At 44.7% G+C, this 54406-nt stretch carries 40 protein-coding genes and 1 pseudogene (1 of these 41 only partly in view); 18 read left to right on the forward strand and 23 right to left on the reverse strand.

Features of this window, described 5'->3' with window-relative positions; all coding sequences use genetic code 11:
* Positions 1-59, forward strand: the 3' end of a protein-coding gene (locus tag QUA13_RS00505; protein ID WP_333195793.1) for a VOC family protein. The gene continues 373 nt to the left of window position 1, outside the view; the window shows 59 of its 432 coding nt (coding positions 374-432); the start codon falls outside the window, past its left edge; it ends in the stop codon at positions 57-59.
* A 304-nt stretch (positions 60-363) separates the two neighbouring features.
* Here the strand turns inward: QUA13_RS00505 and QUA13_RS00510 are convergent, their stop codons facing one another.
* Positions 364-843 (reverse strand): orange carotenoid protein N-terminal domain-containing protein, encoded by a 480-nt coding sequence (locus QUA13_RS00510; protein ID WP_333195795.1) that lies wholly within the window; start codon positions 841-843, stop codon positions 364-366.
* Positions 844-1127: 284 nt separating this feature from the next.
* Here QUA13_RS00510 and QUA13_RS00515 point away from each other — a divergent pair, with 284 nt between their 5' ends.
* Entirely contained in the window at positions 1128-1715 is a 588-nt protein-coding gene (locus tag QUA13_RS00515) for a Uma2 family endonuclease (RefSeq protein ID WP_172186032.1), read from the forward strand.
* Positions 1716-1801: 86 nt separating this feature from the next.
* Here the strand turns inward: QUA13_RS00515 and QUA13_RS00520 are convergent, their stop codons facing one another.
* Both QUA13_RS00520 and QUA13_RS00525 read right to left on the reverse strand, forming a co-directional pair.
* Positions 1802-4933, reverse strand: coding sequence for an MFS transporter (locus QUA13_RS00520; protein ID WP_333195797.1), 3132 nt, complete (start codon positions 4931-4933; stop codon positions 1802-1804).
* 515 nt (positions 4934-5448) lie between these two features.
* Positions 5449-5841, reverse strand: a complete 393-nt coding sequence (locus tag QUA13_RS00525) for a hypothetical protein (RefSeq protein ID WP_333195799.1) — start codon at positions 5839-5841, stop codon at positions 5449-5451.
* Here QUA13_RS00525 and proS point away from each other — a divergent pair.
* The 3 genes and pseudogenes from proS (at position 5840) to QUA13_RS00540 (ending at position 10339) form a co-directional block, all read left to right on the forward strand.
* Entirely contained in the window at positions 5840-7645 is a 1806-nt protein-coding gene (gene proS, locus QUA13_RS00530; protein WP_333195800.1) for a proline--tRNA ligase, read from the forward strand. The genes QUA13_RS00525 and proS overlap by 2 nt on opposite strands.
* A 187-nt stretch (positions 7646-7832) precedes the next feature.
* Positions 7833-8168 (forward strand): annotated as a pseudogene (locus QUA13_RS00535) (adenylate/guanylate cyclase domain-containing protein); the annotation flags it as partial.
* A 107-nt stretch (positions 8169-8275) separates the two neighbouring features.
* Positions 8276-10339 (forward strand): adenylate/guanylate cyclase domain-containing protein, encoded by a 2064-nt coding sequence (locus tag QUA13_RS00540; protein ID WP_333195801.1) that lies wholly within the window; start codon positions 8276-8278, stop codon positions 10337-10339.
* 78 nt (positions 10340-10417) lie between these two features.
* Here QUA13_RS00540 and rpmB read toward each other — a convergent pair whose 3' ends face one another.
* The 6 genes from rpmB to rppA form a co-directional block, all read right to left on the reverse strand.
* The gene (gene rpmB / locus QUA13_RS00545; RefSeq protein ID WP_006634309.1) at positions 10418-10654 is read right to left on the reverse strand and encodes a 50S ribosomal protein L28; all 237 of its coding nucleotides are present in this window, start codon (positions 10652-10654) and stop codon (positions 10418-10420) included.
* A gap of 160 nt (positions 10655-10814) precedes the next feature.
* Positions 10815-12803 carry a molecular chaperone HtpG gene (htpG, locus tag QUA13_RS00550; protein WP_172186028.1) on the reverse strand — a complete coding sequence of 663 codons (1989 nt, stop codon included), beginning with the start codon at positions 12801-12803 and terminating at the stop codon, positions 10815-10817.
* Positions 12804-13051: 248 nt separating this feature from the next.
* Positions 13052-14383 (reverse strand): two-component system sensor histidine kinase RppB, encoded by a 1332-nt coding sequence (rppB, locus tag QUA13_RS00555; protein ID WP_333195802.1) that lies wholly within the window; start codon positions 14381-14383, stop codon positions 13052-13054.
* Positions 14384-14403: 20 nt separating this feature from the next.
* The gene (locus QUA13_RS00560; RefSeq protein ID WP_333195804.1) at positions 14404-14751 is read right to left on the reverse strand and encodes a type II toxin-antitoxin system PemK/MazF family toxin; all 348 of its coding nucleotides are present in this window, start codon (positions 14749-14751) and stop codon (positions 14404-14406) included.
* Positions 14748-14978 (reverse strand): hypothetical protein, encoded by a 231-nt coding sequence (locus QUA13_RS00565; protein WP_333195806.1) that lies wholly within the window; start codon positions 14976-14978, stop codon positions 14748-14750. The genes QUA13_RS00560 and QUA13_RS00565 overlap by 4 nt, the downstream gene beginning before the upstream one ends.
* Before the next feature lie 87 nt (positions 14979-15065).
* Positions 15066-15755, reverse strand: a complete 690-nt coding sequence (gene rppA / locus QUA13_RS00570) for a two-component system response regulator RppA (protein WP_333195807.1) — start codon at positions 15753-15755, stop codon at positions 15066-15068.
* 308 nt (positions 15756-16063) lie between these two features.
* On the opposite strand from rppA, the gene QUA13_RS00575 reads away from it, so the two are divergent.
* From QUA13_RS00575 to QUA13_RS00590, 4 genes are all read left to right on the forward strand, one after another.
* A complete protein-coding gene (locus QUA13_RS00575) occupies positions 16064-17068 on the forward strand; it encodes a multicopper oxidase domain-containing protein (protein WP_333195809.1) in 1005 nt (334 codons plus the stop codon).
* Between the two features lie 164 nt (positions 17069-17232).
* Positions 17233-18261 (forward strand): helix-hairpin-helix domain-containing protein, encoded by a 1029-nt coding sequence (locus QUA13_RS00580; protein ID WP_333195811.1) that lies wholly within the window; start codon positions 17233-17235, stop codon positions 18259-18261.
* 87 nt (positions 18262-18348) lie between these two features.
* On the forward strand, positions 18349-19293 hold the full coding sequence (locus tag QUA13_RS00585; RefSeq protein WP_333189552.1) for an FTR1 family protein: 945 nt from the start codon (positions 18349-18351) through the stop codon (positions 19291-19293).
* 88 nt (positions 19294-19381) lie between these two features.
* Positions 19382-20854 (forward strand): ATP-binding protein, encoded by a 1473-nt coding sequence (locus QUA13_RS00590; RefSeq protein WP_333195813.1) that lies wholly within the window; start codon positions 19382-19384, stop codon positions 20852-20854.
* A 91-nt stretch (positions 20855-20945) separates the two neighbouring features.
* Here the strand turns inward: QUA13_RS00590 and QUA13_RS00595 are convergent, their stop codons facing one another.
* The 5 genes from QUA13_RS00595 to QUA13_RS00615 form a co-directional block, all read right to left on the reverse strand.
* Positions 20946-21425: a hypothetical protein gene (locus QUA13_RS00595; protein WP_333195815.1), complete on the reverse strand. Its 480-nt coding sequence runs from the start codon at positions 21423-21425 to the stop codon at positions 20946-20948.
* A 39-nt stretch (positions 21426-21464) separates the two neighbouring features.
* The gene (locus tag QUA13_RS00600) at positions 21465-24578 is read right to left on the reverse strand and encodes an efflux RND transporter permease subunit (protein WP_333195816.1); all 3114 of its coding nucleotides are present in this window, start codon (positions 24576-24578) and stop codon (positions 21465-21467) included.
* Between the two features lie 65 nt (positions 24579-24643).
* Positions 24644-26590 (reverse strand): efflux RND transporter periplasmic adaptor subunit, encoded by a 1947-nt coding sequence (locus tag QUA13_RS00605; RefSeq protein ID WP_333195818.1) that lies wholly within the window; start codon positions 26588-26590, stop codon positions 24644-24646.
* Positions 26591-26792: 202 nt separating this feature from the next.
* On the reverse strand, positions 26793-26990 hold the full coding sequence (locus tag QUA13_RS00610; RefSeq protein WP_333195819.1) for a hypothetical protein: 198 nt from the start codon (positions 26988-26990) through the stop codon (positions 26793-26795).
* Positions 26991-27332: 342 nt separating this feature from the next.
* Positions 27333-28052 carry a DUF305 domain-containing protein gene (locus QUA13_RS00615; protein WP_333195821.1) on the reverse strand — a complete coding sequence of 240 codons (720 nt, stop codon included), beginning with the start codon at positions 28050-28052 and terminating at the stop codon, positions 27333-27335.
* 319 nt (positions 28053-28371) lie between these two features.
* Here QUA13_RS00615 and QUA13_RS00620 point away from each other — a divergent pair, with 319 nt between their 5' ends.
* The 4 genes from QUA13_RS00620 (at position 28372) to gloA (ending at position 31929) form a co-directional block, all read left to right on the forward strand.
* The gene (locus QUA13_RS00620; RefSeq protein ID WP_333195822.1) at positions 28372-28566 is read left to right on the forward strand and encodes a heavy-metal-associated domain-containing protein; all 195 of its coding nucleotides are present in this window, start codon (positions 28372-28374) and stop codon (positions 28564-28566) included.
* Positions 28567-28602: 36 nt separating this feature from the next.
* On the forward strand, positions 28603-30858 hold the full coding sequence (locus tag QUA13_RS00625) for a heavy metal translocating P-type ATPase (RefSeq protein ID WP_333195824.1): 2256 nt from the start codon (positions 28603-28605) through the stop codon (positions 30856-30858).
* A gap of 19 nt (positions 30859-30877) precedes the next feature.
* Entirely contained in the window at positions 30878-31390 is a 513-nt protein-coding gene (locus tag QUA13_RS00630) for a cupredoxin domain-containing protein (RefSeq protein WP_333195826.1), read from the forward strand.
* A 110-nt stretch (positions 31391-31500) separates the two neighbouring features.
* Positions 31501-31929, forward strand: a complete 429-nt coding sequence (gene gloA, locus QUA13_RS00635) for a lactoylglutathione lyase (protein WP_333195827.1) — start codon at positions 31501-31503, stop codon at positions 31927-31929.
* A gap of 108 nt (positions 31930-32037) precedes the next feature.
* Here the strand turns inward: gloA and QUA13_RS00640 are convergent, their stop codons facing one another.
* From QUA13_RS00640 to QUA13_RS00650, 3 genes are all read right to left on the reverse strand, one after another.
* Positions 32038-33813: a hypothetical protein gene (locus QUA13_RS00640; protein WP_333195828.1), complete on the reverse strand. Its 1776-nt coding sequence runs from the start codon at positions 33811-33813 to the stop codon at positions 32038-32040.
* Between the two features lie 272 nt (positions 33814-34085).
* The gene (locus QUA13_RS00645) at positions 34086-35057 is read right to left on the reverse strand and encodes a DUF459 domain-containing protein (RefSeq protein ID WP_333195829.1); all 972 of its coding nucleotides are present in this window, start codon (positions 35055-35057) and stop codon (positions 34086-34088) included.
* Positions 35058-35062: 5 nt separating this feature from the next.
* Entirely contained in the window at positions 35063-36478 is a 1416-nt protein-coding gene (locus QUA13_RS00650; RefSeq protein WP_333195830.1) for an MBOAT family O-acyltransferase, read from the reverse strand.
* A 276-nt stretch (positions 36479-36754) separates the two neighbouring features.
* Here QUA13_RS00650 and QUA13_RS00655 point away from each other — a divergent pair, with 276 nt between their 5' ends.
* Positions 36755-39694 (forward strand): AAA family ATPase, encoded by a 2940-nt coding sequence (locus QUA13_RS00655; RefSeq protein WP_333195832.1) that lies wholly within the window; start codon positions 36755-36757, stop codon positions 39692-39694.
* 142 nt (positions 39695-39836) lie between these two features.
* On the opposite strand, the gene QUA13_RS00660 is transcribed toward QUA13_RS00655, so the two are convergent.
* Positions 39837-40067 carry a photosystem II protein, Psb35-related gene (locus QUA13_RS00660; RefSeq protein WP_172186008.1) on the reverse strand — a complete coding sequence of 77 codons (231 nt, stop codon included), beginning with the start codon at positions 40065-40067 and terminating at the stop codon, positions 39837-39839.
* Positions 40068-40504: 437 nt separating this feature from the next.
* Here QUA13_RS00660 and treS point away from each other — a divergent pair, with 437 nt between their 5' ends.
* Positions 40505-43888 (forward strand): maltose alpha-D-glucosyltransferase, encoded by a 3384-nt coding sequence (gene treS, locus QUA13_RS00665; protein WP_333195834.1) that lies wholly within the window; start codon positions 40505-40507, stop codon positions 43886-43888.
* Positions 43889-44489: 601 nt separating this feature from the next.
* Here treS and QUA13_RS00670 read toward each other — a convergent pair.
* Together QUA13_RS00670 and QUA13_RS00675 are read right to left on the reverse strand one after the other, a co-directional pair.
* Positions 44490-44810 (reverse strand): 2Fe-2S iron-sulfur cluster-binding protein, encoded by a 321-nt coding sequence (locus tag QUA13_RS00670; protein ID WP_333195837.1) that lies wholly within the window; start codon positions 44808-44810, stop codon positions 44490-44492.
* A 184-nt stretch (positions 44811-44994) separates the two neighbouring features.
* Positions 44995-45642 carry a sigma-70 family RNA polymerase sigma factor gene (locus tag QUA13_RS00675; protein ID WP_172186004.1) on the reverse strand — a complete coding sequence of 216 codons (648 nt, stop codon included), beginning with the start codon at positions 45640-45642 and terminating at the stop codon, positions 44995-44997.
* A gap of 221 nt (positions 45643-45863) precedes the next feature.
* Here QUA13_RS00675 and QUA13_RS00680 point away from each other — a divergent pair, with 221 nt between their 5' ends.
* Complete coding sequence (locus QUA13_RS00680) at positions 45864-46592, forward strand: phage Gp37/Gp68 family protein (RefSeq protein ID WP_333195838.1); 729 nt, start codon at positions 45864-45866, stop codon at positions 46590-46592.
* A gap of 65 nt (positions 46593-46657) precedes the next feature.
* On the opposite strand, the gene tcmP is transcribed toward QUA13_RS00680, so the two are convergent.
* From tcmP to QUA13_RS00695, 3 genes are all read right to left on the reverse strand, one after another.
* Positions 46658-47947: a three-Cys-motif partner protein TcmP gene (gene tcmP, locus QUA13_RS00685; RefSeq protein WP_333195840.1), complete on the reverse strand. Its 1290-nt coding sequence runs from the start codon at positions 47945-47947 to the stop codon at positions 46658-46660.
* A 93-nt stretch (positions 47948-48040) separates the two neighbouring features.
* A complete protein-coding gene (locus QUA13_RS00690) occupies positions 48041-51763 on the reverse strand; it encodes a hydantoinase B/oxoprolinase family protein (RefSeq protein ID WP_445242660.1) in 3723 nt (1240 codons plus the stop codon).
* 57 nt (positions 51764-51820) lie between these two features.
* Positions 51821-52669, reverse strand: a complete 849-nt coding sequence (locus QUA13_RS00695) for a M28 family peptidase (RefSeq protein ID WP_333195842.1) — start codon at positions 52667-52669, stop codon at positions 51821-51823.
* A 47-nt stretch (positions 52670-52716) separates the two neighbouring features.
* Between QUA13_RS00695 and QUA13_RS00700 the strand changes: the two genes are divergently transcribed.
* A complete protein-coding gene (locus QUA13_RS00700; RefSeq protein WP_333195844.1) occupies positions 52717-53859 on the forward strand; it encodes an AAA family ATPase in 1143 nt (380 codons plus the stop codon).
* Between the two features lie 152 nt (positions 53860-54011).
* A complete protein-coding gene (locus tag QUA13_RS32630) occupies positions 54012-54347 on the forward strand; it encodes a transposase family protein (protein ID WP_445242661.1) in 336 nt (111 codons plus the stop codon).
* Positions 54348-54406: the final 59 nt, after the last annotated feature.

The following is a 54406-nucleotide window of genomic DNA, read 5'->3' on the forward strand; positions in this document are numbered from 1 at the left end:
CCTACGGTCAAGAAGTTAACTCACTGTTAGAAAACTTATTAGCGCAGGCAAAGTTATGAGGTCAATCGATTTTAGATTTTAGATTTTAGATTTTAGATTGAAGCATTGACCCCACCGATAAATTCGGGGGGCAAGTTTCATCGGATACAGGTTTTTTATTTCTCGACGGATGAATCCCGGGGCTTGTATCCTGGATGCTTTCGGTCAGGCATTAAGTTTTATAGAGATGCTTTGCAACGCTTGTGAATGACCGTATTACGTTGAAATGCGTCCACGGCTGCTAGATTGAGCAACCCCAGCTAATTTAATCATAAATTAACCGGGGTTGCGGGCAATTAATTCGCTCAGTAATTACTAATCTTTTTAAATGCCAGCCCCCGGAGCGGCTTCAGCACCCATTTCTAAAATTGTACCGCGAAGGAAATCAATTTGCTGCTGGAAGTCCATGCCCTGAATCTTTCCTAGTAAAGCTTGTCCTGCTTCGGGAAGTTTATAGTCGGGAGGCACAGGAATAATAGTTCCTTCGTCCATTCCTACTGCTAGAAAATACCAAAAAGCCAGCTTGGTTTCAGGACTCATTGAGCCGTACATCCGGCTGATTTCTGTATTGGCATTTGAGGCAATGTCGCGCATTACTTGTAGTTGTTCAGGGTGGGGCAGCGGCTTGACTTGCTCGAACAAACCCTGAGCGATTTCCGCACCGGAAGCACCGGGAGCCGCTGGCGTTATTGACTTGCCCATTTCGGTGTAAACAAACCACAGCAAACCTAATTGGTCGTCTACACTCAAGCTCTTAATATCAGCTTTTCCTTGGTCGTAAGCACCGGCAGAAGTAAATGTCATTCAAGCCTCCAAAATAATATGTATTGCTCAGCTTTCTTATTTAGAAAACTTCTTTTTGCTACTTAGTTAAAGTACCTAATAAATAGTGATGCTAGAATCTTGCTTAAGGCAGATATGATCCCGGACATAAGTTCGTCGAGTAAACTCACCAAAATTTGGGAAATTTGCAACCAAAGGATGAGGCAAATTTGACAAGATTGTTGTGAGCGGTGCTCCTGTTTAGCATTGTTTAGCCGATCGACGATCGCCTATAATCGCAAAAGACCTGTATTGAGGTGGCTGTTATGTCGATCGCAACTGCAAAACGCTTCACCATAGCGGAATATCACCGCCTGACAGAACTGGGGTTCTTTGGTGAGGACGATCGAGTTGAGTTAATTAATGGAGAACTTGTGAAAATGGCAGCTAAAGGTACCGCTCACGAAACCTGTCTGAGAAGATTATTGCGGGAATTAAGCGCCATAGTAGCAGAGCGGGCAACTTTACAGTGTCAATCTCCCATCGTTTTACCGACAAACAGCGAACCTGAACCTGATTTTTCGCTCGTACAAAATCGCCCTGACGACTATCTATCCTCTCACCCCTGTCCAGGGGATATACTGTTGCTGATTGAGATTGCAGATTCTTCTTTGAGTTACGACAAACAGGTTAAGCTCCCCCTTTATGCTGAAGCCGGAATCTCTAACTATTGGATATTTAATTTATCACAAACTTGCTTGGAATGTTACAGCGAGCCCTATCAGAATGCCCCAGGCCAATTTGGTTATCGCAGGACGCTGATTTTTCTGCCCAACGAGTCTGTTAATCTGCCTTATTTTCACGACTTGGCGCTCGATTTATCGAGAGTGTTTCCGCCAACTATAGAATCCTGAAGGACTCTGATATTATTCCCAAGAAAATAGGCTGGCAAACAGCCAGCCTAGAATCAGGAGAATTTTATTTCAAACTCGTTGAAAATCTAGCTAAACAAACCCGAAATCCCGCCGACTGCTATTGCTCCAGCCAAAGCGGAAACAACCACAGAAGTCAGAGCCGTACCGAACAGCCACCAAGCTGCAGCTGCTGCCGCTTCGCGCGCATCTTCTGCTTGCTGCTTGGTCTTTTTCTTGAGCTGTTTAATGCGTTTTTTCGCTTCATCTTGCAGGCGTTCCGATCGCAATAAAACGCTGTCCCGGGCTCCTTCCATTTGGTCAACAATTCGGTGAGCGTCAGTCTCGGATATATCGGAACGAGAACTCAGCAGGGCAACTAAAGTACCGCGATCGAACTCACCTAAACGCTCTTTAATCGCGTCAAATCCTGCCTGCGGGTCATCAAACACTTTGCGCAAGTCGCGCTTGATGCCTTCGTAGTTGAGCTCTGGTCGATCGAGCGAATTGAGGTAATCCCGAATTTTCGCGAAAATACCGTCGATTGCTGACTGAAACTTGTCCTGAACCATTTGAACTTGTTCCACAATTTGGTTGCGGACAGATTCAATTTGGTCGGCAATTCTGTTAGCTTCCTCTTCCGAGATGTCTTCTCGCTGCGACAGCAATGCTACCAGAGTCGATCGATCGAAGTGCTTCAGGCGATCGCCCAAACTTTGCATCCCCATTCCCGGCTCGCTAAAGAGCAACTGCAAATCGCGTTTGATGCTTTCAGGATTGAGTTCTTCCTTGTCCGTATTCCGCAAGTAATTTTCCAAATTTCCTTGGAAATCCCGGACTGTTTTTTGAGCGCGAGATGCCAAGCGGCGGGGCGATTTCACGATGCTGCGAATCGAATCTTGCACGCGATCGATCGTCCGATTGATCTGTTCTTCGCTCAAATCTTCCCGCTGCGAAAGCAGCTTGACTAAAGTTTCGCGATCGACCTGAGAAAGTCTTTCCCGAAGTGCTAAAGTACCCTCTTTCGGATTTTCAAACAATTTGGTCAAATCTCGATTGATGCCTTCTGGATCGAGTTCTTCCAGGTTTGTATTCCGCAGGTACTCGCCAATTTTTGCAGTAACTTCCTCGTACTGTTGCTTAGCTCTATCTGCAACTATTTGCGGCGCGTGGATAATGTTGTCGCGCACAGATTCTATCCGGTCGATCGCCTGATTTATCTGTTCTTCGCTGAGGTCTTGGCGCTGTGACAGCAACTGCACCAGCGTATCGCGGTCGAATTGAGACAAGCGTTCTCTCAGCGCTTTAAATCCCGCTTCCGGGTCGTTTAACAGCGTTTGAAACTCGCGCTCGATCGCTTCAGGATTGAGTTCTTCCTTATTAGTATTGCGGAGATAGTCTTCTACCTTTTGCCGCAATTCTTGCGCTTTCGATTTTGCTTGCTCTTGCAATTCTTGAGCTCTAGAAATCACGCGATCGCGCGAACTTTCGAGCCGCCCGATTAACTGATCGGCTTCCTCTGGACTGAAATCTTCCCGCTGACCGAGCAACTGCACCAAAGTATCGCGGTTAAACTGAGACAGGCGATCGCGCAAAGCCTCAAAACCAGCATCCCGATCTTCCAAAAGCGCTTGGAAATCCCGTTCGATACCTTCAGGATTCAATTCTTCCTTGCCGGTCGATCGCAAATAATTTTCAATCCGGCTGCGCAAATCTTGAGACTGTTCTTCACCTGCAGCATCTCGCACAATTTCCAACACTTCTTGTCGGACACCTTCAAGCTGTTCGGCAATTTCCGTCACCTGTTCGGGAGCAAAGCCCTCGCGGCGGCTGAGAATTCCTACAAAATAATCGGGGTTAAACAGCTCTAACTGGCGCAAAACGGCCCCGGGAGAAGCTTCCGGGTCGTAAATCACATCCCTAAATTCCTGCTTGATTGTCTCCCGGTTGAGATGCCAAGGTTGGGCATTCAGCAAGTAGTTTTCCACATCAGCCTTAGCTGTATTGAAAGGCAGCGCAGGCACTTTTTCGCCCACCTTAGAAGCCAAAGATTTAGCTTGTTCCGTCCCTTTGGCTGTCAGTTGCTGCAACTGACCGGAGATTTTTTCAACATCTAAATCCGACAAATCCGTCCGCGACAAAACAGTGCCCACAAGAGCTTCCACACCCAACTGCATCGCTCGCTTCATGCCGCTGGTGGATTCCGATTTGTTTTCCCTACTTTCCAGAATTTGAGACAGCTTGGCGTTGAGTTCGTCAGACTTCAGCAAATCAGGAGCTGCAAACTTGAGAAAATTAACTAACTCTAAATTCGGGTCTTTCTGCTCTTGCTGCTTGCCAAAAGTTTGCTTCCAAACGCCTTCGAGTTGGTCAGCAATTTGATTTATTTCCTCTTGAGAAAAGTCTGTGCGACTTTTAACTAAATCCACAAAAGTCTGGCGGTTAACATTCTTCAGAACGTCGCTTCCCGCAAGAGATTTGATATCTGCATCGCCCAGCAACTTTTCAAATTGACCGCGAATTTCCTTAACATCTAGTTTCGGTAACTGCAAAGAACCCACATAATCTTGCAGTGTTTCGCGAATGCTATCCGGGTCTACCGCCGAACTCAATTCGCGGCGGACAGCGGCAACAGATGCCTCTACAGTGTTGACCATTTGGTCGCTGGCCATCTTGCCCCCGATCGCTGCACCGGCAGTACCCATGACGCCTTGAACGCCTGAAAAAGCAGTTTTTATCAAGGAACCGATCATGGAACCGACGGCGCTAGAACCGAGCCACACCAGCGTTAAAAAGTACGCCGACCAAATGACTACACCAATAATTGCCGCTCCGTCTACCGAGGCAATTGAAGTTAGTTTGACTGCCAGAAAACAAGCCAAAAATAAAGCCAGGTTAACTGTGACTAAAATCCAACCCCCGACTAGACCTTCAGTCTTACGAATTTTAGTGCCTAAACTTTTGGAATCATCATCATCGTCATCGTCGGGTAAAGCCTCATCCCAATTTGAGATTTTGGCGGCGATCGAGAAATTTGTTAACAGGAATTGGAAGCCGAAAGCCATAATGACTCCGGCGATTAATGCAACGAAAAACTGCGGGCTTAAAAACATCAGCCCTCCGATATCGGGGTGGTCAAATGTCGCATCTATTTCTACTGGCATTTGGGCAATATTGAATTTGGGACTGTACTGCGAAATTAATAACTCGCTTTCAAACATAAATTACCTCCTACAGTTTTATGCCTAACTCGGCATAGCGAAACTTGACCCCAAATTTATTCATAGGGGATTTTGTAATGTTTAGATGGTGGTTTTTTTTGGTCTGGCTTAATCTTACGGAAGCCCTTATTAATGAAATTAGGATGAGTAGTAAATCAGTTCTATAGTGATCTCATCCTTGCTACTTATTATGCCTGTGGAAGCTAAAAAATAAATCCGTCTAAAGTCAGAAATTAGTTTTTATGCGAATGGTAGCAGCAGAGTTCGCATAAAAGCTGCAAGTTTGAGGCGGGGGGCGATGCCACCAATTATCTCTAGTAGTAAAGTGCGAGGCACTTCACCCTACATATCGTATAGTGCGCTACCTAGTTAGGATTCTGTTTGATTTTTAGGCTCAAAACGAGCTAGTAATTCCGAGCGGTCGAGCTGCACTATCGTTCGCGTGCGATCGAGGGTTTCTAAATCTAATTGCAGGCAATTCAACAAACATGATATCGGGTGCGCCGCAGCCTAGGCTACGAATTTTTGCTGCAGCATTTTCCCTCACAGTTGCGAATGCTGCGAATACAGCCGTACTCCTCGAAACGTTGACTGTGTTTGCGAACAGTAGGATAGGCCAGTAAATATAAGGGAATTCCGATTATTTTGTAAAGCAATCGACCAGCAGCATGAACAATATCCCAAATTTCGCTTAAATTAGGTTCTCGAACAAATTCTCCTATTTCATCTTTTAAGGCAAGCCACTGAGATTGCACAGTAGGAGAGTGACAATTATCAAATACTGCCATACCTTTTTCGTAGTTTTCCCAAATTTTATTCATATATTTAATCAAATCCGGCTCACGTCTGATAATATCAGAAGTTAATCTGAGATTACAATCATCCGGTATTTTAAGGAAATCAGCCATGCGACTCTCTCAAATGCTTTTTGTCACCCTGCGCGAAGACCCGGCAGAAGCAGAAATTCCCAGCCACAAACTATTACTCCGTGCCGGATACATCCGGCGCATCGGTAGCGGCATTTACGCTTATCTACCTTTAATGTGGCGAGTTCTCAAAAAAGTATCTCAAATTGTGCGCGAAGAAATGGACGCTACAGGCGCTCAAGAATGCCTCCTCCCGCAATTGCAACCGGCCGATTTGTGGCGGGAATCCGGCCGCTGGGATACCTACACTCAAGCTGAAGGTATTATGTTTGCAATGACAGACAGGCAGCAGCGAGAATTGGGACTGGGCCCTACTCACGAAGAAGTAATTACTACAATTGCTAAAGATATGATTCGTTCCTATCGGCAATTGCCTGTACATCTATATCAAATTCAAACTAAGTTTCGCGATGAAATTCGCCCGCGTTTCGGGTTGATGCGCGGTCGCGAATTCATTATGAAAGATGGCTATTCTTTTCACACTAACGAAGAAAGCCTGAAAAAAACTTATCAGGATATGGCTCAAGCTTATAGCAATATGCTGCGCCGATCGGGCTTGCAATTCCGAGCAGTAGATGCTGATTCGGGAGCAATTGGCGGCTCTGGTTCTCAAGAGTTTATGGTGCTGGCAGAAGCGGGCGAGGATGAAGTTCTTTATACTGAAGACGGTCAGTATGCAGCTAATGTGGAAAAGGCTGTCTCCATGCCTGCTGATGTGGAACCCTCGCCCTTTGCAACTTTTGAAAAGCGGGAAACGCCGGGAACTGAAACAATTGATAAACTTTGCAAATTTTTGAAATGTTCTCCGACGCAAGTTGTCAAAAATGTGCTTTACCAAGCTGTTTACGACAGTGGCATCACAGTCTTGGTATTGGTAAGCATTCGCGGCGACCAAGATGTGAATCAGGTAAAGTTGCTGAATGAATTGACGAAGTTAGCGGGCAATTATCAAGCTAAAACTGTTTTATTTTTGACTGTTCCGGATGCGGAAGCTCAGCGGAAATGGGCTGCTAAATCTTTACCTCTCGGTTATATGGCTCCCGATGTTGCTGATGATTATATCGCTGGGAGCAAGGAGGTAAACTCTAAGTTTTTGCGTTTAGTCGATCGCACCGCAGTTGACCTGACAAACTTTGTCACCGGTTCAAACGAATCAGGATATCACGTTGTCGGGGCTAATTGGGATCAAGAATTTCCCCTACCAGCAACGGTTGTAGGTGTCAGGACTGCCAAAAAGGGCGATCGGGCCGTGCACAACCCCGAACAAACCTTGCAAAGTGCCAGAGGCATCGAAGTCGGCCACATCTTCCAATTAGGAACCAAATACTCCCAAGCAATGGGTGCCACCTACACCAGCGAACAAGGCGAAGAAATGCCCTTTCTTATGGGCTGCTACGGCGTCGGCGTGTCGCGGCTAGCTCAATCTGCCGTAGAACAATCCTACGACAAAGACGGGATAATTTGGCCGGTGGCGATCGCCCCGTATCACGCCATCATTAGCATTCCCAACATTTCCGACGCCCAACAAGTAGAAGTCGCCGAAAAACTCTACGCAGAACTCAACAAATCTGGGATTGAAACCTTGCTAGATGACCGCGACGAACGAGCCGGAGTTAAATTCAAGGATGCTGATTTAATCGGCATTCCCTATCGGATTGTTCCCGGTCGTTCGCTGAAAGCGGGCAAAGTTGAAGTCGTGGAAAGAGCAAATCACCAATCACATGAAATTCTCATTGATGAAGTCAATTCTACTTTGAAACAGTGGATTGATGCCGCCATCAAATAAGGCTTTATAATTGGTAAGGTGCGGAGTGCATCGCCTACATTAGCGCGCAACGTATAGGTAAGGTGCGCACTGCGCACCCTACATTAGCTTCCTTCTTCTGGTATGAACTTTAAAGACAAGCTCTGAAATCCCGAAAAACTTAAAACTCGATATAAATCTGAACCTAAATCATTTTCTTCGATTTCCTGCAGTGGCGATCGCACCAATCGCCCTCGATATGCAGCAGGCTATTGCTGAATTCAGAAATAGCCACCATCAAAATTTTAGCATCAGAATAGGCATACACAGCGGCCCGGTTGTCCCTGGAGTAATCAGCCTTAAAAAAATTATTGACGATTGGTGGAAAGACACCGTTAACACTGCTTACCGCATGAAATATGACGGCACGCCTGGGTGCATTTAGGTAACAGCGACAACTTATGAGCGATTGCCAGACAAGTATTTATTGCAAAGTCGCGGCAGAATTGAAGTCAAAAGCCAAGGTGAGATGGACACTTATTTTATTACCGGTATCAAGTTATAGCATAAGTAACAATGAATAAGAAATATAATAACTCATGTTTCAGCAATTAATAATCTCCTAATTTTCGGGTGCGGTTGCTATAGTTAGTTAAAAATATAAAACTCAGTATGAACCCAAACACAAATCTGTTTTTGCGATTTACTCAACCTAGAAATTGGCAATACTTAGCAAAAGTAGCTGCCATTGCTTTTGTTTACGCTTTAGGAGCCAAAATAGCAGTTTCAATCCCAGGCGTAAATAAATTAGCTACCTGCGTCTGGCCGCCCGCAGGAATTGCACAAGCTGCAATGTTATTATTTGGTCGGCGTGTTTGGCCGGGAATAGCTTTAGGCGTATTTTTTTACGAGACTATTAATCTCAATATCTCCATAATAAGTGCAACAATTAGTGCTTTTTGCGCTTGTTTACAAGCTTTGTGTGCATTTACTTTGTTGCATCAACTCAAGTTTCGCCCGTCACTAGATCGGCTGATCGATGTAGTCTATTTAATTTTTGGCGGTGCTGTAGTTGCCACTCAAATCAACTGCACTCTCGGCACGCTGCGCCTCTGTGTAACGGGTTTAGTTGACTGGAGCGAATATTGGCAAATTCGGTGTAATTGGTATCTGGGAGATACATTAGGAGTTTTGATTTTCACTCCATTGCTGCTGATTATATACAAAAATCTAGCGGCACGCAATCCACAAAATACAGGCAGTAAAACAATGGCAAATCGAATTGGTGCCGGAATATGCCTGCTGTTATTAGTAACAGTCAGTTGGCTAGTATACAACTCAAAAAGTGAAGGTAATATCTCCGGTTATCCCCTCGAATACTTGCCATTTCCCTTAGTAATTTGGGCAACCATTCAATTCGGTCAGGGCGGGGCTGTTTTAGCATCTTTCATTGTATCCAGTATCGCAATTTGGGGCGGTTCTCAGGGAGGCGGCCCCTTTATTGCCAAAGCGGAAAATATCAATCAGGCAATCTTATTTTTGCAGGCTTTTATGAGCGTAATTGTAGTTACATCGCTGCTGTTAGCCGCCACAGTAGCCGAACGCGCATTAGCAGAGGATTCGCTGCGGCAAAGCGAAATTAAGTATCGGGAATTAGTCGAAAATGCTAACAGCATTATTTTAAAAATAGATACGGAAGGAAATATTACTTTTTTTAACGAATTTGCACAGAAATTTTTCGGTTACGATGAAAAAGAGATAATTGGCAAACACGCAGTGGGAACAATTATTCCCGAGGTAGATACAAAAGGAAATGACTTGGGAGCAAAGTTGAGAGATATTTTGCAAAACCCAGAACAATACACGCGAAATGAAAATGAAAGTATGCGACGCAGCGGCGAGCTGGTTTGGGTATCGTGGGCAAATAAACCGCTGTTTGACGCGGCAGGAAAGTTCGCGGGAATGCTGGGAGTCGGTACGGATATCACAGAGCGCAGGCGAGCTGAAATGGCGCTTTACAAACTCAATGAAGAGTTAGAATTTAGAGTGAAAGAACGAACTAATGCTCTCAATGATACTTTAAATGCACTGCGAGTTCAACAGGAACAATCAGAACGCTTGTTGTTGAATATTTTGCCTGAAGAAATAGCAAATCGGTTGAAGCGGGGAGACAGTACGATCGCAGACACTTTTGCTGATGTTACTGTCTTATTTGCGGACATAGTAGGTTTTACTCAACTCAGTTCGCGAGTTTCTCCAACGCAATTAGTTTCCTTGCTGAATGACATCTTTTCGACATTTGACAACCTAGCAGAAAGGCACGGTTTGGAAAAAATTAAGACGATTGGCGACGCTTACATGGTAGTTGGAGGGCTGCCAGTTCCTCGCCAGGATCACGCAGAAGCGATCGCAGAAATGGCTTTGGATATGCAGCAGGCAATTACTGAGTTCAGCAATACCCACAGCCAAGCTTTCAGCATCAGAATCGGCATCAACAGCGGCCCGGTTGTCGCCGGAGTCATCGGCATTAAAAAATTTATTTACGATTTGTGGGGAGACACGGTTAACACCGCTTCCCGCATGGAATCCCACGGCAAGCCGGGGTGCATTCAGGTAACAGAGACAACTTATCAGCAATTGCGAGAAAAGTATTCCTTTGAAAACCGCGGCGCGATCGAAGTTAAAGGCAAAGGTCAGATGACTACTTATTTACTGAAATGCAGAAAGTGGCTTTAGTAAAGCTTTTTCTCTAAAAGTAAGGGCGATCGCACTCTCAAGTGTGCGATCGCCCTCCTTTTAATTTAGCTAAGTTTTTTAAAGCTTGTAAAGATTAATTCCAGCTTCCTTCGCCATGATTTCCAAACCCTTGTGTTGCAAGGTTTTAATTGCCTTTGTAGAAAGGTGCAATCTTACCCAGCGCTTCTCCTGCGGCCACCAAACCCGCTTCCACTGCAAATTTGCGTCTTGCAATTTGTGAGTGCGGTGGTGCGAGTGAGAAACTGCAAAACCGTTATTAGCCTTCTTCCCCGTTAGCTGACATTTCCGCGACATATTGCCCTCCAGATTACCGTTTTTTGCGTGCAGCATTTCATTATACCCGAAGGAAGAAGGAAGAAGGAAGAAGGAAGAAGGAAGAAGGCTTGACTTATCCCTTTACCAATAGAAATAAACTCTTGCTCCCCCCTTACTAAGGGGGGGTTGGGGGGGATAATTACATTGCACGTTGAGTCAATTTTGTCAACACTTGATTCGATCGCTCGACAAAATCCTTCATCCCTTCAGCATCGAAACCCTTCTGGGCCATCAAAGCCAAGTCGTAAACGTGGTGACAAATCATACTCGCCAACTCGGCCGAAGGAGACTCCCCGCCGCCTTGAATAATCGCACCCTGACTCAAACTAGCCAGATTTTGAATCAGCGGGTGAGACGTATTCACCAGCAAAACGTGTTCTTCGGGGAATTCGGCCGCTTGCTGCTGCAAAAGCGCCGTCATGTCCCGCATCCGGCGCAAAGCTTCCGGCAAAAGTACGATCGCAGGTGGCGTCGCCTCCGCAGAGTCAGACTTCAAAGCTTCTGTGCGAATGTTCACTTTCGGCTTATTGAGAGCTTTTTGGAACATTTCTTTAACTTGTTCGCTGCGAGTTTTATTCGTCGCCGGATCGACAATTTCCGCTTCTTTCTCTTTGTCAATTAGCGTTTCGTCGATGTCGGAATCAACCCGCGAGAATTTGACATCTGAGTATTCTCTTTCCAAGAAGCTGATAAAGTGCGTGTCGATGAAAGAATCCATAAACAGCACTTCTAAACCTTGGCTTTTGTGCATAGCAACGTAAGTTGCTTGAGACGCCGGGTCGGTACAATAAAACACGCGATTTTCGTGGCGTTTTTGATTGCGTTCCAAATACTCTTTTAAAGTCGTGTAAGGCTGCGTGGAACTAGAATTTTCCGACTTCGGAGTGACATCTTGCCACAAATCTCCTTCCTCTGTTTGCACCTGCACTTCAGGCGTCACAGTTTCTGGCTTCTCGGCTGTTGGTTCGTAGGTACTGCGGTAGATTAAAATATCTTCGACTTGCTTTTTGAACTTGTCATCGTTGAGAGTTCCAAACTTGACAAAAGTGCCGATATCTTGCCAGCAGCGGATGTATTCGTCACGGTCGTCGCGGTAGAGTTCTTTCAGGCGATCGCCCACTTTTTTCGCAATATAATCAGCGATTCTCCGCACAGTCCGATTGCTTTGCAAAGAACTGCGAGAAACGTTCAGCGGAATGTCGGTACTGTCAATGACTCCCCGCAGCGGCATCAAGAATTTAGGGATAATTTCTTCGCAGTGGTCGCTGACAAAAACCTGGTTGCAGAATAGCTTAATATTGCCTTGGGTAACATCGACATCCGGGCGCAGTTTTGGAAAGTAAAGAATCCCGTTGACAATGAAAGGATAATCTGTATTCAGGTGTACCCACAGCAGCGGCTCGTCTTGGAACGGGTAAAGGTAGCGGTACAGTTCTAAGTAATCTTCTTTTTGCAAATTGCTGGCAGATTCCCGCCAAATTGCTTTGTGCTTGTTGAGTTCCTCTCCTTCAAATTTGATGGGAACGGGCATGAAATCGCAGTAAGTTTTGATTAACTGCTTAATGCGACTGGGTTCTACATATTCTTGTTCTTCATCTTGGAGAGTGAGAGTAATAGTAGTGCCGCGTTCCGTGCGGGAGGATTCTGATAGTTCAAAAGCGGGAGAACCGTCACAAGACCAGTGTACTGCTTGGGAGCCTTCTTGGTAAGAAAGAGTATCAATCTCTACTTTCTTCGCCACCATGAAAGAAGAGTAGAAACCGAGGCCGAAGTGACCGATGATTGCGTCGTCGCCGCTGCCTTGGTATTTTTGAATAAATTCTTCTGCGCTGGAGAAAGCGACTTGGTTGATGTATTTTTTTACCTCATCGGCGGTCATGCCGATGCCGTTATCGGAAATTGAGAGGGTTTTGTTTTCTTTGTCGATCGCTATGTTGATTTGCGGTTCGCCCATGTCGCCGCTGTATTCGCCGGAACGGGAAACCATTTTGAGTTTGGCAATGGCATCGACGCCGTTAGAAATTAGTTCCCGCAAGAAGACTTCGTGGTCGGTGTATAGCGACTTCTTGATAATCGGGAAAATATTTTCGGTATGGATTGAGATTGTTCCCTGTTCTAAAACTGTCATAATTTTTCTCTCTGATGACTGCTAATTGCTGATAAGTAGGTAGTTACAAATAAACATTAGATGGAGAGGGCGGGTGAGTGCACTCATCTTCTCGCTTGTATGATAAATTCTTAGCTAAACCCGCCCCTACAAGATACTATGTTTTTTTTCCTTACCTACTTAGCTATTTAATGATTTTGGGCGATCGCGCTACCTTTTGCAAAAGGGATTACCCCAAAAAGATGATTCGGTTTCCCTCACATAGTAGCTCACAAAGGCAACCGCAGCAGGAAAGTAGCGCCTTGCCCCAATTCGCTGCGGGCGCTGAGGCTGCCGCGGTGTGCTCGGGCTATGGTTTGGGCGATCGCCAATCCCAGTCCCGAACCGCCGGTATGGCGCGATCGATCGCTGTTGACTCGGTAGAATCGATCGAATATTCGCTCTAAATCTGCCGCCGCTATCCCAATACCGGTATCTTGAACCTGAACGATCGCCTCCTGGTGGCTGCAATCTAAAATAACTGTTACTTTTCCCCCAGCCGGAGTGTATTGAATGGCATTAACAATTAAATTAGCAACTAAGCGATAAAGTTGGTCGGAATTGCCGACAACATTTAATTGCTGCTGCACCCGCACTGAGGATGTTAGCGTTACCTTAGAAGCGATCGCCATTGCTGCCAATTCCTCGACTAAATCGCTAACCAGGTCATTCAAACAACACAATTGAGGGCGATCGCGTATCGCTTGATTATCCATGCGAGCCAGCAGCAGCAAATCAGCCACTAACTGAGTCAGCCGTCGGTTTTGGCGATCGATCGTCCGCAAAATTTCCCGCGCTTCTTTTTCATCCAATTGAGGCGTCAACAGCGCTGATTCTACTGTCGCCTGCGAAGCCGCTAAAGGCGTCCGCAATTCGTGAGCAGCATCCGCTGTAAACTGTTGGATTTGTCCGTATGAAGAATAAATCGGTTTCATCGCCAGTCCAGCCAATAACCAACTAGCAAAGCCTATCAAAATCAATGCTGTAGGCAATCCTAATTTCAAAACCAATTTCACTGTATTGAGATAATTATTGAAGTCTTGCAGGCTCCGGCCAACTTGAAAATATCCCCAATCTTGCTGTGTTTGGGTGTGTAGCGCTACAGAAATTTGGTGATAAACATTGCCTTTGGTGTCAGTTATTGTTTGCCAGTAATAAGAGTTAAATTCTGGTGGTAATTCTTCTGGATAAGCGCCTGCGGTCGCAATTAATTTACCCGAATAATCAAATAAACGGATATAATAATAGCTTTGGTTGATAGCGCTTAAAATATGGCGCTCTGGCAACTGTTCTTTAATGCCGTTAGCTCCAATTATGCGAAGGTTGGGCAAAAGTTCATTGACTATTGGTTCTAGGCGTCCTGGCTGCTGCAATTTGATTTCGAGGCTGTCGTGTAGCGTCCCCGCTACCGATTCTAATTCGCGGTCTATGGCGATCCAGTGAGCGTGGGCGATCGCCTTATATACGCCAAATCCCAGCAAGCTCAAAATCAAACCCATTACAGCCGCATAGGAAATGGCTAATTGCCAGCGAGTTCGGTTAAATAGTTTATTTTGATTCACATTGAGTTTAGCGCTCTTTTTTAAGGTAAATATCCCAAGGTAAATAATACATTATTTTCTAATTGTACCAAGATATCTGAATTAACTTCACCAATTTTATTTCGCAAGCGTGTTTTATCCAAAACTCGCATTTGATGGCACAATGCAACGGAATCTTGAGTCAATCCTCCCTCACCGTTGGGAATGAAAACACATGAAGGGAGAGAGGCACGGCGCAGATTAGTTGTTAAAGGAATACTGAGAATAGTAGTCGTGTATCTCGAAATAGTATCGTTCTGGAAAATAATTATGGGACGTACACCAGCCTGTTCGGAACCTTGTGTAGGATCGAGGTTTGCAATCCAGATTTCACCGCGTCTGGCTGTCATTGCAAATCCTCATGTTTTAGGAGTTCTGCATATTCGCTAATTCCGAGTTCCGCAAGTTGTCGGTCTTCTTCGGCAAATTCGCTGTAGAGTGTGGCTAAGTTACTTTCATCTACTGCTAGATTAGTAACTAATCTGGCACGAAATTTCAGGAAGGAAATAAATTCAAATACTTGTTTGAGTTGTTCTAGATCGAGCTTTTCTAACTCTTGTTGGATTAAATCTTTCATGGCAGTTATATTTCTGATGGAGTTTTCTATAATTATAGCCCGATACTGGAAACGAGGTATAATGGCCCCGCCGTTGCCCCTACAGCTTTAATTTCTCATGCGGTATCCGACGCCGTGAACGGTTTCAATTAAATTCGCGCCGCCCACCGACTCAAGTTTGCGCCGCAGCAAGCGCACTTGAGCTGCTACCACATTGCTAAAGGTATCTGCGCTCGCCTCCCATAGCTGATTCCGAATTTGGTCAGTGGTGATAATTTGGTTGGGATGTTTCATAAAGTATTCTAGCAGTTGAAACTCTTTGTTTGTTAGAGAAATTATCTGGCTGTTGCCACTTCGATCGAGATGGCGAACAGTTCGAGTTCCGCAGTCGAGAACGAGATTTCCTACCCGTAGCTGTTGGGGCTGAATTTGAGGCGATCGCCTTTGCAAAGCCCGCAATCTTGCTAACAGTTCCGCCATCCCAAACGGTTTAACTAAATAATCGTCAGCCCCAGCATCTAGTCCCGCAACTTTATCTTCCATTCGGTCTTTTGCTGTTAGCATCAAGACGGGCAGGACGCTATTTTTAGCACGCAATCTCTGCAGCAGTTCCAATCCTGACAATCCTGGTAGCAACCAGTCAAAAATAGCCAGGTTATATTGCGTCCAGTGACTGTCTAAATATTCCCAAGCTTCACTGCCATCCAAAGCCCAATCAACTATATATTTTTCCTGCTTTAAAGTGCGATCGATCGCTTTCCCTAAATCTGGCTCATCTTCAACTAGCAAAATTCTCATAACTCTAATTTATAGCGGTAAATCCTTATACATTGTTAGCGATCGGCAGCATCTACCCCAACATCTAAGCTCACATACTGAGATGAAATCAGCATGAAATTTTATGACGGAAACTAATTGGATCGCAAGCCCCCGGATTCATTCCGACGCGCAGGCTGACTGACGGGAATAAATCTCAAATCTAAAATCTAAAATCTAAAATCGATTGGGTTCGCAGAAAAAGATAACAGTTGACAATAATTGACAACAAGCTGGTAATGTCTTATAATCAACCACGAGCGAATTTTTGAGAAAAATTATCAATAAGTATGACAGATTTATCCGATCGTCCCGCCATTAAAAAGGCTGGGCGCTGGAGTCGCCGCCAACTGCTACAGCTAGGAATAGCTGGGGCTGGGGTAGCGGGGGGCGCGATCGCACTTCAAAACTTGACTCGCAAACCGACACCAGTCGCGAGAATACCGCCAATGCCCGCAGATGCAGTCGCAGTTAGCAATATCAACCCGATGCAAATTGCGCGGGATTTTGATTACGGCACCGTGACGCGCGAAAACGGGCGCACGGTTCGGGAATTTCGCTTGGAAGCTAATACTTCGATCGTCCAACTTAACAGCGCCGTCACCTTCAACACCTGGAACGTGAACAATCGCGTGCCGGGGCCGACATTGAGAGCCACAGAGGGCGATCGCATCCGCGTCATTTTTTATAACAAAGCCGGACATTCTCATTCGCTGCACTTTCACGGCGTTCATACCAGCGAAATGGATGGCGTTAAACCAGTGAAAAACGGTTCGGTATTTATTTATGAATTCGATGCCAATCCCTACGGAGTGCATCTATATCACTGCCATATTGCTCCTGTAACTCGCCATGTCGGTAAAGGACTTTATGGTATGTTCATCATCGATCCGCCAAAACCACGTCCTCCCGCAGATGAAATCATGTTAATCATGGGTGGATATGACGTAAACGATGACGAAAAGAACGAACTTTACGCTTTTAACGGGTTGCCAGATTATTACATGAACAACCCGATTCCTATTTACAAAAATCAGCTAGTTCGGCTTTACGTTCTGAACCTGATTGAGTACGAAGCAGCAGTAACCTTCCACTTGCACGCCAACTTTTTCGACGTATATCGCACGGGAATGACTTTAACTCCCAGTGAAAGAACTGATGTCATCACAATGGGAGTAGCTGAAAGACATATCTTAGAATTTACTTACGGCTACGCCGGAAAATATATGTTTCATCCCCATCAAGATGCGATCGCGGAAGCTGGCTGCATGGGTGTATTTGAAGTTATCACTTAAACAAAATCCTGTTACCAGGGTGCGCCGATTCAAATAAAGAAAGTATGAAATTATTTGACAAGATCGATCGCAAATAGGTAAAATGAATAGCTCGCAAATAATTGAGAATTTTTCTTAATAACTTGTGAACTCAAATGCACATAACGTAAAAATTAGCAACTGCCATGTTATCAACTTTTCGTTTATTACCTACAGTCACTGCTACAGCCATCCTCGTTGCTCTGGCTGGTTGCGTTTCCCCCACAGCCAGCAACACCGACAGCACACCCTCACCCGCTGCTACAGCCAGTCCCGCATCCACAAGCGGTCACAGCGGGAATCACGGAGGAAAGCCCGGTATTAACATCAATACTGCCATTCTTTCGGAGTTAGATAAACTCGAAGCCAAGTTAGGAATACCGGCACTTTCTAACAAAATTCAAGCCAGCCGCCCTTACGGAAAAGTCGAAGAATTGGTTTCAAAAAATGTCATTACTCAAGCCCAATTCGACCAAATCAAAGACTTGGTAACTATTGAGGATATCGTACTCAAAGGCGAAGCCAAAGATGTAGACTACATGACTAAACTCGGCTTGATGAAAGGGCATCTTTTCGTAGCCCAAGAACTCTTGGATCAAGGCAAACCCGACCAAGCAGAACCGCACATCGGGCATCCAGTCGAAGAAATTTATGCCGATGTGGAAGATCAGCTAAACGAGCGTAAAATTCCTGAATTTAAGGCTACTTTAATTAAATTGCAGGATTTAGTTAAAGCAGGTGCAAAAGATCCGGCTCAAGTGAATGCGGAATTTACCACATCGATGCAAGCTGTAGATGGAGCAATTGCCGCTCTTCCCGAAACGCAACGAAAAGATCCGAAATTCGTGCTGCAAGTGATTAACGGCTTGCTAGATACAGCTAATTCCGAATACGGAGCTGCAGTTGCTAACGGCAAAATTTCCGCAATTATTGAATACCAAGATTCGCGGGGTTTTGTCAGGTACGCGGAAATGCTGTACAAAGATATTGCGGATCAAGTGGCTAAAACTAGCCCGGAAACCGACAAAGCAATTGTTGCCAACATGACTGAGCTTAAGGAAAATTGGCCGACTGCGATCGCGCCCCCCGCCCCCGTAAAAACCACCGAACAAGTCAGCCAGCTAATTAAAACGATCGAGAACGACAGCCAAAAAGTTCTCAAACCAGCATCCTAAAGAATTAACTCTCATCAAGAGCGGTAATTGGTAAATAATCTGCCAATTACCTCCCTCATTAACCACTTCCATTCCCACCATAAAAAGATGAATTTTAGCGAAGCATTGCCTACATTTGTAATTACTCTCCGCGAAGGAGTTGAAGCGGCTTTAGTTGTCGGAATCGTTCTAGCTTGCCTCAAAAAATCAGGGCAAAGTTATTTAAATCCTTGGGTTTTCGGCGGTGTTGCTGTAGGACTTATCGCCAGTGCTTTGATAGGTGTACTGTTCGGCTGGACTATTCAAATTTTGTCCGCATCCAATCAGCCTTTTGCACCAATTATGGAGTCGCTGCTAGAGGCAACCTTTGGGGTTTTAGCAATCGCAATGCTGAGCTGGATGCTGATTTGGATGACCAAGCAAGCGCGATTTATGAAAGCCGAAGTCGAAGGCGCCGTAAGTGCTGCCTTAACGCAAAATTCTCATGCCGGCTGGGGCGTATTTAGTTTAGTTTTGATTGCCGTTTTACGCGAAGGATTTGAAACCGTTTTGTTTGTCGTTGCCAAGTTTCAGCAAGGGATTATGCCAGCGATTGGTGCTTTGGCGGGCATTCTCTCAGCCACCGGACTTGGTGTCCTGCTGTTTAAATGGGGAATAAAAATTAATATCCGCCTGTTTTTCAAATATATGGGCATTTTATTGCTCTTCATTGTAGCGGGTTTAGTGGTATCTACTTTGGGATTGTTTGACAGCGCGGTGAATATTTTATCGCAAGCAAATCGCGAGTCAGCCGCACTGTGTTTCTATTACGAAAGATTTGCCAAAGTGCACTCTTGCATTCTCGGGCCTATGGTGTGGAATACCTCGAAACTACTTCCCGAAGAAAAGTTTCCCGGTTTGTTGTTGAGTGCGTTGTTTGGCTACACGGATAAGCTCTATGTCGTGCAGGCGATCGCCTATTTAGTGTTTTTAGGTACTGTCGGTGGCATCTACTTCCAAAGTCTGGCAGGTAGAGTTTTCTTCCCATTCAAAAAAACACAGGCAACGAAATAGGAAATAAAGTGCGATCGCAATAAATGGTGCATTGATCTAATCGAGTATAATTTCGTAAAATTTGACCCGATTACCATCAAGGATTTTTATGATTGGCTTAGCAATTACTTCGGTTTTAGTCAACTCGGGAATGCCTAGTTGGAACTGGCTGCAAATTATCATCGTAGTTTCCTATTATGCAATTCCCACAATGCTAGTTTATGCCCTTTACAAAGGGCGAGATATCCCCTTTCAGTGGATGTTCCTGGTATTTGGAGCTTTCTTCGTCACCTGCGGCACAATCCACGTCATAGAAACATGGTATGTTTGGTTTCCTGAATCTTTAGTGTCACAGTTCATGAAAGCCATTACAGCTTTCGTAGCCGGAAGTTCAGTTTTGTTGCTATTAACATTGATGCCTTTTGCACTGGCACTTCCCAGTCCTGCAAAGCTAGAAGCCGCCAACTTAGCATTAGAAAATGAGATTGCAGAACGGCGTAAAGCGGAGGCAGCACTTGCTGAACTAGCAGAAGTATTAGAACAGCGAGTGAAAGCAAGAACAGCCAAACTTTCCAGAGCAAATGCTTCTTTAAGTAAAGAAATTTTAGAGCGAAAAGCAGCCAAAAAAGCGCTGCTACAATCTGAGTTTCAACTGAGAGAAAAAGCCCAAGAACTAGAACTAGCTTTGCAACAACTCCAGGAAACCCAAGCTCAATTAGTACATACCGAAAAGTTATCAGCTTTGGGAGAACTGACAGCAGGAATTGCCCACGAAATTAACAATCCCATCAACTTTATTGGTGCAAATATCGCCTACGCCCGCAATTATGTTGAAGATTTATTGCGGCTAGTCAATTTATATGACAAATATTATCCCAATCCAGTAGCAGAAATCCAAGAAGAAATTGAGAAAGTAGAGCTCAATTTTTTAAGGGAAGACTTGCCAAAACTCCTTTGTTCAATGAAGGTAGGAACTGACAGAATCTGCGTGATTGTTTCGTCGATGCGCAATTTTTCGCGTTTAGACACAGACGGTATGAGTTTTGCTTCCATTCACGAAGGAATAGACAGTACCCTGCTAATTCTCCAGCACCGACTGAAAGCAAATGGCAAAAGCCCAGATATTCAACTGATTAAAGAGTACGGCGATTTACCGCTGGTTGAATGTTATGCAGGGCAACTAAATCAGGTATTCATGAACATTATCAGTAATGCCATTGATGTTTTGCGAGACACTTCTAATTCGCCTGTTTTGAATAGCCAGAGAAGCATTCCTAGCATTCAGATTAGCACAGAAGTGGCGGAAGGCGATCGGGCAATCATCCGCATTTCCGACAACGGCCCTGGCATGACTGAAGAAGTCAAAGATAAGATATTTAATCACTTTTTTACCACAAAACCCGCCGGTAAAGGAACGGGTTTAGGGTTATCAATTAGCAGCCAAATTGTTCGAGAAAAGCACTGTGGCTGCTTGGAGTGCCTTTCGGGACTTGGAGAAGGTACGGAATTTGTAATTTCGCTGCCAATAACGCAGAAGCGCCTTGAAACTAGCAGATTAGTGGAAATGCCGGAGGCAGTTTGAATTCCCGGTAGATTTCAAATTGCAACTTGAACTAATTGAATCAAATTTTTGACAATTTAAATGATTAAGACTGCATTAATCAATCAGCTATCTATTGATTGAAGGTAAAACGACCGTCAACTTTTTCTCCGTTAATATCCGCAGTCACTTTCACGGGATAACTTCCTGCATCTTTGCCGGGAAACACCACAGCGTAATGTTTGCCCTCAGCATCGTATTTGAAAGCTAGGGTTTGCTGCTTTCCATTCGGCAACTGCACTTGAGCCGTCACTTTCGCATTAGGAACTGGTTCCTTTTTATCCCCTTTTTGCAAAAAAACATCTAAATGAGTTCCGGTAGCTTCTTTTTCAGGTACAAACTCTAAATGGTAAGCTCCAGATTCCACCACTTGCCCCCCTTGAGTTGCTGTTGCAGGAGCAGTGGCGGGAGTAGAAGACGCAGGTGGAGAGGCGACAGGAGGGGATGCTGGAGTGCTATTTGGATCGGTTGCTTGGTCGCCTTTACTGCAAGCTCCCAAAAACAGCAATCCGACACTACCTAGAACAATTAAATTTGACTTGAGCGATTTCATTGGTTTGACTCCTTGCTAACTGACAATAATTAGAAAATATCACACATTAACTACCTTCCCGTCTTCAACAACTGGCTGAGGTTGTTGAGGTCGTAAGAAATGGCCGAATTGAGCATACAAAGCTGGCAAAACTAACAGAGTTAAGGCTGTAGAAGTAAATAATCCTCCTAAAACTACTACTGACAGCGGTTGGAGGATTTCTTTGCCCGCCCCGCCTTCTAAGACTAAAGGTGCTAAACCCAAAGCTGAAGTTAAAGCAGTCATGAGGATGGCGTTGAGCCGTTCCATCGAGCCTTGAATAATTGCTTCCTTAAAAGGCAGTCCTTCGGCAAACTTAGAGTTGTAGTTGTCTACTAATAACAAGCCGTTGCGGGTAGCAACGCCGAATAATGTGACAAAGCCAACCAGGGAAGCTACGGAAATTATACCGCCCGTCAAAGCTACAGAAATTACTCCTCCCACTAATCCGATGGGCAAATTAATCATAATCATAGCAGTTGAAGGAATTGACTTGACGGACAAGTACATCAATACTGTAATTACCAAAAAGGCGATCGCGCTAAATATGATAATATTTTGCGAAGCTCTTTGCTCAGCTTCAAATTGACCGCCGTACTGGATAAAATAGCCAAAAGGCAACGGCACCTCTCGTTTTACTTTAGCTTGAATTTCATTCACAACCGATCGCAAATCCCTACCTTTAGCATTCGCCGCCGCCACAATCAAGCGAGAAACATTCTCGCGATTAATCGTATTTGGGCCCGTACCGTATTTGACAGTAGCAACTTGGGCCAGGGGAATTTTGTTGCCGCTGGGAGTATCAACCAACAAATTCTGAATAGTTTCTAAGTTATTTCGGGCTTCAGGCTGCAACCAAACAACTAAATCAAAAGTTTGCTGCACCTCCAAAACTTGAGAAACAACTTTGCCGTTCAAAGCTGTTTCAATTATTTCAGAAAGCTCTCCGATTTTCCAACCGTATCTACCCGCAGCTTGGCGGTTAAACTTAATTTGAATTTGTTGCACTGGCACCTGCGGTTCGAGTTGCAAATCCACAATTCCCTCAACTGTTTTCATTTGCTCTTCAACTTGGGCACCGATGCTGCGAAGTTGATCCAAATCAGAGCCAAAGATTTTAACAGCAATCTGACTTCTGACACCAGATAAAACCTCATCCATCCGGTGAGAAATAAAACCGCCGATATTTGGTGCAACTCCCGGCAATCTAGCAAATTCCTGCCGCAGCGACTCCAAAGTTTTCGGCCTGTTTTTCATCCCTTCCTCGCTCAAACCGATATCGATGTGAGCTAAATTGACTCCCGCAGCATCAGCATCTCCCGGAGCTCTGCCCGATCGCACTTGCACGTATTCAAACCTGCTATCATCCTTAAGTGCATCTTCAATAGCAAAAGCCGCGCTATCTGTTGTTTCCAAAGACACCCCCGGATAAAGCAGAATAGTATTCACCAAAGTTTGCTCCTGAAACTCCGGCAAAAACACCCGTCCAAAGGATGGCAAAATAATTAATGCCGCCACCATACTAGCAGCAGCAAAAGCTAAAATTATTCCCGAATAACGCATTGACAATTTTATCAAAGAATGATATATTTTTTTGCAAAATCTCGGCAGCCAAGGTTCTGCAGCACTCATACGTTTGTTAGGCAACAAGATAGCGCAAAGTGCCGGAGATATTAACAGCGATTCCAGACTAGAAATCACAACAACTACCAGATAAGTAATCCCCATTGGCGTAAAAATCCGACCTTCTACACCGGGCAAAGTAAAAATAGGAGAAAACACCACAATCCCAATAACAGTCGCTCCAATTAACGAATCGCGCACCTCCTGACTGCCGTCAAAAATCACATCCATCACCGGGCGCGGATGAAGAGAAGACGTATTTTCTCTCAAGTTGCGGTAGGTATTTTCCGCATAGACGATCGCATCGTCGATCGCAGTGCCGATCGCCACCGACAAACCCCCCAAAGTCATCGTATTCAGCCCCAGCCCCAGCCAATACATCGCCAGCAGCGCCAACAGCCAAGTCAGAAAGAAATCCAGCAAAACAACCGCCAGAGTGCGCCAATTCATCAAAAACGGGATGAGAATAAGGGTGACGATGATGCTGCCTTCAACTAAAGCCGATCGCACATTCTCCACCGAGGAATTAATATATTCTTCCTGTCGAAAAGTCACAGTAACTTTAATATCTTTTGGCAGAGCTTGCTGCACCTCAGCCATTGCTGCCTCAACCGCTTTAGTTACTGTCGGAGTATCAGCAACTGGCTGTCTGTTTACCATCACAATCACAGCTTTTTTGCCGTTAAAACTGCCATCGCCCCGCTTGATTGCAGCACCAATCTTGACATCAGCTACATCACCAATTCTGACCGGCGTTCCGTGGCCAGAGGTGATCGCAGATTGCTGCAAATCTTCCAGAGACTCAATCCGCCCCACCCCCCGGATTAAAGTTTCTCGATCCGGCGTAATTAAATACCCCCCCGGCGCGTTAACATTCGCAGCAGCAGCCGCTTCAGCAACTTGCTGCAACGACACATTAAAAGCTTTCAACTTGGCAGGTTTTACTAATACTTGATACTGCCTTTCTTCGCCGCCGTAAGCCACCACTTGAGCAACGCCAGTCACTGCCAAAAGCCGATTTGTGACTTGCCAATCAACCAGACGGCGCACTTCCATCAAAGGAGTAGTTTCTGATGTAAAAGCATAGGTGATAACAGTACCGACAGGAGAAGTTGTCGGAGAAATTTGCGGTGTTTCTACCCCAGCCGGGAGTTTGCTTTGAGCTTGCTGCAACCGTTCTGTTACCAACTGCCGCGCTTGATAAATTTCAGTTCCCCAATCAAAGATTACCTTAACCGCAGAAAGGCCCACAGCCGAAGACGATCGCACTGCTGTCACCCCAGGAGTTCCATTAATCGCACTTTCGATCGGCAGTGTTACCAAAGACTCAATTTCTTCCGGCGCGAGACCCGGTGCTTCCGTCTGAATTTCGACTTGCGGGGGTGCAAAAGGAGGGAAGACATCAAGGGACATTTGGGGGATGATATACAATGTCCAAAGACTAATAATAATGGTGGCGATAACAACTAGCCAGCGGCGGTTAATTACCCATCTAAGAATAGTGCTGAACATTTTATTAGCTTGGAGTTAATAGATACATACTTTGGCAAATTTAGTTGCTATATTCAAACAATTGTTTACTTCAAACTCTTGACTTCTGCCTCTTGAGTTTTAACGTGATGGTTGTCATTGTGTAACAGCAGTTCATTTTGCAACGTCGGTGCAGAGGCGGAAAAACTATTGTTGGCGGCATAGTTTCCAGAATCCGCTGCTATTGCTGGCAATTTGCGCCGATTTCCCCACAACACGCCGGCTGTGAAAGTCAGGGATGCGATCGCAACTCCTCCTCCTATCCCCGCCCACCATAAAGACACGGGTAAATTATTCAAATTAACCTCTGTTACCTTTGGAGATGCCTCTTTTTTTGCCTCGTCTTTTGAGGGCTTGCTGCCGCCCCGCAAAGATTGTGCGTAAAGTTGAGGTGCTCGCTGCGTTACTATCAAATCTCCCTCGAATAAACCCCTCTTCACTTCAACTAAATCTCCAGCAGTTTGACCGAGTTCAATTTCAACAGCTTGATAAGCATTGCCATTTTGGACGTAAACGGTTTTTTTACCGCTAACATCCACTACCGCCGCACTCGGAATTGCTAAAATATTTGTGGCAGTTTTGTCGGTTAAAATCTCCAACTCAGCAAACAGTCCGGGCTTTAATTCGCCGTTAATATTATCTAGTTCTGCTTTCACGGGCACAACCCGCGTTTCTCCTTCCACGGATGACCCAATTAAGGCAATTTTTCCATTGAAAGTGCGATCGGGTAAATTAGCGACTTTTACCCTGACTTCCTGACCCTGTTTTACTTGATTCAGGTCTTTTTCGTAAATGTTGGCTGTGGCAAAAACGCGACTGTCATTTAACAGACTCATCAACGGTTTTTCAGCGTTTACTGACTCTCCCGGGGTAATTTCGCGATCGGCTACCGTCCCGGAAATCGAAGCAACTACGGTAACGAGTCCTCGATCGTTGGCGACAGTTCCTAATTGTTGCAGCCGCGCTTGATAGGCTGCGTCAGCCAAGCGAATACGCGACTGAGCGACTTCGACGGCAGTTTTGCCGCGTTTGAGTTGGTTCTCAGCTTCTAGGACTTCCCGGCGGCTCTGAGCTCTGGTAAGTTGAGCTTTTGCTTCTGCTACTCTGCCTTGAGATTCGCGCAATTCCCGCATCGGCAGGTCTACTTCGGCTTGTTTAATTTCGGTTTGGGCTTTGATAACTTCAGGACGGCTTTTTGCCTTAGCAACAGTGGCTTTTGCTTCGGCGAAATGGGCTTGCGATTCCAGCATTGTGCGCCGTGCGATCGCCCCTGATGCCGCTAATTCTTTGTCGCGCTCGAACTGTTCTTTAGCCACAGTCAGTTCAGTTTCTGCCCGCGCTATTTCTGCTTGCGCTATTTCAACTTGACGCTGATAGTTTTCTTGAGCGGCTTGCACCACGGAACGCTTGTTTACTAATTCTTGTTCTTGCTGGTACTGCTTAGTTACCGCTGCCAATTGGGTTTGGGCTTGGGCGATTTCTGCTGCGGATATTTGAAGTTGGCGATCGTAATTTTCTCGTGCTAGTTTGAAATCTCCTTCCGCCTGCTGCAAATCTGCCTCAGCTTCGGCACGTTTCGAGAGAGATTCAACCCGCAACTGTCCTAATTCTGAACTCGATAAAACCGCAACTGGTTGACCTTTTGATACTTTGTCCCCAGGCTTCACCAGTAACTCTACTACTTTGCCAGCAACAGGAGCCGTCACTTCTACTTTTTGGTTCGGCAAAGTTTCAATTTGTCCTGTGGTTTTGATGCCGATATCTAGTCTCTGGCGGGTGGCAGGGGAGATTTTAATTCCTAACCGTTTTGCTGTTTCGGCATCCACAGAAATAGCAGCAGGAGTTTGAGGTGTTTCGCTGCTTTGGTGAAATTCATTTCCGTGGCCAGCGTGGGCAAAAACTGCGGCGGGAGAAGTTAGCAAAATTAGGCTGAACAAAATTCCAGAAAAGCTGCTAATAATTGCCGGAGACTGAGCATATTTGTGAAATATCATCGTTGGCCTTGTCCTTGAAATCAGGTTGAGTACCACAGGTTTAACGGTTGGTATTTTGCCAATGTAAGTAAGTGATAACACTTAAGTAAAGCTACTTATTAGCATTTTCCAAGAAGCGACCGCTAAGCAATGACCGAGAGCTAGAAATGCTCTACTCAACCTAGTATTTCACCGTCAAATGAAATTAGGATGAAATTTCGCATCAGCAGCCCAGATGCCCACCGGTTTCTAAAATACGAAGATAAGTTTCGCCTAATGACAAGCGATTTTCCTGTAGATTTTTTTCCGGTTTTTTTATCTCTGCTTGCGCTTCAATTTCGTTTGTTAATGCGCTCACTAGCTCCTCTACGGCTGCATTTGATTTATAAGTTGTGTTTAATTCCAAGCTGCTCAAGATCATGAACTACCCTCTCTATATAGCTTTTTGCTGATTGGTCTACTACTTTAGAGGTAGGGTCGAGCCGTTGTCTACAGTATTCTTACGTAACTTTCTACTACTTTAGAGGTAGGGTGGCTCAATTATCTACAGTATGTGTAGGTAATTTCGGACACTGAGATGGAGTCAGACAAATGCTGACAGCCACAGTCGAACTACATTACTTTGTCTACTAAGGTTGTCGCCACTTTTTCATTTGCTCAATTTCTTGCTTTTGTGAAGCAAGTATTTTCGGAACTCTTGAGCTACTGTGATTAATGTCACTCATTTTCGTGATTTGGTCACGTTTTGTTGAGGGGATCTAAATTACTGTTTGTACCAAGCTTGTCGCCACTGTTTCATTTGCTCAATTTCTTGCTTTTGCGAACTCAGAATTTCTTGAGACAATTGCTTCATTTCCGGCCGTTTTGATTTCTTCAAAGCATCTTCAGCCATCACTAAAGCTCCCTCGTGGTGAGGAATCATCGCATTGATAAACCGCAAATCAAACTGGTCGTCAGCAGCACCTAAATCCATGCTCATCATCATGCTTTGCATCTGTTCGGGAGTCATTGGCATCATGTGACCCATTTGAGCGTGATAAGCCATCGGCGTACTGCTGGCTTTGGGATACCAAGTTTTTCGCCACTCTTTCATTTGATTGATTTCGCGGTTCTGAGCAGCAATTATGTTATTTGCTAGTTTTTTCATTTCGGGGCGTTTTGATTTATTCAGCATCTCTTTTGCCATGTTTACAGCACCTTGATGGTGTGCTGTCATCCCATCAATAAATCGCAAATCGTAGTCGGCATCAGCAGGGCCTAAATCCATTGACATATTGTGATTCATGCCATGATTCATCCCACCCATGCCGCCGCCTTGTGCCGCGTCTTGCTTGTTGTTTGCTGCGGTTGCAGCCGTAACATTAGGGGCTTGAGTTTCGCTGGAAGGGGCTTTGGAACAAGCTGCAAGCACTCCACTGGTTAAAGCGGCTGTGGCGGTCAATATCAGCGCTGCAAAGCCTGTTTTTAATGAAATTTGTTTCATAGAGCTTATATCCTTAAAACGACCATTTATCTTCAGCTTTTCACATATAAATGAAATTAGGATGAAATTTTTTAATCTGACTTGTAAAGAATTATTACTATGCAGCCGATCGCACTCACATTTAAGATTTACAGGACTGACAACCGAATTATGTAGGGTGTACAGTGCGCGCCTTACCCCTATGGGTAGCGTGTCAAACCACTTTTTTCAGAATTTCTGATTTATTTCACAATTTCCCTTGACTCTCCAGTGTACAGGAGACTTTACAATGGAGTTAATTCATTTATTGAGCAGAGTAGTTTCTGCTGAGGTTCAAACTATGACTTTAAAGCTAAAAGTTCCTAAGATGGCTTGTTCTGCTTGTGCGAATACAATAACAAAAGCAGTCCAAGACATTGACTCAGCCTCCACGGTTGAGGCGGATCTCAAGACAAAATTGGTCACAATTAAAACCGCAAAGCCGGAAAGTGAAGTTAGGAAAGCGATCGCATCTGCTGGCTATCCAGCTATTTAAAGACAGAAGGTAATTGTCTAATTTAGGAGTGCATATATGGACAATCTCACACTTAAATTGCGGGGCATGAGTTGTGCTTCTTGTGCTTCCTCTATCGAACAAGCAATTCAATCGGTTCCCGGCGTAATTGAGTGTCATGTCAATTTTGGGATGGAACAAGCAACCATCCAATACGACTCCAAGCAAACCAACTTAGAAACAATTCAATCGGCGGTTGATGCTGCGGGATACCAAGCTTTGCCGCTTCCAGAAATGGCTGCCACAGAGGATGATTCCGAACAAGCCGATCGCAAATCTGAATCTCAAACCTTGCAGCGGAAACTCTGGACAGCAGGTATCATCAGCATCCTGCTGGTTGTGGGTGCTATTCCGGCGATGACGGGCTTGCACCTGCCATTTATTCCCACGTGGCTGCACAATTATTGGCTGCAATTAGTCCTGACCTCCCCCGTACAATTCTGGTGCGGCAAATCGTTTTATGTGGGAGCTTGGAAATCCCTAAAACGGCGGGTGGCGACAATGGATACTCTGATTGCTTTGGGTACGAGTGCTGCTTACTTTTATTCTGTATTTGTGACATTTTTCCCAGGTTTATTCACAGCCCAAGGTTTGAATTCTGGCGTTTACTACGAAGTTGCCGCTAGCGTTATTGCCTTAATTTTGTTGGGGAAAACCCTAGAAAATCGGGCGAAGGGAGAGACTTCGGAGGCAATTCGCAAACTCATGGGTTTGCAAGCAAAAACTGCTCGGATAATTCGCAACGGGGAAGAGTTGGAAGTGCCGATCGCCAAAGTGGAAATTGGCGACATCGTGCAGGTGCGGCCCGGCGAGCAAATCCCCGTAGACGGAGAGGTAATTGAGGGTGCTTCGACGGTAGACGAAGCAATGGTTACGGGAGAAAGTTTGCCTGTCAAAAAGCAGCTTGGCGACGAAGTTATCGGAGCGACAATTAACAAAACTGGCAGCTTCAAGTTTCGGGCGACAAGAGTTGGCAAAGATACATTTTTAGCTCAAATTGTCAAAATGGTGCAGGACGCACAAGGTTCAAAAGCACCGATTCAAAAGTTAGCCGACCAAGTGACTGGTTGGTTTGTTCCCGCAGTAATTGCCATCGCTTTAGCTACTTTTATTATCTGGTTTAACGCGACTGGAAACTTCACTCTAGCTACAGTGACAATGGTGGAAGTGCTGATTATAGCCTGTCCTTGCGCTCTGGGTTTGGCGACTCCGACTGCTGTGATGGTGGGAACTGGTAAAGGTGCAGAAAACGGGATTTTAATCAAAGGAGCGGAGAGTTTAGAATTGGCTCACAAAATCCAAATTATCGTGTTAGATAAAACTGGAACTCTCACAGAAGGCAAGCCGACCGTAACTGATTTTGTGACAATTAAAGGAACGGCGGACAGCAATGAGTTAAAGTTGCTGCAATTGGCGGCGTCTGTAGAGCGAAATTCGGAGCATCCTCTGGGGGAAGCTGTTGTGAGGTACGCTCACTCTCAAGAGGTTAATTGGACGGATGTTAAGAATTTTGAGGCGATCGCGGGAAGCGGCGTGCGCGGGGTTGTGGAGGGAAAGTCGATCGCCCTGGGAACGCTGAGGTGGATGCAGGAACTAGGCTGCGATACTGAATATCTGGAACTGCGCGCGAGAGCTTTGGAAGCTGCGAGCAAAACAGTTGTTTGGATGGCTGTAGATGGCAAAATAGAGGCAATTCTGGGCATTGCTGATGCCCTCAAACCCTCGTCAGCGCAGGCCGTGAAAGCACTTCAAAAACTCGGTTTGGAGGTGGCGATGCTGACGGGGGACAACCGCGCGACTGCGGAGTCGATCGCCCAATCTGTGGGCATTACTCGCGTTTTTGCCGAAGTTAGACCCGACCAAAAAGCAGCTCAAATTCAAGCCCTGCAAGGCGAAGGAAAAATTGTCGCGATGGTGGGAGACGGGATTAACGATGCACCGGCTTTGGCCTTAGCAGACGTGGGAATTGCGATCGGCACCGGCACAGATGTGGCGATCGCCGCCAGCGACATTACCTTAATTTCAGGAGATTTGCAAGGTATAGTTACAGCAATTAAACTTTCCCGCGCCACCATGCGGAACATCCGCGAAAATCTGTTTTTTGCGTTTATTTATAACATCGCTGGAATACCGATCGCGGCGGGCATTTTGTTCCCCATGTTTGGCTGGCTGCTAAATCCAATTATCGCTGGTGCAGCAATGGCTTTCAGTTCAGTATCTGTAGTTAGTAATGCTTTGCGATTGCGGAATTTTAACCCAAAATCTATTGCCTAAATTTGGAGGAATTAGAAAAATGTTACAGCATCGTCAAATTTGGGGAAGTCTCGCGAGTTTAGGGCTTGTGATCGGAATGGCATCGGGAGTTCAAGCTTCCAAAATGTCCGTCCAGCATTCTACTTCAACGACTCAATTCCGCAGCATTGAACAGCCACTAGGTTTAAAAGTTGGCGTAACAATAGGTGGTTTGACATTAATAGGTTTGGAATTGTGGTGGTTTTTATTCAGTAAAGCTAAAGGGCAGCACGCTGAATCTATTCAGGGGATACAAGAGTTGAATATTACTGTAGACGGGGGTTATGAGCCTGCCACTGTAGTTGTGGAAGCGGGTAAATTAGTCCGGCTCAATTTCTTGAGGCGCGACCCCAATAGTTGTCTCGAAAAAGTGTTGTTACCAGATTTTCACATAGTACGAGAATTACCTCTCAATCAGGTAACGGCTGTTGAATTTACCCCTGACCAACCTGGACGATACCTATTTACGTGCGGCATGAATATGTTTCGGGGTGTGGTGGAAGTACAAAGCTAAATCAAATAGACAGTTATCAACCTGCGGCAACTGCGACGGTTGAGGGGCGAGTTTTTTCCGCAGGAAATAGCTAAAATAGATGAAAGCTTAAAAAATTTGGAGTGAGGTAAATGCAACTACTACACACGATGCTCCGAGTCGGCAACCTGGAAGACTCCCTCAAATTTTACACGGAGGTTCTGGGGATGAAGTTGCTGCGGCAAAAGGACTATCCAGACGGTAAATTTACTCTGGCTTTTGTGGGCTACGGCGACGAATCAGACACTACAGTTTTGGAATTAACATACAACTGGGGCGTCGAACAGTACAATTTGGGTGATGCTTACGGTCATATTGCGATCGGGGTTGACGACATTTACGGTACTTGCGAAGAAATTAAAGCTCGCGGCGGTAAAGTTAGTCGGGAACCGGGCCCGATGAAGCACGGTTCAACTGTAATCGCTTTTGTGGAAGACCCAGATGGATATAAAGTTGAATTAATTCAACTGGCAAATCAAGGTAGCAACACCCAGAAAGTAGCAGCAACAACCGCATCCTAACTTTCTTAAGAGGGGGAAGGGGAAGGAAAAACTATCTTCCCTTTTCCGTTGTCCTTTTGACAACAGTCGTACCCACAACTGTCAACTGTCAACTGTCAACTGAAACTTTTAATTCGATCGCACTGACGGTACAAACTGCTGCAAGTAACTTTTTTGCCACAAAATAGAAAAACTGTTACCTATTTGGCTTAAACTATCAAATTGAGGAATTAATTTAGATTCTCGGCGCTGGTCTAAAACAGCGAGCGCCGAAAAGAATACAGCTAATACTAACAAAAATACTACCATCACACTAAATAAAATAGTCCAATAAACTAGGAATTCGCTTGTGTAGCTGACCCCGAATATCCAGTTAATTACTAAATCCGATAAATACAAAAACAGCCCTACTGAAAACCCCACCGCGAACAATAGCCACGTCCACTTAAACATATCTGTTGCTGTATTGCTATTTTTGGACCCCGAAAGTTCTAACTCTCTAATTTTGCTGTTAATATGTGATGTAATTTCATACAAAGTAGACTGCAAACAATCTCTGATATAATTGAGCTCATTGTCGAGGTTTATGCACTTTTCGGAGGTGCTTTTGTCAAAGCTCAGGTTTTGGAGTTTTTTGCGGTGCGCAGCCAGTTTATTGTCGAGGGTGTAATCCCATTTTTCCAGCCGATCTACAGTCAAATACAAAAGTTCCCTATTAGCATCTAACAAACTCTGGCAATTTATGATGGACTTAACTAACTTGCTGAGATTGTCGATCTGCTCGTCTACAGTATTTTGGTATTCCCTCTGTTTAGCTGACAAGAAACTTGCCATCTCGACATCCCGATCGCCGCACAGCGACAAAGCCTCACTATACACCTCGTCAATTTCATTTTTACATAGATACAGTGAGGCTTTGCACTCCTCAATTTCGGGAATAGTCAGAGATTGTAAGGGGTGATATTCTACATGAAATTTATATGCCAGTGCTGTCAGAATCTGCGCCGATTTTCGGTCTAGCTTGTCTTTGTAAGGTTCTAAAATAATTGCAGCTCGATTTTTGACTCTCGCTTCCCGGTGGTGCAGGAACTCAAAAATTTTGGCAAGTATTTTGGAGAATTCCAAGTCATTAAAATTATTTTCCGCAACTTGCAAAAATTTTGTTACCGCTGCATCGTTTTCGGCACTCAATTTGTACGGGCCCGTAACTGCGATCGCAGCAAATACTCGATCGATCCAAAACAGATATTCCTCGCAATCCATTGGCAGGTTCGGCAGCAGCCAGCTAGGGCCGTACACCCAAAAATCGAGACAATTCTCATATTCCTTACCGCTGTCATTTCTGCTGCTGTCGTCCAAAGCAAATTTGTTGCTTGCTAACGCTTTAATTTGCTCTTCTACAACCCGTCGCTCAATTTCCCCTGCATTGATTGTGACATTTACACCACCTTCCTTGCCTTGCCCTTGTCCTGCTTCATCCAACCAAATTGACTTAATACTAACCGCCGCAGACCATCGAATTAAAGGAGTCGATCCCCCTCGCGCTTCCACCTCTAACGCCGCCAGCAGATTTTTGCTAAAATGGCTTGCTCTAGCCGCTATCTCACTTGATACCAGCCCATGTCGCACCTTCCCAAATGCTTGAATTGCCAAAGCGCGAAACAGCAAATTCGGATGCGGTTTTCTGAGGGGTTCCGATATATTTCTCCTTAATATTCCGCTGTTCGGTACGCCCAAAACTTCAGCAAAAGGCTCGATCCCGCACTGTCGCAGGATTTTTTCAACAGTGTTTATTCTTTGCCAAGGTTGAGTATATTTAGTGAGAGTAAAGATTAGCGCTGTGCCGCTGCATTCTATTGACTCAGGGATGCTGGTGCGATCGACTTTCCACAGATTGCTCGTCATAATTTGTCGCCATGACAATTGCTAGATATGGACGGCGTTGTTTGATGCTGAATTCAGCATTACATCTATTGCTGCTTTTTGTCAATATTAGTCCTCGACAGGGAGCGAAGAACCAGGTTTCATGAGTAAATTTATCCTGACTAAAGCCCAGATTTTTCTTATAAACCGAGTTTAGCAAGGCCAAGTTGCATACCAAACTAAATATATAATTTTGCAGTAGTCGGTGAAATGTCAAAATTTTAGGTTCGGTCAGGAAACCCAACCTACTAGAGTTATTTATTTTTCGGAGCTTTTAATATTTGGTCGCTCACCATTCGGTCAACGATTAACTCGCTGATAATTTGAGCTCCGTGGGAGGTAAAGTGCAAGCCGTCATTACTTTTTACATAGCCTCGCTTACCGGATTTATTAGCCACTACAGGAACAAATTTTCCGGCTTGTCCAAATGTCTCCCAAGTAGAAATAAATTCGATTTTGGCTGAAGATTTGCTCGCATTTTTATAAATCGTGTTCATGATCGGAAAAGCTTTGAGATACGAAGAGTTGTTAGGTATCGATTGACCGACCCAATACACTTTTCTCACGGATGACGAATCAAGTAAATTGGCATATCTTTCAACTCTTTCTTGATAAGCTTTTTGCCATTCTTTGGTCATAATTCTCCAGCCTTTTCCTTGAAAATCAATGATATTTTGACGGTCATTGGTTCCGAACAAAACTATCACTACATCCGGCTGGTAATTATTAATAATTTGGCGAGTTCTGGCATACCAGTCATAATAATCTATCCGATTTAATCCGGTCGAGACCTTGTAGTCAATTTTCGTATCAGCGATATTGTATTTTTTCTTAAGAGTGTACTGGAGTTGAATTCCTAAGTCGAACATTACGGAATCTCCAATAAATAAAAATCTGCGATAAGGTCTGGTCAGCTTCGGTTTAGCTGGGGTTGGTTTTTTAGCATTAGCAGGCTTTTGGGGTTCAACAGCCGCTTTTGTTTCGGTTTTGACAGGAGAAATTTCTGGTTCTTTGGGGAGACTATCGAAGTTAATATCTTTAATTTTGCTCCAAAAATCTTGTTCGGATTTTCGGAAACCGTCTATTTCGATCTGGCTTGCGGCTTGTTTAATTTCTGGACTGGCGAAAGGAGTTGAAGCAAAGCTTTTGAGAAATAATGATAAGTTTGAAAATATTAAAGTGAGAATTACAGAAGTAACAATCAGCAAAATTTCCCGGTCTTTCATATTTCTTAGAAATTAAAGTAAATAAAAGGCGGAACGGTACTCGGCCCCAACATCAAGATAGCATACACGAGCAGGGAAACTAAGACAACCCGAAAGAAAATGTTTTTTAATGACAGTACGGTTTGCAATAGTTTGGCGAGGCGATCGCCCCAAAAGTTGAGCGCGCCGATGACTGCAATTACTAAATACAATTGCCAAAAGTTAAACTGAAAAGTTGCGACGGCAGGATGGAAAATTCCCTCAAAAAAACTCACCGCTGTTTCCCAGTTGGGAGTGCCGAAAAATACCCAGCTACAAGTAACAAAACTAAATGTTAACAACCAACTGCAAAATTTAGCAAATCTGGGAAAGGCATAGTCTAATTTAAAGTGAATAGCTTGAGGGATATCTTTACATAAATGGTTGACAATTAATCCTAAACCGTGAATTGCTCCCCAGAAAATAAAGTTTAAACCTGCGCCGTGCCACAATCCACCGATCGCCATTGTTAAAAATAGATTGAGGTACTTTCTCAACTTGCCGTATTTATTGCCGCCCAAGGGAAAGTAAAGGTAATCCCTCAGCCACTCGGAAAGACTGATGTGCCACCTTTTCCAAAATTCTTGCAGGCTGAGCGATCGGTATGGCATATTAAAGTTGGCAATGGGTTTGAAACCCAGCAAACAGGAGATGCCGTTGGCTAAATCCGAATAGCCGCTAAAATCTACGTAAATTAAACAGGAATAGGAAATTGCCGCGAGGATTAAATCGATGCTGCTGTACTGCTGGGGGACTTTGAATGGCAAGTCAGTGAAGTTAAACAAAAAGCTGGCTAAAGTATATTTCTTGAAGAGTCCCGACAGAATCAAAACTATAACTTCTTCGATTTGATAGTCGTACTTTTCCGGGGAATTTAGCTGCGAGTAAAATTCGCGAGCTCGCGAGATTGGCCCGGAGGCAATTTGCGGAAAGTAGGTAATGTAGGCGGCGTAGTCTACAAATTTCGGACAGGGGATTTTTTGCTGGTAGCAGTCGATTAAATGGGAAATCATTCTAAAAGTGTAGAACGACACGCCGACGGGGGCGATTATTTGCACAACTTGAAAGCTGGCTGGAATTTGTAGCTGGTTTAGTACCTCAAATAAAGAAGTTACAAAGAAGTTGCAATATTTAAAGATGCCGAGATAGGCAATGTTGACAATTAAGCCGGAGATTAAAGCAAGTTTTTTATATTTACCGTTGCAGAGAACTCGGAGAATGATATAATTGCATACAGTACAGAAAACGAGGAGCAAGAGAAAGTCTAAACTCCAAAAGGAATAAAATAATAAACTGGAAACTAACAAGACAATTTTATACAACTCGACTTGGGGTTTCACAGAGACGATCGCGCTAAAAATAATTAGGAAAAATACTAAAAATTGATAAGTGGGAAATAGCATAAATCTCAGTCGCTAAAAAATCTTGTTTCTGGCAATATTTTTCTAAGTACGCACGAGGGAAGCTATCCCGAAGGGAATCGCCCGAGTCGGTCTGACCGCACCAAATTTTTGGGTGGATTGCGGACTGTAAGCTTTTGCAAGAGGTCAATTAGGTCATAACTTCCGCCCTAGTTAACCGCACTCATAAATTCATAATCCTGTTTAAAGATTATGATGGTTGTGAGACGATGTATTAATGGATAACAACAGGAATCCCCTTGATTGGGAGGAAGCAACGTGCAGCCAACAGACCCTAGCAAATTTACAGATCAAGCCTGGGAAGCCATTGTCAAATCCCAGGATGTAGCCCGCCGCTTTGCCAATCAGCAGCTAGAGGTTGAACATTTAGCAATCGCCCTTCTCGAACAGCAAGGCCAGGCAAACAGCATTCTCAGCAAAGCTGGAGTCGATGCCCCCCGGTTGGCCCAGCAGTTAGATGCTTTTGCCAAACGACAGCCCAGAGTTGCCAACGCTGACCAACTATACCTCGGCCGCGGCTTAGAAGTGATGTTAGATGTTGCCGAGGCCACCAGGGCGACTTGGCAAGATAATTTTATCGCCGTTGAACATTTATTAATTGGCTTAGTAGAAGACGAACGAGTCGGCCGCAGGTTGCTGACAAAAGGCGACGGCCCGCCGGGCCGCCCGGGTTACGATCGCAAACCCCCAGCCGGTACGATCGATCGACCAAAACTCGAAGAAGCAATCAAATTAGTCCGCGCCACTGCTAAAACCCAAGAAAAAAATTCCGAAACGGGAAAAGGCAGCCGCAGCAGCGCTAAAGCCCAAGATCAAGATGGCGAAGCTAACTCCGACGCCCTCAGCAAGTACGGCCGCGATTTGACAGAAGCCGCCAAAGCCGGCAAACTCGACCCAGTAATCGGCCGCGACGAGGAAATCCGGCGCGTCGTGCAAGTTCTTTCCCGCCGCCAAAAAAACAATCCGGTGTTAATTGGCGATCCGGGAGTCGGAAAAACTGCGATCGCCGAAGGTTTAGCGCAGCGAATTGTCAACGGCGACGTACCCGAATCTTTGAAAAATCGCCAGCTATTTAGCCTCGACATGGGCAGTTTAATTGCTGGGGCAAAATTCCGGGGCGAATTTGAAGAACGGTTGCGGTCTGTCCTGCGGGAAGTTATCGATTCCGACGGGCAAATTGTCCTATTTATTGACGAATTGCACACGGTTGTCGGCACTGGCGGCGGCGGCAGTTCCGGTTCGGGAATGGATGCGGGAAATTTGTTAAAACCCATGTTGGCCAGAGGCGAATTGCGCTGCATCGGCGCAACAACTCTTGACGAATTCCGCAAAAATATTGAAAAAGATCCTGCACTGGAACGGCGATTTCAACAAGTATTTGTCGGCGAACCCAGCGTTGAAGATACTGTTTCGATTTTGCGCGGATTGAAAGACCGTTACGAACGCCACCACGGGGTAAAAATTACTGATTCGGCCCTGGTAGCTGCTGCAACTTTGTCTTTTCGCTATATTTCCGATCGCTTTTTGCCGGACAAGGCGATCGACCTGGTAGATGAAGCTGCCGCCCACTTGAAAATGGAGATCACCTCTAAACCTGTGGAATTGGAAGGAATCGACCGCCGGGTGATGCAGTTGGAAATGGAAAAATTGTCGATCGAAGGCGAAGGAAAAGGTGCTCTCGCCCCTGGGCTCGGCTTCCGCGTCGAACGCATCACATCTGAGATTGATATTTTAAAAGTCAAGCAGGAAAAATTGTCCTCTCAGTGGTTGGGCGAAAAGCAGTTGTTGGATGCAATCAATAAATTGAAAGCAGAAGAAGACCAACTGCGAGTCCAAATTGAACAAGCAGAAAGGGCTTACGATTTGAATAAAGCCGCACAGTTAAAGTACGGCAAGTTGGAAACGGCGGTGCGCGATCGCGAAGCCAAAGAAGCGGAACTTTTGAAACAGCAAGCTCAAGGTTCTTCCCTGCTGCGCGAAAAAGTTACTGAGGGCGATATTGCGGAAATTGTAGCTAAATGGACGGGCATTCCGGTTAACCGGTTGTTAGAATCAGAACGCCAAAAATTGCTGCAATTGGAAAAACACTTGCACCAAAAAGTTATCGGTCAAGAGGAAGCTGTAACAGCCGTGGCAGCGGCAATTCGGCGCGCTAGGGCGGGCATGAAAGACCCCGGAAGACCGATCGGCTCTTTCTTGTTTATGGGCCCCACAGGCGTCGGAAAAACAGAGTTAGCGCGGGCGTTGGCGGAGTTTTTGTTTGACAGCGATGATGCGATCGTCCGCATCGATATGTCGGAATACATGGAGAAGCACAGCGTTTCTCGGTTGGTAGGAGCTCCCCCCGGATATGTCGGTTACGACGAAGGGGGACAACTTTCCGAAGCAGTGCGGAGACATCCTTATTCGGTAGTGCTGTTTGACGAAGTGGAAAAAGCGCACCCGGACGTATTTAATATTTTGCTGCAAGTGTTGGATGACGGCAGAATTACCGATTCTCAAGGTCGAGTGGTTGACTTTAGAAATACCGTAATTGTGATGACTAGCAATATCGGCAGCGACCACATTTTAGACGTGTTTACTAAGAAGGAAAAAACCGTCAAAAAACCTGCGAGCCGGAAGCAGGAAACGAAAGACTTGTCAAGTCAAAAGACAGATTATAAAGTGGCTGCCGATGGTACTGTTGAGGTGTCGGCCCAGCGAGTTGATGTTGATACTGTAACTAAGAGTGAAAATAAGACTGAAAATGAAAATTTATTGACTCAAGAACGGGAGACAGACCAAGAGTACGAACAGATGTTAAAACGGGTGATGACAGCGCTGCGATCGCACTTCCGGCCGGAATTTCTCAATCGGGTGGACGAGATAATTTTGTTCCACACTTTGAGCAAGGTCGAACTGCGGCAAATAGTCAGTATCCAAGTGAAGCGGATCGAGCGTTTGTTGGCAGAACAAAAAATTACTTTGGAACTGTCGGATGCTGCGAAAAACCATATCACAGATGTCGGTTACGACCCGGTTTACGGCGCTCGTCCCTTGAAACGCGCTATCCAGCGGGAGCTGGAAAACCCGCTGGCAAACAAGATTCTGGAAAATGCGTTTGTGGAGGGCGATACAATTGCGATCGACTGTGAAAATAACACTTTGCAATTTCGCAAAAAAGAATTTCGCCCAGCGCTAGTAGGAAATAGTTTGTAGTTGCCCAACAGCTAGGAACAGGCAAGATGCCTGTTCCACAATCCATAAATCTTCTTGTGGAACAGGCATCTTGCCTGTTATTTAAAATTAGGAACAGGCCGTCGGGTCTGTTATTGAAAATGGTGAAACCTGTTACTTGATATCAGGAATTCGAGATGGTGCGGCTGCCGTAAGCATCCATGCTGTAGGCGGGAACGCGAACGCTGTAATCTATCTCTTTTGCTGTGATTGCTACAGCCAATTTTTCAAAAGATTCATCGTTCCAATTCCGCTCGTGGATGGGCTTTGACTGTTCGCCCAGGAAATATGCTTGAGTGCCAATTAATGCTGCTGCGACCCAACCGACGATTAAAAGAGCGATTACAAGAACCATTTTTGCTTTTTCCTTAACTTTTGTTGCTTTATGTAAACAAATGTAACAAAAGCTAGCCGTTAAAGTCAAGGTAGTGTAATGTCGTGGCAACCGTCCGACAGGTAGTAAATACCGCCCCTAATACTTAGTCTGTATGGTGCGCACCCCGCAACGATATGTAAGGTGCGCACCTCGCAACGATATGTAGGGTGCGCACCGCGCCCCAATAGGTATCCGGATCGTGAACTGTATCCGAAATAGCAAAACACATTTTTAGGATTTTATAATTAAGAAATTATAAGTTTTGCGTTAATAAATTACGATTAAAACTCTGCCGCTGGCATGAGGAATCGCCGCCAAATTATGAGTTATGATTTATCAGTTTGGATTTGAACTAACAAAGCCCAATTACCAAATTGCAAGGGCTAATTCCCAATTACCAATCACCAATAAAAATTATGCCAAACTCAATGTTAAATGACGACCCCTTGTGGTTCAAAGACGCGATTATTTACGAAGTACCAGTACGCGCTTTTGCCGACAGCAATGCAGACGGGATCGGCGACTTTAGAGGACTGACAGAAAAACTGGATTACCTGCAAAACTTGGGAGTAACAGCAATTTGGGTACTGCCATTTTTTCCCTCGCCGCTCCGAGACGACGGCTACGATACATCTCACTATACCACCGTCAACCCGATTTACGGCACATTAGAGGATTTTAAAGAGCTTTTAGAAGCAGCGCACCAGCGGGGAATTCGAGTCATTATTGAGTTAATTGTCAACCACACTTCCGACCAGCACGGTTGGTTTCAGCGATCGCGCCGCGCCCCGAAAGGCAGTAACGAAAGAGATTTTTACGTGTGGAGCGACACGCCGGAAAAATATCAAGATGCTCGGATTATTTTCCAAGATTTTGAAACATCTAATTGGGCTTGGGATGCGGTAGCAAAAGCTTATTACTGGCACCGTTTTTATTCCCACCAACCAGATTTGAATTACGACAATCCGGCAGTCCGCCAAGCCATCTTAGACGTGGTAGATTTCTGGTTGGCACTGGGAGTAGACGGACTGCGCATGGATGCGGTGCCTTACCTGTACGAGCGCGAAGGTACTAACTGCGAAAACCTGCCCGAAACTCACGTATTCCTCAAGCAATTGCGCAAGCACGTAGATGAGAAATTTCCGAACCGGATGCTGCTTGCTGAGGCGAATCAGTGGCCGGAGGATGCGGTTGAATATTACGCTGCTGGGGATGAATGTCACATGAACTTTCATTTTCCGCTGATGCCGCGTTTATTTATGGCTTTGTATATGGAAGATAGCTTCCCAATTAGCGATATTCTCCAGCAAACTCCGCAGATTCCCAATAACTGTCAGTGGGCATTGTTTTTGCGGAATCACGATGAATTGACGCTGGAAATGGTGAGTGATGAAGACCGAGATTATATGTATCGGGTTTACGCTCAAGACACTCAGGCGAGAATTAATTTGGGCATCCGCCGCCGTTTGGCTCCTTTGATGGGAAATAACCGCCGCCGCATCGAGTTGATGAATGCTTTGCTGCTGTCTCTTCCGGGTACGCCGGTGCTTTACTACGGCGATGAAATTGGCATGGGAGACAATATCTATTTGGGCGATCGCAACGGGGTGAGAACTCCGATGCAGTGGAGCGGCGATCGCAATGCCGGTTTCAGCCGCGCTAACCCGCAGCGGCTTTACGCGCCGCCAATTGTTGACCCTGAATATCACTACGAATCTATTAACGTGGACGCGCAGCGGGCGAATCCGAGTTCTCTGTGGTGGTGGATGAAACGCCTAATTGCAATTCGGCAGCGCTTCCAAGCATTCGGCCGCGGAACTTGCGAGTTTCTGTACCCGGAAAACCGCAAAGTTTTAGCATTTGTGCGCACTTATCAAGACCAACACATTCTCGTAGTGGCTAATTTGTCGCGCTTCGTGCAGACGGCAGAATTAGACCTTTCGCCCTTTAAAGGTGCTGTTCCAGAGGAGATTTTCGGCCGTACTGAGTTTCCGGCGGTTGGCGACTCGCCTTACTTTTTGAGCTTGAGCTCACACACATTTTACTGGTTTACTCTTACTGCTAAACACGAAGATTTTTCGCTGCACGGTTTTCACACAGACTTGCCGAGTTTGGCAGTCATAGGTACTTGGAAAACTGCTTTTTCTACAAGTCAGTTAAGCGATATGCTGCTAAATATTTTGCCGGAATACTTGCGGCGAAATCGCTGGTATTCCGGTACAGACAGGACAATTCAATCATTAGAAATAAGTGAGATTTTGCCTGTTGAATGTAAAGATAGTGCCGGGGAGGAATCTAAAGTTTACATTCTGTTTTTGCAGTTGAATTATACTGAAGGTATGCCGGAAACTTACGTTTTGCCTTTAGGTTGGGAAGAGATGAAAGGCGATGCGGACGATCGGGCGATCGCGCGCCTGCACTTCCCAGAAACCAACAAGGAAGTCGGGGTACTATTTGATGCTGCTGGGGACAAAGGTTTTCTGAGCGCGCTGCTGGGGGCGATCGCCAATTCTCGCACTCACAGAGGTGTTGCAGGTCAACTCGTAGGAATTGCCGACGGTGAATTCAGATCGGAACAAGATTTATCGCACCTCGAACCTCACCTGTTCAAAAAAGAACAAAGCAATACATCCGCAGCTTACGGCGACCGCTTCGTCCTGAAAATATTGCGGAAAGTCGAGGAAGGAATCAACCCCGAATTAGAAATCGGACGCTTTTTAACCGATCGCAACTCGATCCAACACTACGCTCCAATTGCCGGAGCATTGGAATATCAAACACCAGGAAAACAAGTCATTACAGTCGGAATACTACAAAAATTAATCCCCGACAGCGTAGACGCTTGGTCTTATACATTAGACACACTGCGCGACTATTTCGAGCAAGTAATGACAGTAGAAGCAAAGCATTCCGGCGAAAATTTATCTATTTCCCCCGAAAATTATTTACCGAGCGCTTTGACCGGACTAACGCAGCGGCAGCCAAACTCGCTAGTAGCGGATTTATCGCTAGAAATTCCGGCATTAGCTCGCGAACTCATCGGCTCTTACTTAGCATCAGCCGAACTTTTAGGTCAGCGGACAGCCGAACTTCACCTCGCTTTAGCTTCAGACATAGAAAATCCCGCTTTTGCCCCAGAAAGCTTCACCTCCTTTTACCAGCGTTCCATCTATCAACACATGAGAAATGTCGCAGGAAGAACTTTGCTGGAGCTGAAAAAACGGCTGACCAAACTGCCGCCAGACATACAAAAATCGGCGCAAAAGCTCCTCAACCGCGAAGATTTGCTCATGGAACGTTTCAAGTCTATTTTGAACTTGAGAATTACGGCTGATAGAATTCGCTGTCACGGGGACTTTCATTTCGGGCAAGTTCTTTATACAGGCAAAGACTTCGTAATTATTGATTTCGGAGGAGAACGGAATCGACCCTTAAGCGAGCGGCGGATGAAGAGGTCGCCCCTGCGAGATGTTGCGGGAATGCTGCAATCTTTGAGTTACGCTGTTACTTTGGCACTGCGCAATGAAGTAGAAAGTGGCATGATTCGCCCTGAAAATCTCCCGGAGATGCAGCAGTGGGCGAACGTTTGGCACCGCTGGGTCAGCCTCACTTTTGTTAAGAGCTATTTGGCAACAGCAGCCGATGCAAATTTCTTGCCCAAATCTATACCGGAACTACAAGTTTTGCTGGATGCTTACATTTTGGAAAAAGCGGTTGGCGAGCTAGCCTACGAACTTAATTACCGCTTGGATTGGGCGCACATTCCGCTTCAGCGGATTGTACAATTGCTGAATTTATAAGGGGGAGTTTATCTATACTCATTAGGGTGCGTGACTTTCTAGCCACTCAAGTGGCAGCCCGATTCTTGAGAGTCACGCACCTTACATGACACGAAATCTGGTTGAACAAGCATTTGCACCGGCGAATATTAGGTAGGAGTGACAACAGATTCACGCATCTTTGCGATCGCTTTGATAATTTCTTCTCGATTCTTACCTGATTGTATCCATTTTGGAAGTCGAGAGAACAGACTCTTATTAGACCACCCATGAAGTTCATGAGGTTTTCGTTCCCTCAGCTTTGCCCGAACAAACGCCTCAATAAATTCTAAATGTCGAAGATTGTAAGCCCAAAGCGTCTGACCGCAACAGGAAGTTTGAAGCCACAGAGGATAGTGGAAGTAGTCATCCACTGTATACCATCTTTCAATCTTCTTCTCAGACCATTTTTTTGAGGAACCACAAGCTGTACAGGAAAATCTGCGAGGAGCAAACGAATCGACCTTATCAGGATCGATACAACGCACGATCGCACATGAATCACAACAAGGGCATCGCACCAGAAATTCATCCTGGAATGAGTAGATTGTTTCACGAGTATCTTTGAATCGCTCCATACTTATTACTTAAAATAAAGAGCTGTTTGATACAAAACTTGTTCTTGATGCGTTAACAAAGTGCAGTCAGAAAGCGGGTAAGCCACACAAGTAACAGCGTAGCCAGCTTGCAATTCTGACGGCTTCAAAAACTTTTGTTCGCTTTGGTCGATTTCACCGCTCAGCAGTTTGACAACGCAAGCAGAACACTCTCCTTGCTTGCATCCATTCGGCAAGCGGATGCCGGCATCTTCTGCCATATCTAAGATATACTGGTCGTCTGGTACTGCGATCGTGCGATCGAGGGCGAGAGCCTCATTCACCAACCGAACTTGATAAATTGCCATTTCCACCTCTTATATTTGGATTCTTTGTATTTAACCAAAATAGATTATTACAACTTTCACAAAACATCGAAATCTAGGGTACGCAGCGGGCAGCTTCCCTATATATAATAGCTAAAAAAACCCGATATTTTCCAACTACCGGGTTTTCGAGACTACACAAACTCGGCGCGATTGTATCCGATCTCTAAGCAAGTTCTTCTTGATAATCGAGATTTTCATCGAGATAAATAGCCCGAATATCCTCCGGCAAACCGGATTCTAAAGTTTGATATCCTTTTTGCAGCAAAGCCTTTACCTGAGCGGGCGAAATAGCTTCGCCTTCTGCTTGCAAATAAGCTGCAATTCGAGTTTCGCTCCAGCGGAAAGTCTGAGCCATCAACACTACTAAACGCGGCAGCGGCGCTAACAATTCTAAAGCTTGTTTGACGTAACACCACAGGGGGGGCGGAGCAGATTGCAAAGAGTAGTGAATCGACTCAACAGGAGGCAATTCGGCTTGATTTATGCAGATAGCTGTAACATTAATCAGCCAGTTTTGGAGACTGAGATTTCCGCCCTCAGACTCTTGGAGTTCGCGGCGCAAATCTAGGCCTCGGAGCTCGTGATAGATGTGCAGCCAAGTGTGGGCAAATAGGTAATCTCCTTGTACGGGCGATCGCACGGAATGGCGAATCAGGGAGTGTACAATTTGAGCGTAGCGGCAAAAAATTGCCGTGAAGAAGCGACCCTGATCGGGATGGTTTTGAAACAGAGTCAATAATTCCTGGTCGCTGTGATGGAACAGGGATTTGACCACAGGATGGTTGAGTTCTGAAAAATTAGGTGTTTGCACAATTGTTCTGGAATAGCTTGGAGAATAAATGCTGGTGCAGCCCGATTCTACAACACGATATACATTTGATGCAAGTGCTTTAAAATTATGTTGATATTTAAGTCAATTTAATTATATAATGGAATTTGTAGGTGAGGCTAAATAAACCTCAATTAATAGAGCGAATTTTATTTGTACACCGTCACCTACAAAGGTTGTTTAAGTGGTAAATTCTTCTTTGTATGTCTAGCATTAATACTGGTATCGAATGGACCGACAGAACATGGAATCCAACGACTGGCTGCGATAAAGTCAGTCCAGGTTGTACGCATTGTTATGCTGAAGCATTAACAAAACGGTTTCATACTAATTTCCCTAACGGATTTACTTTAACGGAATACCCAAAGCGCTTGAACGAACCTAAAAGTTGGCGAAAGCCGAGTCGCATTTTTGTTAACTCAATGAGCGATTTGTTCCATGAAGATGTTTCTATTGAATTTCTGAAACAAGTTTTTGATGTAATGCGTGAAACTCCTCACCACATTTATCAAATTCTTACGAAGCGACATGAGCGTTTAGCAGAATTAGCCCCTCAACTTCATTGGTCTGATAATATTTGGATGGGGGTGTCTGTTGAAAATCAAAACTATGTTCATCGTGTGGATCATTTGCGACAAGTCAATGCAAAGGTACGCTTTTTATCCTGCGAACCACTTTTAGGGCCTTTGCAACTTGATCTAAGAGATATTCACTGGGTAATAGTTGGGGGAGAGTCGGGGCAAAAACACCGTCCGATGCAAGTCGAATGGGCACAAAGTATTCGGGATCAGTGTCAGGATGCTGAAGTCGCGTTTTTCTTCAAGCAATGGGGAGGTAGAACACCTAAAGCTGCTGGGAGACTGTTGGATGAGAGAATTTGGGATGAGATGCCTGAAACGTGGAAGAAACATCAAAAAAGATGGCTAAAATAACTACCCTTAATTCCTGTTGAGTAAAAAAATCTAAATTTTTTTACATCTACGGTGTGATAGTCGTATCATTTTTTAAGCCTAAAGTGGCTTTTTAATGTGTAAGGCTTTTTCTGCTTAGAAGGATTTTTTATTTCTATCAGTTGTTCTGTGTACAGCCAATCTAAAACATCATTATTGTAATGAGTTCGCTTTAAACGTCCTATGTCATTCATTTCTAATATTAGATGAGTAATTGCATCGTCAAAAGATATCCAATCATTAAGCTTACCAAAAGTTTTGATAGCTTGAGTTTTTATTTCAGCTAATCTTTTCTGCTGCTCTGAATTCCATTCTTTTTCTAAGAATTTTTTAATTCCTGTGTGGCTGTCCTTAAAAAATAACAATCTTTCCTCCTCCCAAACGAAATCGTTCAAGAAACTTCCAAAAGCTTTTTTGGGGTGATTGCTACCTACTACAATACTATATTTGGGTCTGGGATCGCTGTAGCTTTCTTTAATTTCAAAACTGGTTGCTCCTCTAAACCCTGCTTCTATTTTCATTCTTTTCTTAAAATATTCAAGAGCCCATTTTTCAAATTGTTGAGGTTGATCTTTAAGTTCTAGCCACTTTGGTTTCCAATCTTGGTCTGAATTGATACCTAGGAGTTTAGTCAAGTTCTCTATAAAAGTTTCAGCAGTCTTTTGCTCTTTTATGTTATCATATACAGTTTTATATTGCCCCGCATGGCGAGCTACTGCACTGTTGTGAAATAGTATAAATAGCTCTCCTTTGTTCTGACGGACATAATTTCCTATTTCACATATATGCCCAAAAGTAACTCCTTTGACCGCAAAAGTGTCAAGAAAGAATAAAGTAGGATAGCTGTTCAAATCATTCATGACCTCTGGAAATGCTACCTCAAATTTTTGATTTTCATAAACTTTGTAAAACAAATCTTTGCCGAGATCTCGACAGTTGTCTTGAAGCTGTTGATTAGACTCCGCTTCAGCCTCTACAAAAAAACATCTTAAGTTTACTCGTTTTTCTTGACCAAAAAGGTTAGCACATTTTAGAGCTATTAAGGGTGAACCATCTGTATTTTCAAAGTTATGTTGATACTTTGTCCAAAAATTAGAATTATTTACAAAATCTTCAATTCCAATCCCTTTTTTATATTTCCCGGGACCGGCAAAAGCATCAACATAGTTGATATGCTCGGATTGATATTTCTCATCACCTCCAAGATTATAGCAAAATGCTTGTAGATATTTAAGCAGTATCCTATGTTTAGATGCTGACCAGTCTCGTTTGCGTTCAAAAAAGTTTTCGGAATTTTCTGGTTCTTCTGAAAATAGAGATAATTGCTTGCCTTCCATTTTTTATATTCCTAGGTAAAATGCTATATTGAGCATTAATGTAACATAAAAGTTACGACATGAAAATAGTTAGAGCAAAGTTATGTTTTACTCTTACACTCCAAACCCCCCACCTCCGGGGGTTTCAATCACAAAAACATCACCGCCATCCATATCAACAACCGCCGTACTTCCCAAAACTTCCACAGTTCCATTTTCCCGCACAACATAATTTTTACCAAGAGAACCGGCCCCCGCACCATTCAAACCGCAAGGAAAGATCACCCGCCTCCCCGATAAAATCCCCGCCGTCATTTTTTCCAAAAAACGTAAGCGACGAATTGCCCCATTCCCGCCGCGATGATATCCAGTCCCCCCGCTATTAGCCCGAATTTCAAAATTTTCTAACAACACCGGAAAGCGCCATTCTAATACTTCTGGGTCAGTTAAACGCGAATTAGTCATGTGAGTTTGTACCGCATCAGTGCCGTCAAAATCTGCACCCGCACCCGAACCGCCGCAAATAGTTTCATAATATTGATAGTGCTGATTTCCAAAGGTAAAATTATTCATAGTTCCCTGAGAAGCAGCCATCACTCCCAAAGCACAATACAAAGCATCGGTAATATTCTGCGATGTTTCCACATTTCCGGCAACTACCGCCGCCGGATATCCAGGATTCAGCATACAGCCTTCGGGATTGATGATTTCGAGAGGTTTCAAACAGCCCGCATTTAGAGGAATATCGTCATCTACCAAGGTGCGAAAAACATACAAAACAGCGGCTTTGCACACCGCAGCGGGAGCATTAAAATTGTTGGATTGTTGAGCAGAAGTGCCAGTAAAATCTATTTGTGCACTGCGCGCAGATTTGTCAATTGTAATCGCTACCTGAATTTGTCCGCCACTATCCATCGGATAAGTAAACTCGCCATCTTGCAACACATCAATTACCCTGCGCACCGACTCCTCAGCATTGTCTTGCACAAAGCCCATATAAGCTTGCACAGTCTCTAATCTATAATGCTCAACCATCTTGAGAAGTTCTTCTGCGCCGCGCTTGTTAGCAGCAATTTGTGCTTGCAAATCGGCTATATTTTGAGCGTAATTGCGAACAGGAAAATTACCCGTTGTCAGAATTTCTAGTAATTCTTTTTCTCGAAAATTGCCCTCGCTTACTAACAGCAAATTGTCAAGCAATACGCCTTCTTCAGTTACTGTGGTACTGTTAGGAGGCATGGAACCGGGAGTAATGCCGCCGATGTCGGCGTGGTGTCCCCGCGAGGCAACATAAAACAAAGGAAGGGAGGAATCCGGCTCAAATACTGGAGTAATAACGGTGATATCTGGTAAGTGTGTGCCGCCGTTGTAGGGATTGTTAGAAACATAAACATGACCCGGTTGAATCGCATTGCCTTGTGCTAAAATTAAAGCTTCAACGCTTTCGCTCATCGAGCCTAGATGTACGGGAATGTGCGGCGCGTTGGCAACTAATTGCCCGTTTTTGTCGAAAATTGCACAGGAAAAGTCGAGACGTTCTTTGATGTTGACTGAGGAACTTGTGTTTTGTAATGTGACGCCCATTTGTTCTGCGATCGCCCGAAACAAATTATTAAAAATTTCCAGCAAAACCGGATCGGATTTAGCCGCAGATAAACGCGACTGAACGCCGATATTATCTGCGTCCATCTGCGTGCATCGGCGGTTCAAAATTAGATCGTTATTTTCGGTAATTTCCGCTTCCCAGCCCGGTTCTATGATATTAGTTCCCGTAGCTTCAACAATCATAGCAGGGCCTTCTATGCAATCGCCCGATCGCAAATCGTCTCTCTGATAAACAGGCGTTGCCCGCCACCCGCCAGCAACATAGGTTTGCACCGTTGAAATTGGTTGCACAGGCAAGATGCGCGTCCCACCAGAGGGGGAAATTGTGGATGCTTCCGGCACATCCATTCTTTCTACAACTTCCACCGAAACCGCTTCCACAATCAGCGGTTTTTCTGGCATAATAAAACTGTAACGCTGTCGGTGGGCTGCTTCAAATTCAGCCTGCATTACCTCAAGATTGTCAGCAAAATTGACCGCCAAAACCGAGTCACTTCCCTGATATTTTAAGCGCAACTTGCTAACAACTAAAACCTCTGACTCATTCTCTGTGTTCTTTGCGCCTCTGCGGTTCAATTCCCTCTTTCCCTCAGCCTCCAATTCGGCTAAAATATAATGTAAATCAGCTAATAATTCTGCATTTAATTGTTGCTCGATCGCCCTTTCGCGAATAGCCCGCACATCAGCCAAACCCATACCGTAAGCGGACAACACACCCGCATAAGGGTGAATAAATACCCGTTTCATCCCCAAAGCATCGGCGATCGCACAAGCGTGTTGGCCACCCGCACCGCCGAAACAGCACAATGTATACTCCGAAACATCGTAACCGCGCTGAAGCGAGATTTTTTTGACAGCATTTGCCATCTTTTCCACCGCGATCGCCAAAAAACCCTCCGCCACCTCTTCGGCCGTCCTCTCGCCCCCAATTTCCCCCGCTAATTGCCCAAATTTTTGCTTTACTACGTCAGGGGCGATCGGCAAATCTGCATTCAATCCAAATACTTTCGGGAAAAAATCCGGTTGAATTTTCCCCAACATCACATTGCAATCAGTCACCGTCAAGGGGCCGCCTTTGCGATAGCAAGCAGGCCCAGGATTGGCCCCTGCAGACTCCGGCCCGACGCGGTAGCGAGCCCCGTCAAAAAAGACAATTGAACCGCCGCCGGCTGCTACAGTGTGAATTGCCATCACGGGCGATCGCAATCTCACCCCAGCAATTTCCGTCTCAAATTCGCGTTCGTATTCGCCGTTAAAATGGGCAACATCTGTGGAAGTTCCGCCCATATCAAAGGTAATAATTTTATCAAAACCTGCCTTTTTGCTGGTTTGAACTGCACCGACAATTCCTCCAGCAGGCCCGGATAAAATACTGTTTTTTCCTTGAAATTGTGCCGCGTCCACTAAGCCGCCATTCGATTGCATGAACATTAATTTGGGGAATTGGGCATTGGGCATTGGGCATTGGGCATTGGGCATTAATAATCCCTCGTTCCCGGAATCTGCCTCGATTAACTGACTGGTTACTTGTTCGACATAACGCCGTAAAATCGGAGATAAATAAGCATCGACAACCGCAGTATCTCCCCGCGAAACTAATTTCATCAGCGGGCTAACTTCGTGAGATACTGAAATTTGAGTAAAGCCAATTTCTCTGGCTATTTTAGCAACTTGTTTTTCGTGTTCCGAGTAGCGGTAGCCGTGCATGAATACGATCGCACAACTGCGAATTCCCTCATCGTATGCTTGCTGCAAAGACGTGATAAACTCGGGATTGACAGCAGTTAACTCCTCACCTTGAGCACTGTAGCGTTCTGCAACTTCAATAACTCGATCGTACAGCATCTCCGGCAAAACAATGTGACGGGCGAAAATATTCGGGCGGTTTTGATAGCCAATTCTCAGCGCATCGCCGAAACCTTTAGTAATTAACAGAATTGTGCGATCGCCCTTTCGTTCCAGCAAAGCATTTGTCGCTACCGTCGTCCCCATTTTAATCGCTTCAATTTGTGCAGCGGGTATGGGAACATCTGCAGCAATTCCCAAGATTTCGCGAATTCCTTGGACTGCTGCGTCTGTGTAGCGTTCTGGGTTTTCCGATAGCAGCTTGTGAATGACTAACTTACCGTCGGGACTCTTGGCGACAATATCAGTAAAAGTGCCACCGCGATCGATCCAAAATTGCCAGCGAGTGCGATTGTCAAAAACAGCATTCATATCTTTACCACTCATCTTCTCTTTCCTTCCTTAGCGCCCTTTGCGCCTTCGCGGTTCGTTAAAATAAAACTGTTATATATATCGAATAGCCTCAACCAACCCCTGACAAACACCAGTCAGAAAATCCAAATCCAAAGTCTCAATCCTATCGCTTTCTCGATGATAATGCGGATTTCGCATATTAGCAGTATCAGTCACCATGATAGCCGGATAACCATTATCCCAAAAAGGAACATGATCGCTGCGGCGAGTATCGGGGACAATTAAACCTCGATTCGGCACCGGCAGCCACTCGCAGGGCTGACCAAATTTGCGAATTTTGCCACTCAAATTAATCAAATCGGGAACCGTCGGGAAAGTGCCAATTAAAGCAATAAAATTGCCACTATTAGGATAAAAATCTTTCAAGCCAGCGGGATAGCTTTGAGAATTAGGATTATGGTTGCAATAACCCAACATTTCCAAAGAAATCATTAACCGGATTGACTTTTGCTGTTGCTTGTATTTAGCTGCATGATGACTGCTTCCCAAACAACCGTATTCTTCCATATCGAAGGCGACTAATTGCACTGGATATTTGAGCGGCCCAGATGCGATATCTCTTGCGAGTTCCAGCAACACAGCAACACCAGTAGCATTATCATCGGCCCCGGGCGTCCCCGGCACAGTATCGTAATGAGCACCAATTACGATCGGCGGCAACCGCTTCTTAATCCCCTGATCGAAGGAGGGTAAATCCAAGATAAAATTGTGATGAATTCGCCCGCGCACCGCAAAATCGTCAATTTCTACAGTTCCCCACTGTGCCAACTGTTCGCGGATGTATTGCTGAACATAAAAATGCCCTTCGGATGCGAGGTATGGATTGCGATCGCGTACAATTTGAATCAGATGGCTGTGCAGGCGTTCCTTGAGATCCATGCGATCGGAGATACAATGAGTACACTAAGATTATATGGGATTGAATTATGATTGGAGAAGTCAGGATCGAAAATTATAAGTCCATTCAAAAGCTGAAGCTAGAATTAGGACGAGTAACTGTATTGATCGGTGAAAATGGCTGTGGCAAGAGCAATATCCTAGAGGCGATCGCCCTTGCTTCTGCTGCGGCAGATGATAAGCTGGATAACGAGTTTTTAGCTTCTCGGGGCATCAGAGTTACAGAACCTCAATTTATGCGATCGGCTTTTGAAAAGGAAAATTTAGATAAAGATATCAGCATTGAAATTAGAGGAAATAATGACACAATAAAAATAAGGTTTATTTTAAATAACGATAATACACCCTATGCTCGATGGAGAAATCATTTTTACTATGGGATTTCAGAAGAAGAACGGAATTTAGAAAGAGCCTATAGGCCGCTTGCTGCTTGGGAATATAATAGTTTTTTAGACAGCCGAGATCGACAATATCAATTTATCCGCAAAACAAATATCAAAACACTTAAAATACAGGAATTTATCATTTACTCTCCTGAAAATATCGCCTTACGTACTTTTGAAAAAGAAGGGCAAATTCAACCGTTAGGTATTAATGGGGAAGGTTTGTTTAAACTTATAAACTTTTTAAATTTAGATTCCAATCAAGACAAACTTAATGAAATCAAAGAAAAGCTCCGATTGATAGACTGGTTTAAAAATTTTGAAGTGCCTAAAAATTTAGCAGCAATCCAAAATTCTCTCCAAATCGCAGATAGGTACTTAGATAATGATTTAACTTATTTCGACCAAAGAAGCTCGAATGAAGGCTTTTTATTGTTACTGTTTTACTTTACCTTGTTCATCAGCGATCTCACACCTCAATTTTTCGCAATAGATAACATTGATGCTTCTCTCAACCCCAGATTGGGCCGCCGATTAATGCAAGAATTAGTCGAATTAGCAAAAAAACATGACAAACAAGTCATTTTTACAACTCACAACCCGGCAATTTTGGACGGTTTGGATTTAGATGATGACGAACAGCGACTGTTTGTGATTTCCCGCAATCAATTAGGTTACACTAAAGCTAGACGCATTCTCAAACCTAAACCTTTGGAGGGACAAGAACCTGTGAAATTATCAGAGGCGTTTTTGAGGGGCTATATCGGCGGACTTCCTAAAAATTTTTAATATGATTAGTTTTGGATTGGTTACAGAGGGACTTACTGACCAGATTGTTATTGAGAATATTTTAGCTGGATATTTCAATAGTACAAATTTAGGTTCTTCTGGGTTTTTGGTGAAAACCGTATAATGAGATACCACTACTTGATTTCTACCCTATGGATATTCATCTTGACAGACTGCTTAATCTACCCGATGTTACTGTTGAAAGTTGCATCCAAGAAGCACCTGAGGTTTTCTTGAAACTGCGCTTTCTTCAGGAAGAAAGTAATTGTCGATACTGCGATCATCCGAGTGATCAATTGAATCAAAATCGACCTGTATTGATACGGGATCTATCGATTTTCGGTCAACCCGTTTATTTGCAGGTTCCGCGCCGCCAATTTTACTGTAGGACTTGTCAGAAATACTTTACGGAGAGTTTGAGCTTTGTCGATTGGGAACGGCGATATACCCAACGCTATGAGAATTATATCTATAGCAATCCTAAATGATTTTCTATATCTAGAGCAATCCTAAATGATTTTCTGTGTGTAAGTATATTGACGTATTT

The sequence above is a fragment of the Microcoleus sp. S28C3 genome, from assembly GCF_036700785.1.
GTDB classification, from domain to species: domain Bacteria; phylum Cyanobacteriota; class Cyanobacteriia; order Cyanobacteriales; family Microcoleaceae; genus Microcoleus; species Microcoleus asticus.

Excerpts from the sequence above, each read along its gene's own strand:
- QUA13_RS00510 (WP_333195795.1), bottom strand. The coding sequence starts at position 843 with ATGACATTTACTTCTGCCGGTGCTTACGACCAAGGAAAAGCTGATATT.
- QUA13_RS00515 (WP_172186032.1), top strand. The coding sequence starts at position 1,128 with ATGTCGATCGCAACTGCAAAACGCTTCACCATAGCGGAATATCACCGC.
- QUA13_RS00520 (WP_333195797.1), bottom strand. The coding sequence starts at position 4,933 with ATGTTTGAAAGCGAGTTATTAATTTCGCAGTACAGTCCCAAATTCAAT.
- proS (WP_333195800.1), top strand. The coding sequence starts at position 5,840 with ATGCGACTCTCTCAAATGCTTTTTGTCACCCTGCGCGAAGACCCGGCA.
- QUA13_RS00525 (WP_333195799.1), bottom strand. The coding sequence starts at position 5,841 with ATGGCTGATTTCCTTAAAATACCGGATGATTGTAATCTCAGATTAACT.
- QUA13_RS00540 (WP_333195801.1), top strand. The coding sequence starts at position 8,276 with ATGAACCCAAACACAAATCTGTTTTTGCGATTTACTCAACCTAGAAAT.
- rpmB (WP_006634309.1), bottom strand. The coding sequence starts at position 10,654 with ATGTCGCGGAAATGTCAGCTAACGGGGAAGAAGGCTAATAACGGTTTT.
- htpG (WP_172186028.1), bottom strand. The coding sequence starts at position 12,803 with ATGACAGTTTTAGAACAGGGAACAATCTCAATCCATACCGAAAATATT.
- QUA13_RS00560 (WP_333195804.1), bottom strand. The coding sequence starts at position 14,751 with ATGACAGCCAGACGCGGTGAAATCTGGATTGCAAACCTCGATCCTACA.
- QUA13_RS00565 (WP_333195806.1), bottom strand. The coding sequence starts at position 14,978 with ATGAAAGATTTAATCCAACAAGAGTTAGAAAAGCTCGATCTAGAACAA.
- rppA (WP_333195807.1), bottom strand. The coding sequence starts at position 15,755 with ATGAGAATTTTGCTAGTTGAAGATGAGCCAGATTTAGGGAAAGCGATC.
- QUA13_RS00575 (WP_333195809.1), top strand. The coding sequence starts at position 16,064 with ATGACAGATTTATCCGATCGTCCCGCCATTAAAAAGGCTGGGCGCTGG.
- QUA13_RS00580 (WP_333195811.1), top strand. The coding sequence starts at position 17,233 with ATGTTATCAACTTTTCGTTTATTACCTACAGTCACTGCTACAGCCATC.
- QUA13_RS00585 (WP_333189552.1), top strand. The coding sequence starts at position 18,349 with ATGAATTTTAGCGAAGCATTGCCTACATTTGTAATTACTCTCCGCGAA.
- QUA13_RS00590 (WP_333195813.1), top strand. The coding sequence starts at position 19,382 with ATGATTGGCTTAGCAATTACTTCGGTTTTAGTCAACTCGGGAATGCCT.
- QUA13_RS00595 (WP_333195815.1), bottom strand. The coding sequence starts at position 21,425 with ATGAAATCGCTCAAGTCAAATTTAATTGTTCTAGGTAGTGTCGGATTG.
- QUA13_RS00600 (WP_333195816.1), bottom strand. The coding sequence starts at position 24,578 with ATGTTCAGCACTATTCTTAGATGGGTAATTAACCGCCGCTGGCTAGTT.
- QUA13_RS00605 (WP_333195818.1), bottom strand. The coding sequence starts at position 26,590 with ATGATATTTCACAAATATGCTCAGTCTCCGGCAATTATTAGCAGCTTT.
- QUA13_RS00610 (WP_333195819.1), bottom strand. The coding sequence starts at position 26,990 with ATGATCTTGAGCAGCTTGGAATTAAACACAACTTATAAATCAAATGCA.
- QUA13_RS00615 (WP_333195821.1), bottom strand. The coding sequence starts at position 28,052 with ATGAAACAAATTTCATTAAAAACAGGCTTTGCAGCGCTGATATTGACC.
- QUA13_RS00620 (WP_333195822.1), top strand. The coding sequence starts at position 28,372 with ATGACTTTAAAGCTAAAAGTTCCTAAGATGGCTTGTTCTGCTTGTGCG.
- QUA13_RS00625 (WP_333195824.1), top strand. The coding sequence starts at position 28,603 with ATGGACAATCTCACACTTAAATTGCGGGGCATGAGTTGTGCTTCTTGT.
- QUA13_RS00630 (WP_333195826.1), top strand. The coding sequence starts at position 30,878 with ATGTTACAGCATCGTCAAATTTGGGGAAGTCTCGCGAGTTTAGGGCTT.
- gloA (WP_333195827.1), top strand. The coding sequence starts at position 31,501 with ATGCAACTACTACACACGATGCTCCGAGTCGGCAACCTGGAAGACTCC.
- QUA13_RS00640 (WP_333195828.1), bottom strand. The coding sequence starts at position 33,813 with ATGACGAGCAATCTGTGGAAAGTCGATCGCACCAGCATCCCTGAGTCA.
- QUA13_RS00645 (WP_333195829.1), bottom strand. The coding sequence starts at position 35,057 with ATGAAAGACCGGGAAATTTTGCTGATTGTTACTTCTGTAATTCTCACT.
- QUA13_RS00650 (WP_333195830.1), bottom strand. The coding sequence starts at position 36,478 with ATGCTATTTCCCACTTATCAATTTTTAGTATTTTTCCTAATTATTTTT.
- QUA13_RS00660 (WP_172186008.1), bottom strand. The coding sequence starts at position 40,067 with ATGGTTCTTGTAATCGCTCTTTTAATCGTCGGTTGGGTCGCAGCAGCA.
- treS (WP_333195834.1), top strand. The coding sequence starts at position 40,505 with ATGCCAAACTCAATGTTAAATGACGACCCCTTGTGGTTCAAAGACGCG.
- QUA13_RS00670 (WP_333195837.1), bottom strand. The coding sequence starts at position 44,810 with ATGGCAATTTATCAAGTTCGGTTGGTGAATGAGGCTCTCGCCCTCGAT.
- QUA13_RS00680 (WP_333195838.1), top strand. The coding sequence starts at position 45,864 with ATGTCTAGCATTAATACTGGTATCGAATGGACCGACAGAACATGGAAT.
- tcmP (WP_333195840.1), bottom strand. The coding sequence starts at position 47,947 with ATGGAAGGCAAGCAATTATCTCTATTTTCAGAAGAACCAGAAAATTCC.
- QUA13_RS00690 (WP_445242660.1), bottom strand. The coding sequence starts at position 51,763 with ATGAGTGGTAAAGATATGAATGCTGTTTTTGACAATCGCACTCGCTGG.
- QUA13_RS00695 (WP_333195842.1), bottom strand. The coding sequence starts at position 52,669 with ATGGATCTCAAGGAACGCCTGCACAGCCATCTGATTCAAATTGTACGC.
- QUA13_RS00700 (WP_333195844.1), top strand. The coding sequence starts at position 52,717 with ATGATTGGAGAAGTCAGGATCGAAAATTATAAGTCCATTCAAAAGCTG.
- QUA13_RS32630 (WP_445242661.1), top strand. The coding sequence starts at position 54,012 with ATGGATATTCATCTTGACAGACTGCTTAATCTACCCGATGTTACTGTT.